The 57,671-nt window shown below is 52.9% G+C and carries 50 protein-coding genes and 1 pseudogene (2 of these 51 running past the window's edge); 18 read left to right on the top strand and 33 right to left on the bottom strand.

All coding sequences use genetic code 11. From position 1 onward, the window contains the following. Together WC7_RS21595 and WC7_RS21600 are read left to right on the top strand one after the other, a co-directional pair. Positions 1-1,081 carry the 3' portion of a DUF3300 domain-containing protein gene (locus tag WC7_RS21595; protein ID WP_016151721.1) on the top strand. Its footprint begins 521 nt before the window's first position, so 1,081 of the gene's 1,602 nt are visible here — the last part of the coding sequence; the start codon falls outside the window, past its left edge; it ends in the stop codon at positions 1,079-1,081. A 10-nt stretch (positions 1,082-1,091) separates the two neighbouring features. Further along, positions 1,092-1,886: a DUF2950 family protein gene (locus WC7_RS21600; protein WP_016151720.1), complete on the top strand. Its 795-nt coding sequence runs from the start codon at positions 1,092-1,094 to the stop codon at positions 1,884-1,886. A gap of 61 nt (positions 1,887-1,947) precedes the next feature. Here the strand turns inward: WC7_RS21600 and traT are convergent. The 5 genes and pseudogenes from traT to pdhR all read right to left on the bottom strand — a co-directional run. Further along, positions 1,948-2,139, bottom strand: a pseudogene (gene traT, locus WC7_RS21605) (complement resistance protein TraT); the annotation flags it as partial. 58 nt (positions 2,140-2,197) lie between these two features. Then, positions 2,198-3,622, bottom strand: a complete 1,425-nt coding sequence (gene lpdA, locus WC7_RS21610; protein ID WP_003018686.1) for a dihydrolipoyl dehydrogenase — start codon at positions 3,620-3,622, stop codon at positions 2,198-2,200. Between the two features lie 175 nt (positions 3,623-3,797). Then, the gene (aceF, locus tag WC7_RS21615; protein ID WP_016151718.1) at positions 3,798-5,690 is read right to left on the bottom strand and encodes a pyruvate dehydrogenase complex dihydrolipoyllysine-residue acetyltransferase; all 1,893 of its coding nucleotides are present in this window, start codon (positions 5,688-5,690) and stop codon (positions 3,798-3,800) included. Positions 5,691-5,704: 14 nt separating this feature from the next. Beyond that, on the bottom strand, positions 5,705-8,368 hold the full coding sequence (aceE, locus tag WC7_RS21620) for a pyruvate dehydrogenase (acetyl-transferring), homodimeric type (RefSeq protein ID WP_016151717.1): 2,664 nt from the start codon (positions 8,366-8,368) through the stop codon (positions 5,705-5,707). Positions 8,369-8,530: 162 nt separating this feature from the next. After that, positions 8,531-9,295, bottom strand: coding sequence for a pyruvate dehydrogenase complex transcriptional repressor PdhR (gene pdhR, locus WC7_RS21625; protein WP_003018699.1), 765 nt, complete (start codon positions 9,293-9,295; stop codon positions 8,531-8,533). Between the two features lie 564 nt (positions 9,296-9,859). Here pdhR and aroP point away from each other — a divergent pair. From aroP to WC7_RS21640, 3 genes are all read left to right on the top strand, one after another. Continuing rightward, positions 9,860-11,233, top strand: coding sequence for an aromatic amino acid transporter AroP (gene aroP / locus WC7_RS21630; protein ID WP_085951098.1), 1,374 nt, complete (start codon positions 9,860-9,862; stop codon positions 11,231-11,233). A 157-nt stretch (positions 11,234-11,390) separates the two neighbouring features. Further along, entirely contained in the window at positions 11,391-12,797 is a 1,407-nt protein-coding gene (locus WC7_RS21635; protein ID WP_016151715.1) for a glycoside-pentoside-hexuronide (GPH):cation symporter, read from the top strand. Then, positions 12,797-13,747 carry a glycoside hydrolase family 43 protein gene (locus WC7_RS21640; RefSeq protein WP_016151714.1) on the top strand — a complete coding sequence of 317 codons (951 nt, stop codon included), beginning with the start codon at positions 12,797-12,799 and terminating at the stop codon, positions 13,745-13,747. The genes WC7_RS21635 and WC7_RS21640 overlap by 1 nt, the downstream gene beginning before the upstream one ends. Before the next feature lie 84 nt (positions 13,748-13,831). Here WC7_RS21640 and ampE read toward each other — a convergent pair whose 3' ends face one another. Beyond that, positions 13,832-14,686 carry a beta-lactamase regulator AmpE gene (gene ampE, locus WC7_RS21645; RefSeq protein WP_016151713.1) on the bottom strand — a complete coding sequence of 285 codons (855 nt, stop codon included), beginning with the start codon at positions 14,684-14,686 and terminating at the stop codon, positions 13,832-13,834. Beyond that, the gene (gene ampD / locus WC7_RS21650; RefSeq protein ID WP_016151712.1) at positions 14,683-15,246 is read right to left on the bottom strand and encodes a 1,6-anhydro-N-acetylmuramyl-L-alanine amidase AmpD; all 564 of its coding nucleotides are present in this window, start codon (positions 15,244-15,246) and stop codon (positions 14,683-14,685) included. Before ampD ends, ampE begins: the two co-directional genes overlap by 4 nt. 87 nt (positions 15,247-15,333) lie before the next feature. Here ampD and nadC point away from each other — a divergent pair, with 87 nt between their 5' ends. The 4 genes from nadC to hofC all read left to right on the top strand — a co-directional run bounded on the left by nadC (position 15,334) and on the right by hofC (position 19,496). Further along, entirely contained in the window at positions 15,334-16,227 is an 894-nt protein-coding gene (gene nadC / locus WC7_RS21655) for a carboxylating nicotinate-nucleotide diphosphorylase (RefSeq protein WP_016151711.1), read from the top strand. Between the two features lie 244 nt (positions 16,228-16,471). Next, the gene (ppdD, locus tag WC7_RS21660) at positions 16,472-16,909 is read left to right on the top strand and encodes a prepilin peptidase-dependent pilin (RefSeq protein WP_016151710.1); all 438 of its coding nucleotides are present in this window, start codon (positions 16,472-16,474) and stop codon (positions 16,907-16,909) included. Positions 16,910-16,918: 9 nt separating this feature from the next. Further along, entirely contained in the window at positions 16,919-18,304 is a 1,386-nt protein-coding gene (gene gspE, locus WC7_RS21665) for a type II secretion system protein GspE (RefSeq protein WP_016151709.1), read from the top strand. After that, positions 18,294-19,496 carry a protein transport protein HofC gene (gene hofC / locus WC7_RS21670; RefSeq protein WP_016151708.1) on the top strand — a complete coding sequence of 401 codons (1,203 nt, stop codon included), beginning with the start codon at positions 18,294-18,296 and terminating at the stop codon, positions 19,494-19,496. The genes gspE and hofC overlap by 11 nt, the downstream gene beginning before the upstream one ends. Positions 19,497-19,551: 55 nt before the next feature. On the opposite strand, the gene WC7_RS21675 is transcribed toward hofC, so the two are convergent. Then, positions 19,552-20,595: a GMP reductase gene (locus tag WC7_RS21675; protein WP_016151707.1), complete on the bottom strand. Its 1,044-nt coding sequence runs from the start codon at positions 20,593-20,595 to the stop codon at positions 19,552-19,554. 225 nt (positions 20,596-20,820) lie between these two features. Between WC7_RS21675 and coaE the strand changes: the two genes are divergently transcribed. Genes coaE through yacG form a run of 3 tightly spaced genes read left to right on the top strand, consistent with a single transcriptional unit; the run spans position 20,821 to position 22,388 of the window. Beyond that, positions 20,821-21,441, top strand: coding sequence for a dephospho-CoA kinase (gene coaE, locus WC7_RS21680; protein WP_016151706.1), 621 nt, complete (start codon positions 20,821-20,823; stop codon positions 21,439-21,441). Continuing rightward, positions 21,441-22,184 carry a cell division protein ZapD gene (zapD, locus tag WC7_RS21685; RefSeq protein WP_016151705.1) on the top strand — a complete coding sequence of 248 codons (744 nt, stop codon included), beginning with the start codon at positions 21,441-21,443 and terminating at the stop codon, positions 22,182-22,184. Before coaE ends, zapD begins: the two co-directional genes overlap by 1 nt. 9 nt (positions 22,185-22,193) lie before the next feature. Beyond that, on the top strand, positions 22,194-22,388 hold the full coding sequence (gene yacG, locus WC7_RS21690; RefSeq protein ID WP_016151704.1) for a DNA gyrase inhibitor YacG: 195 nt from the start codon (positions 22,194-22,196) through the stop codon (positions 22,386-22,388). An 88-nt stretch (positions 22,389-22,476) separates the two neighbouring features. On the opposite strand, the gene mutT is transcribed toward yacG, so the two are convergent. The 23 genes from mutT to leuO form a co-directional block, all read right to left on the bottom strand. Beyond that, the gene (gene mutT, locus WC7_RS21695; RefSeq protein ID WP_016151703.1) at positions 22,477-22,866 is read right to left on the bottom strand and encodes an 8-oxo-dGTP diphosphatase MutT; all 390 of its coding nucleotides are present in this window, start codon (positions 22,864-22,866) and stop codon (positions 22,477-22,479) included. A gap of 56 nt (positions 22,867-22,922) precedes the next feature. Then, entirely contained in the window at positions 22,923-25,628 is a 2,706-nt protein-coding gene (gene secA / locus WC7_RS21700; RefSeq protein WP_016151702.1) for a preprotein translocase subunit SecA, read from the bottom strand. Between the two features lie 60 nt (positions 25,629-25,688). Next, positions 25,689-26,195, bottom strand: a complete 507-nt coding sequence (secM, locus tag WC7_RS21705; protein WP_016151701.1) for a secA translation cis-regulator SecM — start codon at positions 26,193-26,195, stop codon at positions 25,689-25,691. Between the two features lie 285 nt (positions 26,196-26,480). After that, the gene (gene lpxC / locus WC7_RS21710; protein ID WP_016151700.1) at positions 26,481-27,398 is read right to left on the bottom strand and encodes a UDP-3-O-acyl-N-acetylglucosamine deacetylase; all 918 of its coding nucleotides are present in this window, start codon (positions 27,396-27,398) and stop codon (positions 26,481-26,483) included. A 100-nt stretch (positions 27,399-27,498) separates the two neighbouring features. Next, positions 27,499-28,650 (bottom strand): cell division protein FtsZ, encoded by a 1,152-nt coding sequence (gene ftsZ / locus WC7_RS21715; RefSeq protein ID WP_003018753.1) that lies wholly within the window; start codon positions 28,648-28,650, stop codon positions 27,499-27,501. A gap of 186 nt (positions 28,651-28,836) precedes the next feature. Further along, positions 28,837-30,099, bottom strand: a complete 1,263-nt coding sequence (ftsA, locus tag WC7_RS21720) for a cell division protein FtsA (protein ID WP_003018755.1) — start codon at positions 30,097-30,099, stop codon at positions 28,837-28,839. Beyond that, positions 30,096-30,929 (bottom strand): cell division protein FtsQ, encoded by an 834-nt coding sequence (gene ftsQ / locus WC7_RS21725; protein ID WP_003018758.1) that lies wholly within the window; start codon positions 30,927-30,929, stop codon positions 30,096-30,098. Before ftsQ ends, ftsA begins: the two co-directional genes overlap by 4 nt. A 1-nt stretch (position 30,930) precedes the next feature. Further along, on the bottom strand, positions 30,931-31,851 hold the full coding sequence (locus tag WC7_RS21730; RefSeq protein ID WP_016151699.1) for a D-alanine--D-alanine ligase: 921 nt from the start codon (positions 31,849-31,851) through the stop codon (positions 30,931-30,933). Next, positions 31,844-33,319 carry a UDP-N-acetylmuramate--L-alanine ligase gene (gene murC / locus WC7_RS21735; RefSeq protein WP_016151698.1) on the bottom strand — a complete coding sequence of 492 codons (1,476 nt, stop codon included), beginning with the start codon at positions 33,317-33,319 and terminating at the stop codon, positions 31,844-31,846. Before murC ends, WC7_RS21730 begins: the two co-directional genes overlap by 8 nt. Before the next feature lie 51 nt (positions 33,320-33,370). After that, on the bottom strand, positions 33,371-34,438 hold the full coding sequence (murG, locus tag WC7_RS21740) for an undecaprenyldiphospho-muramoylpentapeptide beta-N-acetylglucosaminyltransferase (RefSeq protein ID WP_016151697.1): 1,068 nt from the start codon (positions 34,436-34,438) through the stop codon (positions 33,371-33,373). Continuing rightward, positions 34,435-35,679 carry a cell division protein FtsW gene (gene ftsW / locus WC7_RS21745; RefSeq protein ID WP_016151696.1) on the bottom strand — a complete coding sequence of 415 codons (1,245 nt, stop codon included), beginning with the start codon at positions 35,677-35,679 and terminating at the stop codon, positions 34,435-34,437. Before ftsW ends, murG begins: the two co-directional genes overlap by 4 nt. Further along, a complete protein-coding gene (gene murD / locus WC7_RS21750; protein WP_016151695.1) occupies positions 35,679-36,995 on the bottom strand; it encodes a UDP-N-acetylmuramoyl-L-alanine--D-glutamate ligase in 1,317 nt (438 codons plus the stop codon). The genes ftsW and murD overlap by 1 nt, the downstream gene beginning before the upstream one ends. A 2-nt stretch (positions 36,996-36,997) precedes the next feature. Further along, positions 36,998-38,080 carry a phospho-N-acetylmuramoyl-pentapeptide-transferase gene (mraY, locus tag WC7_RS21755; RefSeq protein ID WP_016151694.1) on the bottom strand — a complete coding sequence of 361 codons (1,083 nt, stop codon included), beginning with the start codon at positions 38,078-38,080 and terminating at the stop codon, positions 36,998-37,000. Continuing rightward, complete coding sequence (gene murF, locus WC7_RS21760; RefSeq protein ID WP_016151693.1) at positions 38,074-39,432, bottom strand: UDP-N-acetylmuramoyl-tripeptide--D-alanyl-D-alanine ligase; 1,359 nt, start codon at positions 39,430-39,432, stop codon at positions 38,074-38,076. The genes mraY and murF overlap by 7 nt, the downstream gene beginning before the upstream one ends. Further along, positions 39,429-40,916: a UDP-N-acetylmuramoyl-L-alanyl-D-glutamate--2,6-diaminopimelate ligase gene (gene murE, locus WC7_RS21765; RefSeq protein WP_016151692.1), complete on the bottom strand. Its 1,488-nt coding sequence runs from the start codon at positions 40,914-40,916 to the stop codon at positions 39,429-39,431. The genes murF and murE overlap by 4 nt, the downstream gene beginning before the upstream one ends. Beyond that, positions 40,903-42,669: a peptidoglycan glycosyltransferase FtsI gene (gene ftsI, locus WC7_RS21770; protein WP_016151691.1), complete on the bottom strand. Its 1,767-nt coding sequence runs from the start codon at positions 42,667-42,669 to the stop codon at positions 40,903-40,905. The genes murE and ftsI overlap by 14 nt, the downstream gene beginning before the upstream one ends. Positions 42,670-42,684: 15 nt before the next feature. Further along, positions 42,685-43,050, bottom strand: a complete 366-nt coding sequence (gene ftsL, locus WC7_RS21775; protein WP_006686695.1) for a cell division protein FtsL — start codon at positions 43,048-43,050, stop codon at positions 42,685-42,687. Further along, positions 43,047-43,988, bottom strand: coding sequence for a 16S rRNA (cytosine(1402)-N(4))-methyltransferase RsmH (gene rsmH, locus WC7_RS21780; protein ID WP_016151690.1), 942 nt, complete (start codon positions 43,986-43,988; stop codon positions 43,047-43,049). The genes ftsL and rsmH overlap by 4 nt, the downstream gene beginning before the upstream one ends. Before the next feature lies 1 nt (position 43,989). After that, entirely contained in the window at positions 43,990-44,448 is a 459-nt protein-coding gene (mraZ, locus tag WC7_RS21785; RefSeq protein WP_005124560.1) for a division/cell wall cluster transcriptional repressor MraZ, read from the bottom strand. Between the two features lie 613 nt (positions 44,449-45,061). Further along, on the bottom strand, positions 45,062-46,066 hold the full coding sequence (gene cra, locus WC7_RS21790) for a catabolite repressor/activator (protein WP_016151689.1): 1,005 nt from the start codon (positions 46,064-46,066) through the stop codon (positions 45,062-45,064). Positions 46,067-46,241: 175 nt separating this feature from the next. Beyond that, positions 46,242-46,733, bottom strand: coding sequence for an acetolactate synthase small subunit (gene ilvN / locus WC7_RS21795; RefSeq protein ID WP_003829566.1), 492 nt, complete (start codon positions 46,731-46,733; stop codon positions 46,242-46,244). A 2-nt stretch (positions 46,734-46,735) separates the two neighbouring features. After that, positions 46,736-48,460, bottom strand: a complete 1,725-nt coding sequence (ilvI, locus tag WC7_RS21800) for an acetolactate synthase 3 large subunit (protein ID WP_016151688.1) — start codon at positions 48,458-48,460, stop codon at positions 46,736-46,738. A gap of 318 nt (positions 48,461-48,778) precedes the next feature. Beyond that, on the bottom strand, positions 48,779-49,726 hold the full coding sequence (gene leuO / locus WC7_RS21805; protein ID WP_016151687.1) for a transcriptional regulator LeuO: 948 nt from the start codon (positions 49,724-49,726) through the stop codon (positions 48,779-48,781). Positions 49,727-50,380: 654 nt separating this feature from the next. Between leuO and leuL the strand changes: the two genes are divergently transcribed. The 5 genes from leuL (at position 50,381) to leuD (ending at position 55,239) form a co-directional block, all read left to right on the top strand. After that, positions 50,381-50,467 carry a leu operon leader peptide gene (gene leuL / locus WC7_RS27285; RefSeq protein WP_049269161.1) on the top strand — a complete coding sequence of 29 codons (87 nt, stop codon included), beginning with the start codon at positions 50,381-50,383 and terminating at the stop codon, positions 50,465-50,467. A gap of 90 nt (positions 50,468-50,557) precedes the next feature. Further along, entirely contained in the window at positions 50,558-52,129 is a 1,572-nt protein-coding gene (gene leuA, locus WC7_RS21810; protein WP_016151686.1) for a 2-isopropylmalate synthase, read from the top strand. Then, complete coding sequence (gene leuB / locus WC7_RS21815) at positions 52,129-53,220, top strand: 3-isopropylmalate dehydrogenase (protein ID WP_016151685.1); 1,092 nt, start codon at positions 52,129-52,131, stop codon at positions 53,218-53,220. Before leuA ends, leuB begins: the two co-directional genes overlap by 1 nt. A 2-nt stretch (positions 53,221-53,222) precedes the next feature. Then, positions 53,223-54,623 carry a 3-isopropylmalate dehydratase large subunit gene (gene leuC, locus WC7_RS21820; RefSeq protein WP_016151684.1) on the top strand — a complete coding sequence of 467 codons (1,401 nt, stop codon included), beginning with the start codon at positions 53,223-53,225 and terminating at the stop codon, positions 54,621-54,623. A 10-nt stretch (positions 54,624-54,633) separates the two neighbouring features. Further along, the gene (gene leuD / locus WC7_RS21825; RefSeq protein WP_016151683.1) at positions 54,634-55,239 is read left to right on the top strand and encodes a 3-isopropylmalate dehydratase small subunit; all 606 of its coding nucleotides are present in this window, start codon (positions 54,634-54,636) and stop codon (positions 55,237-55,239) included. A gap of 45 nt (positions 55,240-55,284) precedes the next feature. On the opposite strand, the gene WC7_RS21830 is transcribed toward leuD, so the two are convergent. Both WC7_RS21830 and sgrT read right to left on the bottom strand, forming a co-directional pair. After that, on the bottom strand, positions 55,285-56,463 hold the full coding sequence (locus WC7_RS21830; RefSeq protein ID WP_016151682.1) for a sugar efflux transporter: 1,179 nt from the start codon (positions 56,461-56,463) through the stop codon (positions 55,285-55,287). A 115-nt stretch (positions 56,464-56,578) separates the two neighbouring features. Next, positions 56,579-56,701, bottom strand: a complete 123-nt coding sequence (gene sgrT / locus WC7_RS21835) for a glucose uptake inhibitor SgrT (RefSeq protein WP_016151681.1) — start codon at positions 56,699-56,701, stop codon at positions 56,579-56,581. A 99-nt stretch (positions 56,702-56,800) separates the two neighbouring features. Between sgrT and sgrR the strand changes: the two genes are divergently transcribed. Continuing rightward, positions 56,801-57,671, top strand: partial view of an HTH-type transcriptional regulator SgrR gene (sgrR, locus tag WC7_RS21840; protein WP_016151680.1) — the 5' portion only. It continues 785 nt past the right edge of the window; 871 of the gene's 1,656 nt are visible here — the first part of the coding sequence; it begins with the start codon at positions 56,801-56,803; its stop codon lies beyond the right edge, outside the window.

Genomic DNA, 57,671 nt, shown 5'->3' with positions numbered 1-57,671 from the left:
GCGTGCGCTGGCGCAACAGACCGGAGCATTGCAATCAACACCGCAGCAGACTGTTACCACCGTGGCCAAAGCAGCTCCGGCTAAAACCGTTACCAGCGAGTCAACGACCACAACAGCCACGACCGCTGCTTCAGCAAGCCCAACGGTAATCAAAATTGAATCCGCCGACCCGCAGGTAGTTTACGTTCCCACCTATAACCCAAATACGGTTTACGGTACCTGGCCGAACACCGCCTATCCGCCAACCTATCTACCGCCAACGCCCGGCGAGCAGTTTGGCAACAGCTTCGTTAACGGTTTAGGCTTCAGCCTCGGCGTCGCCACAACTTATGCCATCTTCAGCAATATTGACTGGGATGACGACGATGACTGGGATCACCATCATAACGATGACTGGGATAACCATGGCGGCTATAACCGCAACGGTGATAACAACATCAATATCAACGTTGATAACTTCAATAAAATCAGTGGACAGCGTCTGACGGATGCCAACCGTACCTGGCAGCACAACCCGGCCTATCGCGAAGGGGTGCCGTACCCTAATAGCCAGCTCAATAACCGCTTCCACTCCACTAACACGGCTACGGGCCTAAGCTCAACCCAGCAAAGACCGATCAACCGTGATAGCCAGCGTCAGGCAGCGTTGAGCCAGATGGAAAAATCAACGGGGAAAACCTTCCCCCAGACGGCGCGTACGGGAACGAAAGACGCCCAGCGTCAGGCATCCAGCCAACAACTAAAGCAAATTTCCCAGCGTAATAACTACCGTGGTTACGATAGCAAACCGCAAACGGCAAAACGGGCAAACACTCAGCAACATGAACATCGCCAGGCCGCCACTCAGCGACAAGAGAAACGGGTCACGCAACCAGCGCAGCAACGCAACGTGCAGCAGCGCAATCTTCAACAACGGACCAGCCAACCGCGGGCCAATGCGCTGAGCGGCAACGACAGTCGCTCCGCCAGTTGGCAGGCGCAGCAGCAGCGAGGGGCTCAAAGCAGGCAGGTCGCCCGCAACCAGCCATCTCGTCAGCTATCCGGCGACCGTGCTGAACACCGTGAATTCCGTCATCGTTAAGGGAACCGACATGAAAAATAAACTACTCAGTGGAATGGTGTTATTCATGGTTTCGACCACCGCGATGGCACAGCAATCCTTCAGCACACCAGACCAGGCGACCGATGCCCTGGCAACCGCGATAAGCGAGCAGAATGAAAGCGCGATGAACAACCTGCTCGGGGAAAACTGGCGCGAGTTTCTGCCACCGGAAGGCGTCGATCCTGATGCGGTTGATCGCTTCCTGCGCGACTGGAAGGTCCGCCATAATACCGTCATCGACGGCAATACCGCACACCTGGTGGTCGGGGACAGCGACTGGCAACTGCCGATCCCGGTTGTTAAAACCGCTTCCGGCTGGCAATTTGATATCAAGGAAGCGGCTGAAGAGATCCTGACCCGAGAGATTGGGCGCAACGAACTTGCCGCTATTGAAGCATTACACGCCTATGTAGATGCTCAGCAAAGCTACTTTGCGATGAACCAAAAATACGCGCAAAAGATTGTCAGTTCTGAAGGGAAAAAAGATGGTCTGTACTGGCCTGTTTCGCCCGGCGAAGCGCCAAGCCCGCTTGGCCCGGCCTTTAGTCCGCAGGAGCCTGGCACGGGCTATCACGGCTATCGTTTCCGTATCCTTCCCGATAAAACCAGCGGCTTTGCGATGGTTGCCTGGCCCGTCAGCTACGATCACACTGGTGTTATGAGTTTTATGATTAACGGTGATGATAAAGTCTATCAGGCCGATCTCGGCGTTGATTCACAGCAGAAAGCCGAGGCGTTAACCGCATATCATCTGGATAAAAACTGGCAGCCCGTAGCGCCCTGAATGCCAGTCAAATAGTGAGTTGACCGGGGAAGCGAAGCCCCTCCGGCCAACTCACGAGAGATTACAGGATGTTAGCGACGGATTTCGCCAGCTGCGCTTCCAGAACCGGTTTCGCTTCTTCGAACTTCAGGTTAACTTTGTTGGCATTAGGCACGACGCGGGTCTGGTATTTTGCGCGATCGCCCTGCGCGCTGCTGGTTTGCAGCTTGATACCGGACGTGCCCTGGCGCAGGGCGGCAACGTTACCAGAACTGGTAGCTTTCAGGCAAAAAAAACGCCTCCGAAGAGGCGTTTTCACAAAAGCGGGAAGATTACTTTTTCTTCGCTTTCGGGTTTGGCAGGTCGGTGATGCTACCTTCGAACACTTCTGCCGCCAGGCCCACAGACTCGTGCAGAGTCGGGTGCGCGTGGATGGTCAGCGCGATGTCTTCAGCATCACAACCCATTTCGATCGCCAGACCGATTTCACCCAGCAGCTCGCCGCCGTTGGTACCGACAATCGCACCACCGATAACACGGTGAGATTCTTTGTCGAAAATCAGTTTAGTCATACCGTCTGCGCAGTCGGAAGCGATAGCACGACCAGAAGCAGCCCACGGGAAGGTGGCGGTTTCGTAGCTGATGCCTTTCTCTTTCGCTTCTTTCTCAGTCAGGCCAACCCATGCAACTTCTGGTTCAGTGTATGCGATGGATGGGATAACTTTCGGATCGAAGTAGTGTTTCTTACCGGCGATAACTTCAGCGGCAACGTGACCTTCGTGAACACCTTTGTGCGCCAGCATCGGCTGACCGACGATATCGCCGATAGCAAAGATGTGCGGCACGTTGGTACGCAGCTGTTTGTCAACGCGGATGAAGCCACGGTCATCAACTTCCACGCCAGCTTTGCCCGCGTCGAGGTTTTTGCCGTTCGGTACACGACCGATAGCCACCAGCACTGCATCGTAACGCTGAGCTTCAGCAGGCGCTTTTTTGCCTTCCATGGAAACGTAGATACCGTCTTCTTTCGCTTCAACGGCAGTTACTTTGGTTTCCAGCATCAGGTTGAATTTCTTGCTGATGCGTTTGGTAAAGACTTTAACCACGTCTTTATCGGCAGCCGGGATAACCTGGTCGAACATTTCAACCACGTCGATTTCTGAACCCAGCGCATGGTACACGGTACCCATTTCCAGACCGATGATACCGCCGCCCATTACCAGCAGGCGCTTAGGAACAGTTTTCAGTTCCAGTGCATCGGTGGAATCCCACACGCGCGGATCTTCATGCGGAATGAATGGCAGTTCGATCGGACGGGAACCCGCCGCGATGATCGCGTTGTCAAAGTTGATCACAGTTTTGCCGTTTTCACCCTCAACTTCCAGAGTGTTTGCCCCGGTAAATTTACCCAGACCGTTAACCACTTTCACTTTACGGCCTTTGGCCATACCCGCCAGACCGCCGGTCAGTTGAGTGATAACTTTTTCTTTCCAGGTACGAATCTTGTCGATATCGGTTTTCGGCTCGCCAAAAACGATACCGTGTTCAGCCAGCGCTTTGGCTTCTTCGATAACTTTTGCTACGTGCAGCAGCGCTTTAGAAGGGATACAGCCGACGTTCAGACAAACACCACCGAGGGTGCTGTAACGTTCTACGATGACGGTCTCCAGACCTAAATCTGCGCAACGGAAGGCAGCAGAGTAACCTGCAGGGCCTGCCCCAAGTACCACGACCTGAGTTTTGATTTCAGTGCTCATCATGACCTCTTAATTTATACCCGTCGTCCACCGGGTCGTTCTATCCGCCCGTATTTTACAAAATTGTTAACAATTTTGAAACAACAAACGGCAACCGATTTGTCTTTCGCACAATAACCTCACTGACTTCATGAGATTACCAGAAAAAAGCCGGCCGTCGGGCCGGCTTTTTCGCTTACATCACCAGGCGGCGAATGTCAGACAGCATGTTGTTGATGATGGTGATAAAGCGCGCACCATCAGCACCGTCGATTACGCGGTGGTCGAAGGAGAGCGAAATCGGCATCATCAGACGCGGCATAAACTCTTTACCGTTCCACACTGGCTCCATAGAGGACTTGGAGACACCGAGGATAGCCACTTCCGGCGCGTTCACAATCGGCGCGAAGTGGGTCGTGCCCAGGCCACCGATGCTGGAGATGGTGAAGCAACCGCCCTGCATTTCGCCAGCGGTCAGCTTGCCATCACGCGCTTTCTTGGAGATGGTGGTCAGTTCACGAGACAGCTCGGTAATGCTCTTCTTGTTCACGTCTTTGAAGACCGGAACAACCAGACCATTCGGCGTATCTACCGCAACACCGATGTTGATGTATTTTTTCAGGGTCAGACGCTGACCGTCTTCAGACAGAGAGCTGTTGAAGCGCGGCATCTGTTCCAGAGCGGCGGCAACGGCTTTCATGATGAAGACCACTGGCGTGAATTTCACGTCCAGTTTACGTTTTTCAGCTTCGGCGTTCTGCTGTTTACGGAACGCTTCCAGATCGGTGATATCGGTCTTGTCGAAGTGAGTAACGTGCGGGATCATCACCCAGTTACGGCTCAGGTTAGCACCAGAGATTTTCTGGATACGGCCCAGTTCCACTTCTTCGATTTCACCAAACTTGCTGAAGTCCACTTTCGGCCAAGGCAGCATGCCCGGAATACCGCCGCCTGCTGCTGCCGGAGCAGCTTCAGCACGCTTGATAGCGTCTTTCACGTAAGCCTGAACGTCTTCACGCAGGATACGACCTTTACGGCCAGAACCTTTCACTTTCGCCAGGTTTACACCGAACTCGCGCGCCAGGCGACGAATCAGCGGCGTTGCATGAACGTAAGCGTCGTTCTCAGCGAACTCAGATTTACCTTCCGCTTTCGCGGCCGGAGCTGCGGCTGGTTTAGCAGCCTGAGCCGGTGCAGCTGCAGAGGCTGGAGCAGCCGCGGCAGCAGGAGCAGCAGCAGGTGCTGCGCCTTCAACTTCGAAGATCATAATCAGAGAACCGGTTTTGACTTTGTCGCCGGTGCTGATTTTGATTTCTTTCACGGTGCCCGCGAACGGTGCCGGAACTTCCATCGACGCTTTATCGCCTTCAACGGTAATCAGTGACTGCTCAGCGGCAATTTTATCGCCCACTTTAACCATCACTTCAGTGACTTCAACTTCGTCACCGCCGATATCCGGAACGTTAACCTCTTTCGAGCCAGAAGCTGCCGGAGCCGCCGCTGCTGCTGGAGCTGCCGCCTGAGCCGGTGCTGCAGCAGGCGCTGCGCCTGCAACTTCGAAGACCATAATCAGAGAACCGGTAGACACTTTGTCGCCCGTGTTGATTTTGATCTCTTTAACGGTGCCCGCGAACGGCGCCGGAACTTCCATCGACGCTTTATCGCCTTCAACGGTGATCAGAGACTGTTCAGCCGCAACGGTGTCGCCCACTTTAACCATAACCTCGGTAACTTCGACTTCGTCACCGCCGATGTCCGGTACGTGTACTTCTTTCGCCGCTGCTGCAGCAGGTGCTGCTGCCGGAGCTGCTTCTTTCTTCTCTTCTGCCGGAGCAGGTGCAGCGGCTGCTGCACCATCGGCGGAATCGAAAATCATGATCAGTTTGCCGGTCTCAGTTTTGTCGCCAACAGAGACTTTGATCTCTTTAACGATACCTGCCTGAGGAGACGGAACTTCCATAGAGGCTTTGTCACCTTCTACGGTGATCAGCGACTGTTCAGCTTCAACTTTGTCGCCCACTTTGACCAGGATCTCGGTGATTTCAACTTCATCAGCCCCGATGTCCGGTACATTGATTTCGATAGCCATTATTCTTTTACCTCTTACGCCAGACGCGGGTTAACTTTATCTGCATCGATGTTGAATTTGATGATTGCGTCAGCAACCACTTTCTTATCGATTTCGCCACGTTTAGCCAGTTCGCCCAGGGCCGCTACAACCACATAAGAAGCATCAACTTCGAAGTGGTGACGCAGGTTTTCACGGCTGTCAGAGCGACCGAAGCCGTCAGTACCCAGTACGCGATAATCATCAGCCGGTACATAAGTACGAACCTGTTCGGCAAACAGTTTCATATAGTCAGTAGATGCCACTGCCGGAGCGTCGTTCATCACCTGAGCGATGTACGGAACGCGCGGAGTTTCCATCGGGTGCAGCATGTTCCAGCGTTCACAATCCTGGCCATCACGCGCCAGTTCAGTGAAGGAGGTTACGCTGTAAACGTCAGAACCTACACCGTAGTCGTTCGCCAGGATCTGTGCTGCTTCACGCACGTGACGCAGGATAGAACCGGAGCCCAGCAGCTGAACTTTACCTTTCTTACCTTCGAGGGTTTCGAGTTTGTAGATACCTTTACGGATACCTTCCTCGGCACCTGCTGGCATTGCCGGCATGTGGTAGTTTTCATTCAGCGTGGTGATGTAGTAGTAAACGTTCTCTTGTTTCTCACCGTACATACGCTCCAGACCATCGTGCATGATGACCGCAACTTCGTACGCGTAAGACGGATCGTAAGAGATACAGTTCGGGATAGTCAGAGACTGAATATGGCTGTGACCATCTTCGTGCTGCAGACCTTCGCCGTTCAGCGTCGTACGACCAGAAGTTCCCCCTACCAGGAAGCCGCGAGCCTGTTGGTCGCCTGCCTGCCAGCACAGGTCACCGATACGCTGGAACCCGAACATGGAGTAGTAGATGTAGAACGGAATCATCGGCAGATCGTTGGTGCTGTAGGAGGTCGCAGCAGCCAGCCAGGATGCGCCAGCACCCAGTTCGTTGATGCCTTCCTGCAGGATCTGACCTTTCTCGTCTTCTTTATAGTAAGCAACCTGCTCACGGTCCTGCGGGGTGTACTGCTGGCCGTTCGGGCTGTAGATACCGATCTGACGGAACAGACCTTCCATACCGAAAGTACGCGCTTCGTCAGCGATGATCGGAACCAGACGATCTTTGATCGACTTGTTCTTCAGCATCACGTTCAGGGCACGAACGAAAGCGATAGTGGTGGAGATTTCTTTGTTCTGCTCTTCCAGCAGCGCACCGAAGTCTTCCAGAGCAGGCAGTTCCAGCTTCTCGGTGAAGTTCGGCTGACGAGCAGGCAGATAGCCGTGCAGTTTCTGACGCTGAGCGTGCAGATAAGTGTGCTCTTCAGAACCTTCCGGGAAGGTGATGTAAGACAGGTTTTCAACCTGCTCATCGGTCACAGGAACGTTGAAACGGTCGCGGATATAACGCACGCCGTCCATGTTCATTTTCTTAACCTGGTGAGCGATGTTTTTACCTTCGGCGGTGTCACCCATGCCGTAACCTTTGATGGTATGGGCCAGGATTACAGTTGCTTTGCCTTTGGTTTCCTGCGCTTTCTTCAGTGCAGCGTAGACTTTCTTCGGATCGTGACCACCACGGTTCAGAGCCCAAATCTGCTCGTCAGTCCAGTCAGCAACCAGGGCTGCGGTTTCCGGGTATTTACCGAAGAAGTGCTCACGTACGTATGCGCCATCTTTGGATTTAAAGGTCTGGTAGTCGCCGTCAACGGTTTCGTTCATCAATTGGATCAGTTTACCGCTGGTGTCTTTACGCAGCAGCTCATCCCAACGACCGCCCCACATGACTTTGATAACGTTCCAGCCAGCGCCCGCGAAGATGCCTTCCAGTTCGTTAACAATCTTGCCGTTACCGGTGACCGGACCGTCAAGACGCTGCAGGTTACAGTTGATAACAAAGACTAGGTTGTCCAGTTTCTCACGGGTCGCGATGGTGATTGCACCCTTAGATTCTGGCTCATCCATTTCGCCGTCGCCCAGGAAGGCGTAAACGGTTTGTTTAGAGGTATCTTTCAGGCCACGGTGTTCCAGATATTTCAGGAATTTAGCCTGGTAGATTGCACCGATTGGGCCCAGACCCATAGATACGGTCGGGAACTGCCAGAATTCCGGCATCAGTTTCGGGTGCGGGTAGGAAGACAGGCCTTTGCCATGTACTTCCTGACGGAAGTTGTTCATCTGCTCTTCAGTCAGACGACCTTCCAAGAATGCGCGAGCGTAGATGCCCGGAGAGATGTGGCCCTGGAAGTAAACCAGATCGCCGCCATCCTGTTCGTTGCGTGCACGGAAGAAGTGGTTGAAGCAAACATCATATACCGTTGCGGAGGACTGGAAGGATGCCATGTGGCCACCCAGCTCGAGGTCCTTTTTAGACGCGCGCAGTACGGTCATGATGGCGTTCCAGCGGATAGCAGAACGAATACGACGCTCCAGCTCCAGATTGCCCGGGTATTCCGGTTCATCTTCAACGGCAATAGTGTTTACATAATTGCTGGCCCCAGCACCTGCCGCTACTTTCACGCCGCCTTTGCGAGCTTCTGAAAGCAGTTGGTCGATCAGATACTGAGCACGCTCAACACCTTCTTCACGGATGACCGATTCGATCGCCTGTAGCCAGTCGCGAGTTTCGATCGGATCCACGTCATTTGGGAAACGTTCTGACATGGGGGTATTCCTTATCTATCTAATACGTTGAGTTATCTGGAACCTGTCCCATTACGTTCTCGCCAGAGAGCGTAATAAGACAGGTTCTGCGTTTAGTTGCCGCGCCTTTCGATAGCGCTTGATTTACAACATCTTCTGGTTAACGTTCTGCCAGAAAAATCACTAATTCTTTCGTTGCTCCAGACGGCGTAAGGCGCGTTCACGACGGCTTTCCTCACGGCTCCTGTCCAGCAGAATCTCTTCGATAAACGCCAGGTGACGGTGAGACGCTTCACGCGCTTCTTCAGGCTTCCCGGCGATAATTGCTTCAAAGATGCGGGTACGGTGACTGCTCACCAGCGGCAGCATCTCGCGACGCGCATACAGCAATTCGAAGTTTTGCCGAACGTTCTGGGCCAGCATCGGCTCCATACACCTTAGCAAATGGAGCAGCACCACATTATGTGCCGCTTCGGTGACAGCAATTTGATACTGGAGTACCGCGTCAGATTCGCCGTCAAGATCGCCGGACTGTTGAGCAAGCTCGATCGCATGGTGGAGTTCACGGATACGCGTTTTGTCTTCATCCGTGCTGCGCAGTGCAGCGTAATAGGCTGCAATACCTTCCAGCGCATGGCGCGTCTCAAGCAGGTCAAACTGGGATTCAGGATGGTCGGAGAGCAGCTCTACCAGTGGGTCGCTAAAGCTCTGCCACAGGCTGCTCTGAACAAAAGTGCCACCGCCCTGACGACGAAGCAGTAACCCCTTCGCTTCAAGGCGTTGGATCGCCTCGCGTAAGGAGGGGCGGGAGACGTCGAACTGTTTTGCCAGCTCGCGTTCCGGTGGGAGTTTTTCTCCGGGGCGAAGTGTCCCCTCAAGAATTAAAAACTCCAGCTGCTGCTCAATCACATCGGAGAGTTTTGGTTGGCGGATTTTGCTGTAGGCCATGATTTCCTGTCTTAAGCCATTTGCCCGGAGTCAATTGGTCTTACCAATTTCATGTTCTTGACGCTAAAGTAACAAAGTATTCACCTTCTGTCCATACAGGTTTTGATTGAAATCAGTAAAGGGGGCATATTTTAACAACATTACAGAAATAACGTTTCAAACATGTAACTATGCACAAATGTTAAATTTACCCACCACGGGGTAGTTTTAACGGAATTGAAACGAAAAAATATCTCATCTGAACCGATTCACCTGATTATTTATCGACACATTAGCCACAATTAGTGAATAAAAATTCAAAATGGAAATTTTGTGGTAGATAAACTCGCACTTACAAATGGTTTCTTTTTATTCAACTCGTCATCTTGCCCGCATAAAGCAGGTGCATTCGCGCTCGCATATCATTATTCTGATCAAGACAAAAGCATTGAGGCAACATTTTATATAAAGCATCTGTAAACAAATAAATACAACAAACGGAATTGCAAACTTACACACGCATTGCTGCGTAGTTCAAAAAATAAGTACTCGAAATATGAAGAGTAAAACCACACACGAGGTTTAATGATGGAAAGTCAACAGCATGGCGATCAGCTCAAGCGCGGTCTTAAGAACCGCCATATACAGCTAATCGCGCTGGGTGGCGCGATTGGTACCGGGTTATTCCTCGGTAGCGCATCCGTTATCCAGTCTGCAGGACCGGGTATTATTCTGGGTTACGCAATTGCCGGCTTTATCGCCTTTTTGATTATGCGTCAATTAGGTGAAATGGTGGTTGAAGAGCCGGTTGCAGGCTCCTTTAGCCACTTTGCTTATAAATATTGGGGCGGTTTTGCGGGCTTCTCTTCTGGCTGGAACTATTGGGTACTGTACGTCCTGGTTGCCATGGCTGAACTGACTGCCGTAGGTAAATACATCCAGTTCTGGTATCCGGATATCCCCACCTGGGTTTCTGCTGCAGCCTTCTTCGTGCTGATCAACGCCATCAACCTGACCAACGTGAAAGTGTTTGGGGAAATGGAGTTCTGGTTCGCCATTATTAAAGTCATTGCCGTGGTTGCGATGATTCTGTTCGGCGGCTGGTTGCTGTTTAGCGGCAACGGCGGCCCGCAGGCCAGCGTCAGTAACCTGTGGAGCCAGGGTGGCTTCCTGCCGCACGGCTTCACCGGTCTGGTGATGATGATGGCTATTATTATGTTCTCTTTTGGTGGGCTGGAGCTGGTCGGGATCACCGCAGCTGAAGCCGATAACCCGGAGCAAAGCATTCCCAAAGCAACCAACCAGGTTATCTACCGTATCCTGATTTTCTATGTAGGTTCGCTGGCTGTTCTGCTTTCCCTGATGCCGTGGACGCGCGTCACGGCTGATACCAGCCCGTTTGTCCTTATTTTCCACGAGCTGGGCGACACCTTTGTTGCCAATGCACTGAACATCGTAGTGCTGACCGCCGCCCTTTCTGTCTATAACAGCTGCGTATACTGCAATAGCCGTATGCTGTTCGGTCTGGCACAGCAGGGCAACGCGCCAAAAGCGCTGATGAACGTCGACAAACGCGGCGTACCGGTGAACACCATTCTGGTCTCCGCGCTGGTTACGGCTCTGTGTGTACTGATCAACTATCTGGCACCGGAATCCGCCTTTGGCCTGCTGATGGCGCTGGTGGTTTCCGCACTGGTGATCAACTGGGCAATGATTAGCCTGGCGCACATGAAGTTCCGCAAAGCCAAACAGCAGCAAGGCGTTACCACCCGTTTCCCGGCGCTGCTCTATCCGCTTGGTAACTGGGTATGTCTGATTTTCATGGCTGCAGTGCTGGTGATTATGCTGATGACGCCGGGCATGGCGATTTCGGTGTACTTAATCCCGGTATGGATTGCCATTCTTGGCATCGGCTATTTGTGCAAACAGAAAACCGCCAAAGTAGCTAAAGCGCATTAATTCTCCCTCCCCCACCTGCATCAGGTGGGGGTTGTTACCTGCCTCACACTTTCCCACTCACGACTGTTTCGTCCATATCACTGGCGTTATCCTGCAACGCAAAAACACCTCTGCCAGACAATAATTATCTCCATATCTTATTAATGGAGTGCAGTTGATGGAAACCAGTAAGCTCACGGTGAAAGAAAAGATCGGCTATGGAATGGGCGACGCCGGATGCAACATCATCTTTGGCGCCATCATGTTGTTTGTTAACTATTTTTACACCGATATTTTTGGCCTGGCACCGGCCCTGGTCGGCGTGTTACTGCTGTCAGTACGCGTTATAGATGCCGTTACCGACCCTATTATGGGCGCGATGGCCGACCGCACCCGCAGCAAATATGGTCGATTTCGTCCATGGCTTTTGTGGATGGCTTTCCCATACGCATTATTTAGCGTACTCATGTTTACCACCCCTGAGTGGACATATAACAGCAAAGTAATCTATGCGTTCGTCACCTACTTCCTGCTCTCTATCACCTATACGGCGATCAACATCCCTTACTGCTCGCTCGGCAGCGTCATCACTAACGATCCAAAGGAACGTGTCGCCTGCCAGTCATATCGCTTTGTGTTGGTAGGAATTGCAACCCTGCTGCTCTCCCTCACCTTACTGCCAATGGCGGACTGGTTTGGCGGGGAAGACAAAGCTAAAGGCTATCAGATGGCGATGGCAGTGCTGGCCTTCATCGGCATGTGTATGTTCCTGTTTTGCTTTGCAACCGTCCGTGAGCGCGTACGTCCTGCCGTCCCGACTAACGACGATTTAAAAGCCGACCTGAAGGACGTATGGAAGAACGATCAGTGGGTAAAAATCCTGCTGTTAACCCTGTGCAACGTCTGTCCGGGCTTTATTCGCATGGCCGCCACCATGTACTACGTAACCTGGGTTATGCAGCAAAGCACGCAGTTCGCAACGCTGTTTATCAGCCTTGGCGTTGTGGGCATGATGATCGGCAGCATGCTGGCGAAGGTGTTAACCGATCGCTGGTGCAAACTGAAAGTCTTCTTCTGGACCAATATCATCCTGGCGATTTTCTCCGGCGCGTTTTACTTCTTCGATCCTAAAGCCACCATGATGATTATGGTGCTTTACTTCCTGCTCAACATTCTGCATCAGATCCCATCCCCACTGCACTGGTCGCTGATGGCAGATGTCGATGACTACGGCGAGTGGAAAACCGGTAAACGTATCACCGGAATCAGCTTCTCCGGCAACCTGTTCTTCCTGAAACTGGGCCTGGCGATTGCCGGAGCGATGGTTGGTTTCCTGCTCTCCTGGTATGGCTACGACGCAGGGGCGAAAGCGCAAAGCGACTCCGCCATTAACGGTATTATGCTGCTGTTTACCATCATACCGGGTGTAGGCTACCTGATTACCGCAGGCGTAGTTCGTCTGCTGAAAGTTGACCGCGAGTTTATGCAACAAATCCAGACAGATTTAGAAAAGCGCCGCGCCAACTACCGTGAACTGAATGAGTACCACGATATAAAAACGACTGAAAACGTAAGGAAAGCCTAATGAGTCAGTGGCCAAACCCCTTTATTGAACAGCGTGCCGACCCGTTTATTTTACGTGACGGTAGCCACTACTATTTCATTGCTTCAGTACCCGAATACGATCGCCTGGAGATCCGCCGGGCGGACTCGCTGGAAGGGTTACGCACCGCCGTCCCGGTTGTCGTCTGGCGCAAACCAGAAAACGGCCCCATGAGCCAGCTGATCTGGGCACCTGAGATCCATCATCTGGCAGGCAAGTGGTACATCTATTTTGCCGCCGCCCACACACAGGCGCTCGACAAGCTGGGGATGTTCCAGCACCGTATGTTTGCGCTCGAATGTGCAGACGCCGATCCGCTGACCGGTCAATGGACAGAGAAAGGACAGATTAAAACACAGTTTGATACCTTCGCGCTTGATGCCACCACCTTTAACCATCAGGGAAAACAGTGGTATCTGTGGGCGCAGAAATCCCCCGATATCGCCGGAAACTCCAATATCTATCTCGCCGAACTGGAAAATCCATGGACGATTAAAGGCGAGCCGGTAATGCTCAGTCATCCAGAGTATGACTGGGAATGCCGGGGTTTTTGGGTCAACGAAGGCCCGGCCGTCATGGTTCACGGCGACAAGCTGTTTATCAGCTATTCCGCCAGCGCCACCGATGAGAACTACTGTATGGGATTATTGTGGATTGATCTCAATGGCGATCCGCTCAACCCGCAGAACTGGCACAAATCGCCGCGCCCGGTCTTTACCACCAGCTACGAAAACCGCCAATACGGGCCGGGACACAACAGCTTTACGCAAACGCCGGAAGGAGAAGATGTGCTTGTGTACCACGCGAGAAATTACACTGAAATCGAGGGCGATCCGCTATACGATCCAAACCGCCACACTCGTCTGAAGCTGGTGCGCTGGAACGAAAACGGGATGCCAGATTTTGGCATCCCGCCTGCTGATACGCTTTGAAAGATTGGCCCGCAAGCACAAAGCGACCGGGCCAATTTTTTTCCTCGACGGATAAGCGCAGCGCCATCCACCAATAATAATGGCTTAAATTAATGTTCCATAAATGGTCAACACGGCAATGACCACCACCACCACAAACGAGGTCTTCTTCGCCATCGAAACCGCGGCTTTTGGCGTTGCGACTTTATCGGTATGTGGTTCACGCGCCAAAGAAAACTGCGCAAGGCGAGTAAGCACCTGATATTGCGAAGTATGCAGATCCGCCAGCGACGCAAACCAGGCAGGCAACGCCTTCTCGCCGTGCCCCAGCAGCGCATAGACGACACCCGCCAGTCGCACCGGGATCCAGTCCAGCACATGCAGGATCGCATCGATACCTGATTGCAAACGCTGGTGAGGCGTCTGATAGCGCGCCAGCCAGGACTGCCAGGCACGTAGAAAGGCATAACCCACCAGCGTCACCGGTCCCCACGGGCCACCGACAATCAGCCAGAATAACGGCGCCAGATAAAAGCGAAAGTTGTTCCATAACAGCGCGTTCTGCAGTTCGCGCAAGAACTCACGCTCATCGCACTCAGGCGGAATCCCATGAATCAGGGTCAGCTCGCTGGCCATCGCTTCACGGGCGTGAGCGTCATCGCGAGCAGCCGCGTTCAGATAGGCATGATAATGAAGACGCGTCTTGCCAGCGCCGATGCACAGCAAACCAATTAAGATCCACACCACCAGCAAAGGCACGTTAAACAACAGGCCTTGAAGTGCGCGCAGCAGCAGGAACGTCACCCCCATCGCAATAAGGGCCATGCCTACCGTACGCATCATCGAAAAATGCTTCACCCGGCGGAAAAAAGCTTCAACCCGGTGATCAAGCTGCCAGTGCTCACCCAGCTTAAACAGGCGTTCAACAATCAACACCAGTAATGTTGTAAACAGCGTCATGTCATCTCCTTGTGCGACGAGGGGGTGACCAGGGCGCGAAACCTTGCCCAGTCAAAAGAGGGCCCGGGATCGGTCTTACGCTCGGGCGCAATATTGCAATGTCCTGTCATGTTGTTGGCAATGGCCGGATAACGCGTAATCAGGGCATTCGTCACGGCTGCCAGTTGCTGATACTGCGCATCGGTATAGGCCAGCGTATCCGTCCCTTCCAGCTCAATACCAATTGAGAAATCATTACAGCGTTCGCGGCCTTGATAGTTCGACACGCCAGCATGCCAGGCGCGTTTATCAAAGGGGACATACTGCACGATTTCACCGTCACGGCGAATTAAACAATGTGCCGAAACGCGCAAATGGGCGATCCCGGCAAAATAAGGATGGGCATTGGGATCAATCGTGCCCGTAAACAGCGCATCGATCCACGGGCCGCCAAACTCGCCGGGCGGCAGGCTGATATTATGCACCACCAGCAGAGAAGGGTTTTCGTCATCCGGGCGGCAATCGTAATGAGGAGAGGGAACGCGTCGCGCCTCTGCCAGCCAGCCCTCGTCTAACAACATGCAGAATCTCCTTATTGGTGGTGCTCATATCAGGTTCAGGGTAGCATGTTTCCACCTTATGATTCGTTAGCAATTTGGAGTTTTATCATGCCGCCTCGCCGCTATAACCCTGACTACCGACGTGACGCGCTGTTGGAACGCATAAATCTGGATATCCCTGCCGCTGTAGCTCAGGCGCTGCGTGAAGATTTAGGCGGAGAAGTTGATGCCAATAACGATATCACCGCACAGCTTTTACCCGCGGAGATGCGCTCCCACGCCACCGTGATCACCCGCGAAGATGGCGTTTTTTGTGGAAAACGTTGGGTGGAAGAGGTCTTTATTCAACTGGCTGGCGATGATGTCAACATCACCTGGCATGTCGAAGATGGCGACAGCATTAAGGCCAATCAGCCGCTATTTGAACTGGACGGCCCTTCCCGCGTGCTGCTAACCGGCGAACGTACCGCGCTTAATTTTGTACAGACGCTTTCGGGTGTGGCGAGCGAGGTGCGTAAATATGTCGACCTGCTGGCGGGAACAAAAACCCAACTGCTGGATACACGTAAAACTCTGCCGGGGCTGCGTACTGCGCTGAAATACGCCGTATTATGCGGCGGCGGCGCGAATCATCGTCTGGGCCTTTCTGACGCTTTCCTGATTAAAGAAAACCACATTATTGCTTCTGGTTCGGTACGTCAGGCCGTTGAAAAAGCCTTCTGGCTGCACCCGGATGTGCCGGTTGAAGTCGAAGTAGAAAGCCTGGATGAACTGGACGACGCGCTGAAAGCAGGGGCCGACATCATCATGCTCGATAACTTCGAAACTGACCAAATGCGGGAAGCGGTAAAACGCACCAACGGCCAGGCGCGTCTGGAAGTGTCGGGTAACGTCACTCATGAAACTCTGCGCGAATTTGCCGAAACTGGCGTGGATTTCATATCTGTTGGCGCGCTGACCAAGCATGTTCGCGCGCTCGATCTCTCTATGCGTTTTCGCTAATTACTGATGGTTTAGCCCGATAGTACTTTCACTTATCGGGCCCATCACGTCGGTTTTTTCTATCGGCCGGATAAAGCGTTTACGCCGCCATACGGCTGTTTCTTCGAGCCTCTTCGCAAATACGTTGTCTGACTCTGTAATTTCATAAAAATCCTCGGAATCCGCCTTCCCGTTCTGTTTTTTGCCTCTCGCCGTGACCCCGAGCGTTTGCCAAAGTAGCGCCAGCTAACTCAAGGAGCGAACGATGGACAAGCAACGAGGCTTCACACTTATCGAACTCATGGTGGTCATTGGCATTATTGCCATCCTTAGCGCCATCGGTATTCCGGCTTATCAAAACTATCTGCGCAAAGCCGCGTTAACAGACATGCTGCAAACCTTTGTTCCCTATCGCACGGCGGTTGAGCTCTGTGCGCTGGAGCATGGCGGAACAACAACCTGTGATGCCGGAACGAATGGCATCCCTTCTCCAGCCACCACCCGTTATGTCTCCGCCATGAGCGTTGAAAAAGGAGTGGTCAGCCTCAGCGGACAAGAAAGCCTGAACGGGTTAAGCATCACCATGACGCCGGGTTGGGACAATGCCAACGGTATTACCGGCTGGAGCCGTAACTGCGTTATCCAGAATGACAGCGCATTGCAACAGGCCTGTGAAGACGTTTTCCGTTTCGATATCAATTAAGGAAAAGAGATGAATACCACCCAACTTACGGCGCTGTGCCAACGTCATCAGGGAATATTACTGGATGCAGACAATGAAGTGGTGCACATCGCCGTCGTGGACGCTCCATCCCACGAATTGCTGGAAGCACTGCATTTTGCCACCACCCGACGTATCGACATCGTCTGCTGGACGCGTCAACAAATGGAAGGCCACACGCATACGCCACAGAAAATGCTCCCGGCAGTGGTCACGAAAAGCAGCGCCAGCGCAGCAGATTTGCTGAATCAGACGTTTCAATCCGCGCTGGTGCAACGGGCTTCTGATATTCATTTTGAACCAGCGGAAAATCACTATCGAATCAGATTACGTGTGGATGGCGTACTGCATGCTTTACCGGACGTCACGACCGAGATGGGTATCGCCATCACTGCCAGACTAAAAGTTTTAGGCAGTCTGGATATTGCCGAGCACCGACTTGCGCAAGACGGCCAATTTACCGTTGAAATTTCAGGAGAGCCGGTCTCGTTTCGCATCGCCACCCTGCCCTGTCGCTTTGGCGAAAAAGTGGTGCTACGGCTACTGCATCAGGTCGATCAAGCGCTGGAAATCACCGCGCTGGGAATGCAGGACGCGCAGCTGGCAGCATTTTCACAAGCGTTGCAGCAGCCTCAGGGGCTGATTCTGGTCACCGGACCGACCGGAAGCGGTAAAACGGTCACGCTGTACAGTGCGCTGCAGACCCGAAACACTCCGGACGTTAACCTCTGTAGCGTGGAAGATCCAGTAGAGATCCCGATCGCAGGTCTTAACCAGACACAAATTCATCCACGTGCCGGTCTCACTTTTCAGGGAGTATTGCGCGCGCTGCTGCGCCAGGATCCCGACATTATCATGGTGGGTGAAATCCGTGATGGCGAAACGGCTGAAATAGCCCTTAAAGCCGCACAAACCGGTCATCTGGTTCTATCAACACTACATACCAATTCCACCACAGAAACACTAATACGCTTGCAGCAAATGGGGGTTGCACGCTGGATGATCGCCTCCGCGCTGACGCTCGTTATTGCGCAGCGGTTGGTGAGAAAATTGTGTCCCCATTGCCGACAACGCCTGGAAACGCCGATCATGCTCCCGGAAGCGATCTGGCCTACGCCACTGCCTCGTTGGCAGGCTCCGGGCTGCCAACATTGCTATCACGGATTTTATGGCCGTACGGCATTGTTTGAAGTTCTCCCCGTGACACCTGCATTGCGCCAGAGCATCGCCAACGGTACGTCCGTAGACGGAGTGGAATCGAATGCTCAGCAACTGGGGATGAGCACGCTTTTCGAAAATGGTTGCAAGGCCGTCGAACAAGGGTTAACAACATTTGAAGAGTTGGTACGCGTACTGGGCATGCCCCATGTCAGCTAAACTGCTTTGGCGCTGGCAAGGTATTAGCAACGAAGGTAATCCACTGGAAGGCGTACTTTGGGCCGATACCCGCCCCTCATTGATACTTGCTCTCGAGCAACGGCATATTACGCCGCTGCGCATTAATCGTATGCGTGTCAAAGCCTCACAATGGAGCCGTGAAAAAAGCGCTGAAACCATACATCAACTGGCAACGTTGCTGAAAGCAGGGCTAACACTCTCGGCAAGTTTAGCTTTGTTGGCTGAACAGCATCCCAGCGGCCAATGGCAAGCGCTACTGCGCACGCTGGCTCACGATATGGAACAGGGTATTTCTCTCTCCACCTCGCTATCTCAGTGGCAACACGTTTTTCCACCTCTTTATCAGGCAATGATCCGTACCGGAGAGCTTACGGGTAAGCTGGACGACTGCTGCTTTGAACTCGCCCGCCAGCAGAAGAATCAACAGCAACTGGCGGATAAAGTTAAAAAAGCCCTACGCTACCCGATATTCATCATCACGATGGCAGTGATGGTGGTATTCGCGATGCTGCAGTTTGTACTCCCTGAGTTTGCCGCCATTTACCAGACGTTTAACACCCCGCTACCGGCACTCACTCAGTGGATTATTGCCATCGAGCACTTTAGCAGCCAATGGGGATGGCTGGCGGGAGCATTCAGCCTGATAGCGGGTGCGGCATATCACCTGATGAAGCAGCAGCCATACTGGCTCACTCTGCGCCAGAAATTGCTGCTCGGCTTCCCGGTCATAGGACCGATGGTGAGAGGGCAAAAACTCACGCAGATTTTCACTGTTCTGGCGTTAACGCAAAATGCAGGTATTCCTTTTCTGCAAGGCCTTGAGAGCGTCACTGAAACGCTGGCCAACCCTTTCTGGTCACAACGCTTAGCGCAGGTACATCACGACATCAGCGCCGGAAAACCGGTCTGGTTAGCGCTAAAAAATTGCGATGAATTCAGCCCATTGTGCATACAGTTGGTCAGAACAGGTGAGGCTTCCGGCTCGCTGGATACAATGCTGCGTAATCTCGCCCATCACCACGGCGAGAAAACATTGTCTCAGGCAGAGAATCTGGCTGCACTACTAGAGCCTGCGTTACTGGTCATTACGGGGCTGATAATCGGTACGCTGGTCGTTGCGATGTATTTGCCGATTTTTCATTTAGGAGATGCGATGAGCGGGGTGGGATAAATTCAAATGCCGGATGGCGCACAGCTTATCCGGCATGTCATAGTACTACCTGTTCTTACAGGCTATTGAAAACGCGGTTTTCTTGTTCCTGTACACGAATAAACGTTGTACGTTTGGTCAGTTCTTTCAGGCGAGATGCACCGACATAGGTACAGGCAGAACGCAGGCCGCCAAGGATATCGCGTGCAGTGTTATCAACCGGGCCACGCAGAGGCAACTTAACTGTTTTACCTTCCGCAGCGCGGTATTGTGCAACACCACCAACGTGACGCGTCATGGCTGATTCAGAGCTCATGCCGTAGAACAGCATGAATTTCTCACCGTTCTCTTCAACAATTTTGCCGCCGCTTTCTTCATGACCGGCCAACATACCGCCGAGCATAACGAAGTCCGCGCCACCGCCGAACGCTTTTGCCACGTCACCCGGCATTGTGCAGCCGCCGTCACTGACAATCATGCCGCCCAGACCGTGAGCTGCATCGGCACATTCAATAACCGCAGAAAGCTGTGGGTAGCCAACGCCGGTTTTTACACGTGTGGTACATACAGAACCCGGGCCAATGCCGACTTTAACAATGTCCGCGCCGGAAAGAACCAGCTCTTCACACATTTCCCCAGTAACCACATTGCCCGCACAAATTGTTTTTGTCGGCCATGCTTCACGCGCTTTCGACACAAACTGAACAAAATGCTCTGAGTAGCCATTTGCCACATCAATGCAGATAAAGTTCAGCGCCGGGTTGAGCGCCAGAATCTGTCTGGTTTTTTCGAAATCGGCATCAGAGGTGCCGGTTGAAACCATTACATGTTTGAGCACATCAGCAGAGCTCTCTGCGATGAAAGCAGCCCAGTCTTCAACAGAATAGTGTTTGTGTACCGCAGTCAGGATGTCGAAGGATGCCAGCGCCGTTGCCATGGCAAACGTCCCGACAGTGTCCATGTTCGCGGCAATAATCGGTACGCCGGACCAGGTCTGACCTGAGTGCTTAAAGGTAAATTGACGTTCCAGCTCAACATCGGAACGGCTTTTGAGAGTAGAACGCTTAGGGCGGATAAGAACGTCTTTGAAACCTAACTTCAGATCTTCTTCGATACGCATGTGCGGATTCCTGGGGTTAATGGCGAAAAATCGAAACTCACAACTCCAGTGACGCTATCATACGCACTAATCAATGCCGCGCAAGACTGCGAAATTCTCTTTTTTTACGCTACAATCCCATAAATTTACCTGGCGAATAGTAGGTTAATCCTGCAGCAACCTCGCCGTCTCACGCGTAACTTTTAACTGTTTGATAATCAAACTTAAACTCCAGGATCTGCATCTATGAGGTATACGGTAGCCTTAACCGGCGGCATTGGCAGTGGTAAAAGTACCGTTGCAAATGCGTTCGCTGACCTCGGAATAAACGTCATTGATGCAGATATTATTGCGCGCCAGGTGGTTGAACCCGGTACCCCAGCCCTTAAGGCGATCGAAGAACATTTTGGTACCGAAGTTATAGCTACCGACGGATCGTTGCAGCGACGCATTTTACGCGAACGCATTTTTTCCAATCCTGAGGAGAAAAGCTGGCTGAATGCCCTGCTCCATCCGCTTATTCAGCAGGAAACGCAGCGCCAGTTTCAGCAAGCAACCTCCCCTTATCTGTTGTGGGTTGTACCTTTGCTGGTGGAAAATTCGCTGTATAAAAAAGCCAACCGCGTACTCGTGGTGGATGTTACCCCCGAGACACAGCTCAGACGCACTATGCAGCGCGATGACGTCACGCGTGAGCATGTTGAACAAATTCTTGCTTCCCAGGCAACGCGCGAAGCGCGTCTGGCCGTGGCAGACGATGTTATTGATAATAATGGCGCACCGGAGGCCATCGCCTCGGATGTCGCCCGCCTGCACGCGCTCTATTTGCATTGCGCGTTGCAGTTTGTCTCACAGGAAAAACCGTAATGCACACCCAGGTCCTTTTTGAACACCCTCTCAATGAGAAGATGCGTACATGGCTGCGCATTGAGTTTTTAATCCAACAGCTCTCCGTTAATGTACCCATAGCGGACCATGCAGGCGCACTGCATTTTTTCCGCAACATCGGAGACTTACTGGATGTATTTGAACGCGGCGAAGTCCGTACCGAACTCCTCAAAGAGCTGGAAAGACAACAGCGTAAACTCCAGGCCTGGGTTGAAGTTCCCGGCGTCGATCAAAACAGGATCGACGCATTGCGCCAGCAGTTAAAAAGTGCGGGCAGCATTCTGATTTCGGCTCCGCGCATTGGACAGACGCTGCGCGAAGATCGTCTGATTGGCCTTGTACGTCAGCGTTTAAGCATTCCTGGCGGATGCTGCAGCTTCGATCTGCCGACCCTGCATATTTGGTTACATCTACCGCAGTCGCATCGCGACGCGCAGGTTGAAACCTGGCTTGCAAGTCTGAATCCGCTCAATCAGGCACTGTCGCTGGTGCTGGATTTAATTCGCAACTCTGCGCCATTCCGTAAGCAAACCAGCTTAAATGGTTTTTATCAGGACAACGGCGAAGATGCCGATCTGCTTCGCTTGCAGCTGCCGCTTGATTCGCAGCTTTATCCGCAAATTTCTGGTCATAAGAGCCGCTTTGCTATTCGCTTTATGCCGCTGGATAGCGAGAATGGCCAGGTGCCTGAGCGTCTCGATTTTGATCTGGCGTGCTGTTAAGGAGTCAACATGTCTGAACAAACCATCGTCAACTGCCCAACCTGCGGCAAACCCGTAGTGTGGGGTGAAGTCAGCCCGTTTCGCCCATTCTGCAGCAAGCGCTGCCAGTTAATCGATCTGGGTGAGTGGGCCGCAGAAGAGAAACGTATCCCAAGCTCTGGTGATCTGTCGGAAAACGACGACTGGAGTGAAGAGCAGAAGTAATTCAGCTAAAACGTAGGGCGGGCAAGCGTAGCGACCCCGCCCTAATTTGCCGGATGGTGGGGTTGCCTAATCCGGCCTACGAACACCATTATCCAGTAATCAGCTTTTCAATTACCGGCGCATTCGCAGGCGGAAAATCTTCTGCATTCAGAGCATCTTGCGCAATCCACTGCGCCGGTTGCCCCTCTTTCCCCCACGGTTCGCCTTCCCAGCTTTCAACCAGCCAGAACCACAGAGTGATATGCCGGTCCGGAAACTGGTACTCCAGCTTTTCGAACAGTGAGCTTTGAGTCAGCGTAATGCCTACTTCTTCCTGTAACTCGCGAATCAGCGCCTGCTCCGGCGTTTCGCCCGCTTCAATTTTCCCGCCGGGGAACTCCAGCTTATTTGCCATGTGGGCATCAGCCGCACGCTGGGTTATAAAAATTTCATGGTGCTGGTTGCGAATAATCCCGACGGCGATCTGCAGTATTTTCATCTTTATCGTCCATAAAAAAGGCGCAGAATTCTGCGCCTTTTCAGTAAGTTATTTTCTTAGCTCAGACGGCCATGGCACTGTTTGTACTTTTTCCCGGAACCGCAAGGACACGGATCGTTACGGCCCACTTTACGATCGCCAGTTTGTGCTGCCAGCTCTTCTGCCGCGGCAGAATCGTCACCTTTATGGCTCAACTGCTGCATCTGCGCTAAACGTTCAGCGTCTTCACGACGTTGCTGCTCCATCGCTTCTACTTCTTCAGGCATACGTACCTGAACTTTGCTCAGGGTGCTGATCACTTCGTACTTCAGTGATTCCAGCATTGATGCAAACATAGAGAAGGATTCACGCTTGTATTCCTGCTTCGGATCTTTTTGCGCATAACCACGCAGGTGGATACCCTGACGCAGGTAGTCCATCGCCGCAAGGTGCTCTTTCCACAGAGAATCGAGAGTTTGCAGCATCACGCCTTTTTCGAAGTGACGCATCATCTCCGCGCCCACAACTTCTTCTTTACGCTGATAAACTTCGATGGCGTTTGCCAGAATACGTTCGCGCAGCGTTTCCTCATGCAGCTCAGGCTCTTTATCCAGCCACTCTGAAATAGGCATTTCCAGATCGAAGTCGTTTTTCAGACGTTCCTGCAGACCCGGAATATCCCACATTTCTTCCAGAGACTGCGGCGGAATATAGGCATCAATTGTCGCTTTGAAGACATCCTCACGGATGCTATTAATGGTTTCGCTAACGTCAGTTACGTCCAGCAGTTCGTTACGCTGGGTGTAGATTGCGCGACGCTGGTCATTGGCAACGTCATCATATTCCAGCAATTGCTTACGAATATCGAAGTTGCGGCTTTCTACTTTACGCTGCGCGTTTGCAATCGCTTTAGTTACCCACGGGTGTTCAATTGCTTCACCAGGCTTCATGCCCAGTTTACGCATCATGCCGGACACACGGTCAGAAGCAAAAATACGCATCAGCGCATCTTCCATCGACAAATAGAAACGAGAAGACCCCGCATCCCCCTGACGACCAGAACGACCACGCAGCTGGTTATCTATACGACGAGATTCGTGACGCTCGGTACCGATAATATGTAAACCACCTGCAGCTAACACCGCATCATGGCGAACTTGCCACTCGGCTTTGATCTGCGCGATTTGTTCTGGAGTCGGGTCCTCCAGCTCGGCAATTTCCGCCTGCCAGCTACCACCCAGCACGATATCGGTACCACGACCTGCCATGTTTGTCGCGATAGTCACTGCGGACGGATAACCCGCCTGGGCGACGATTGCGGCTTCGTTGGCGTGGAACTTGGCGTTCAGAACGTTGTGTTTGATACCTGCCTTGTTCAGCTCATTAGAAACCACTTCCGATTTTTCAATAGAGATAGTACCAACCAGCACTGGCTGGCCATTTGCAGTACGCTCTTTAATATCTTCAATGATCGCCTGAATTTTTTCCGCTTCAGTCATGTACACCAGATCCGGTAAATCCTTACGGATCATCGGACGGTTGGTCGGCACAACCACGGTATCCAGTTTGTAAATGGAGCTGAATTCAAAGGCTTCAGTATCTGCTGTACCGGTCATACCGGCCAGTTTTTCGTACAAACGGAAGTAGTTCTGGAAGGTAATAGATGCCAGCGTCTGGTTCTCGTTTTGGATATCTACGCCTTCTTTGGCTTCAACAGCCTGGTGCAGACCATCGGACCAGCGGCGGCCCTGCATAGTACGACCGGTGTGTTCGTCGACGATGATAACTTCACCGTCTTTCACGATATAGTCAACGTCGCGGGTAAACAGCACGTGCGCGCGCAGTGCAGCAGTCACGTGGTGCATCAGCATAATGTTGCCCGGAGAGTACAGCGACTCGCCCTCATCCATAATGCCTTCGTTAACCAACAGCTCTTCAATCAGTACCAGACCACGTTCGGTCAGGTTGACCTGGCGCGCTTTCTCATCAACAGAGAAGTGGCCTTCCCCCTGGAACGTGTCAGAATCGTCCTTCTCCTGACGAATCAGGTGCGGGATGATTTTATTCACTTTTTTATACATTTCCGAGCTGTCTTCAGCCGGACCGGAAATGATCAGCGGCGTACGCGCTTCATCGATCAGGATGGAGTCGACTTCATCGACCAGCGCATAGTGCAGTTTACGCTGAACGCGCTCTTCCGGGCTAAACGCCATGTTGTCGCGCAGGTAGTCAAAGCCGTATTCGTTGTTGGTACCGTAAGTAATATCGGCATTGTAGGCTTCACGCTTGGCTGGCGCAGGCAGGCCAGACATGTTGATACCCACGGTCATGCCGAGGAATTCAAACAGCGGGCGGTTATTTTCGGCGTCACGCTGAGCCAGGTAGTCGTTCACGGTAACCACGTGTACACCCTTCCCGCTTAAGGCGTTGAGGTAGGCTGGCAGCGTTGCGGTCAGGGTTTTACCTTCACCGGTACGCATTTCCGCGATGCAGCGATCGTTAAGCACCATACCACCCAGCAGCTGTACGTCGAAATGACGCATGCCGAACACACGCTTACTCGCTTCGCGGACCACCGCAAACGCTTCCGGGATCAGGCTTTCAACGCTGGCGCCTTTTTCCAGACGGGCGCGGAATTCAGCGGTCTTCGCTTTCAGTTCATCATCGGAGAGTTTTTCCATCTCCGGTTCCATTGCATTGATGACATTGACCACTTTACGCATACGACGCAGCGTACGCTCGTTACGGCTACCGAATACTTTTGTTAATAATTTGATTAGCATAATAAAATCTCAAACGCCCCGCGGTGCGGAGTCAAAAATTATAAGTTGGAAGGTTCTTTTTTAGCTGAGGCGTTGAGGGCCAGCGCGGATACCCTGCAGCTGGCTGATCCAGACCGGAACGCTAAATGCGGCCTGAGAGGTAAAATGGGCATATGTCACGCGACTCACGGCCGCGGGCGGTCTGCCTTCTTGCGTCAGCATCGCACTGAGCGTATTCAGTAACGCAAGATGGTGCGCCTGGATTGGCAACGGCTCTTCGGCAACAGGCAGCGCCTGAGGAGCCATAGCAAAAGAAAGATGGCGAATGACCGTACGAATGGCATGCTGATGCCAGTAGTCAACGGTAAAATTCGGGCGGCGATTGGTCGCCTCCAGCAAAGCAAGCTGGCTAAAGTTAACTTTGGCAGATTGATCGTGATTGCTGGCGGTCGCCTTAGCGGGAGTATTAGGTTCAGCAGCATTACCGAGCGCAGGCAGGCCAAAACTAGCCGCGACCATCCCCAACAGGAGATGCGGCCAGAAGTACCGTCTGCCTAACTGTCGCCAACGCGTCAGTATTCCACTCACGTTATTGCCACCTGATATACCCTGCGTTTGGGGTTACAAATGCAAAACCATTTTTTTGCGCATAAATATTACCATTAAAGCGTACGCTCCACAGCAGTAATGACAGCAAGTCGCGGGTAAATATGCTTAAGAAAGCAGCGATCGAACGGTGTTTTAATCTGTCGGTGGGGAAAAAGTCGCTTCAGATAAGGTGGTTTTGCAATCGGAAGATAAAAAAACGACTGGCTCACCTGGCCGGAGAGAGTGCCAGATTTACCAGTCGAATTTATGCGACAGCGTATGTCGTTATGCCAGTACAGTCGAAGGTGCTTTGAACGCCAACGGCAGTTCTGCATCGTCCTGGAAGGTCACATATTCCCAGGCTTCCTGTTTTGCCAGGACTGCCTGCAATAGTTTGTTATTCAGTGCATGACCGGATTTAAACGCGGTGAATGCACCAATAATGTTGTGACCACACATGAACAAGTCACCAATCGCGTCGAGCATTTTGTGACGAACGAATTCGTCTTCAAAACGCAGGCCGTCTTCGTTCAATACGCGATAATCGTCAACAACGATGGCACAATCGAAGCTGCCGCCCAGGCACAGGCCGCGGGACTGCAGATATTCGATATCACGCATGAAACCGAAAGTACGCGCGCGGCTGATCTGGCGCATGAACGCATCCGCAGAGAAGTTCATCGCGTAGCGCTGCGTGCTGGAGTCGATCGCCGGATGGTTAAAGTCGATGGTGAAATCCAACGTAAAACCATTATACGGCTTAAACTCAGCCCACTTATCGCCATCTTCGACACGAACGGTCTCTTTGATGCGAACAAATTTTTTGGCGCTGCTCAGTTCTTCAATACCTGCATCAAGCAGCAGGTAAACGAACGGAGCGGCACTGCCATCCATAATCGGGATTTCCGGGGCGTTAACTTCAATAACGATGTTATCGATACCTAAGCCCGCCAGAGCAGCATTAAGGTGCTCTACGGTTGAAATCCGCACATCATGCTCATTGACCAGACACGTACAGAGCATGGTATCACGCACAGATTTGGCATCGGCCGGGAAATCTACCGGAGGATTCAAGTCGGTGCGACGATAGATGACCCCGGTGTTGGCCGGCGCAGGGCGTAATGTCAGGGTGACTTTTTTGCCGGTATGCAAACCGACGCCAGTCGCCTGAACGATACGTTTAAGAGTCCTTTGTTTGATCATCGTATAATCTCGCCAAATTACCTATCCAACCGAAGTGTACTATACATTCGGTGGGCCAGTTTAGCACAAAGAGCCACAATTCCCAAATTCCAGCTAATTCTTAATCAGCTTGCTTACGCAGGAATGCAGGGATATCCAGATAATCCGGCTCTTTCGTGGTTTGCGGCGTATTGTCGTTAACCACTTTCGCTACCGGTTTCTGCTCTTGCGTCAACGGCGCCATACCGTGCTGCTGGTAACGATCCATTACCGGCTGCTGTACCTGTTTATTGGTCACCAGAGTGATTTCAGGACGCTTGTCCATACCAATTCCAGTCGCAACAACGGTCACGCGCAGTTCGTCGTTCATATCCGGGTCCAGAGAGGTACCGATAACCACGGTCGCGTTATCCGATGCAAAGGCACGAATAGTGTTACCCACGGTTTCGAACTCATCCAGACGCAGGTCGAAGCCCGCAGTAATGTTAACCAGCACGCCGCGTGCGCCGGACAGATCGATATCTTCCAGCAGCGGAGAAGAGATAGCCATTTCAGCCGCTTCTTCTGCACGGTCTTCACCGCTCGCCACGCCAGAACCCATCATCGCGTAGCCCATTTCGGACATCACGGTGCGCACGTCTGCAAAGTCGACGTTCATCAGGCCTGGACGAGTAATCAGTTCAGCGATACCCTGGACTGCGCCTTTCAGCACGTCGTTCGCTGCGCCAAATGCATCCAGCAGGGAGATACCACGGCCCAGTACTTTCAGCAGCTTGTCGTTCGGGATAGTGATCAGAGAGTCCACGTGTTTGGACAGCTCGGTGATACCCTGCTCCGCGAATGCCATACGCTTCTTGCCTTCAAAGTTGAAAGGCTTAGTCACGACAGCAACGGTCAGGATACCTAAATCTTTTGCGACTTCAGCTACCACTGGCGCTGCACCGGTACCGGTACCGCCGCCCATGCCAGCTGCGATAAACACCATGTCTGCACCGTCAAGCGCTGCGCGCAGAGCTTCGCGATCTTCGTCTGCCGCATTACGACCGACTTCCGGGTTTGCACCCGCGCCCAGACCTTTGGTGATGCCGCTACCAATCTGAATGGTCTGTCCAACCGCCGTTTTACGCAACGCCTGAGCGTCGGTATTCACCGCGAAGAATTCAACACCTTCGATGCGCTCACGCACCATGTGTTCAACGGCATTACCGCCGCCGCCACCGACGCCGATGACTTTAATCACCGCGTCGTTGGTTAGTTCCATAGGTTCAAACATAGTTTCTCTCTCCGTTTTACACTTCATCCTTCAAGCCGCCTCTTTGTTGGCTGCCTTCACTCACTCCCGTGACATAGTAAACTATGCTCCAGGAGATTCGCTCAGTTGCCGCCGCGATGCAACTTGAATGACTTTGTGTAGTGCCTGTCGCCTGAGACCGTTAATTTGCGTCGGTCTCTTTAAAAATTAAAACTCTTTACGTAACCAGCTATTCAGTCGCTTGATCCACGATCCGACCGAGGCAGTTACGCGCTTTTCTACTTCAGCCTCACCACTTAAATGGGATTCTTTCCCGTAGTGCAGCAGCCCCACCGCCGTTGAATAATACGGCTCCTGGGCATAATCCGTCAGACCGGTAATATTCAGCGGTGCGCCAATACGTACTTGTGTATGGAACACGCGCTGTGCGCAGGCCGCAAGACCTTCAATTTGCGCAGCACCGCCGGTTAACACAATCCCCGCCGCCAGATGATGTTTCACACCCTGCTGGCGAAGCTGTTCTTGTAATTGCAAAATTTCTTCGTTGACCAGGTTGAGCAGCTCGGTATAACGCGGCTCAATGACCTCTGCCAGAGTCTGACGTTGCAGGCTACGCGGCGGACGACCACCAACGCTTGGCACTTCAACGCTCTCGTCCTTACCCACGATGGAACCCAGTGCGCAGCCATGACGCACTTTGATGGCTTCAGCATCGCTCGGCGGCGTACCAAAGGCATACGCGATATCGCTGGTCACGACATTCCCTGCATAAGGGATAACTTTAGTGTGGCGCAACGCCCCGCCAGTATAAACGGCGATATCCATTGTACCACCACCAATATCCACCACGCAGACACCCAGTTCACGTTCATCTTCCGTCAATACGGAATAACTGGCTGCCAACCCGGCAAAAATCAGTTGGTCAACTTTCAGACCACAACGTTCGACGGCTTTGACAATATTCTTCGCCATGTCGTTGTGGCAGGTAATAAGATGGACTTTCGCCTGCATACGCACACCGGAAAGACCGACCGGATTTTTGATACCTTCCTGGTAGTCGATGGCGTATTCCTGCGGAATGACGTGCAGAACACGATGTTCATCGCGAACGCGTACGGATTTTGCCGTATGTACCACGTTTTCCACATCTTCCTGCGTCACTTCCTCTTCGGAAATGGGCACCATACCAATTTCATTCTGACAGCTAATATGTTTGCCGGAAAGCGCCAGATATACAGAGGAGATCTGGCAATCTGCCATCAGTTCAGCCTGGTCAATGGCGCGCTGTACGCACTTCACCACTGACTCAAGGTCATTCACCCCGCCTTTATCCATACCTCGCGATGGGCAACTGCCCACGCCAATGATATTGACCATACCGTCGGGCAGAACTTCCCCTACTAAAGCGGCTACCTTCGCGGTGCCAATCTCCAGTCCAACTACCAGTTTTCTGTCCGTCGCCTTGATCATTGTTGTTCTGCCTGTGCCTGATTCTGTTGCTGATTAGATTCCTCAGGAGGCAAGGGAACCCAGCCTACTGCCGCTCCTGAGTCATAACGCAAATCAACGTAGCTAATCCGTTTGCCATCGGTTTGCGCCTGCTGCTGTAAAACCGGGTAGAGTTCCACAAAGCGAGCCAAACGTTTTATCGTATCGCCCCTGCCCAAATTCAGCTTAATATCGTTATTCAGCGTCAACTGCCAGGAACGACGAGCGGTCATTGCCGCTTCCTTCAGGGTGAATCTGTCCTTAGCCAGCACCTGCCCCATATCGCGGAACCCTTGCAGCACTTCACTTGCGCTGCCTTCCGGTCCGTACAACATAGGTAATACCTGCTTATTGGCCCGACCGGTTGGGACACTGAAGGTATTTCCTTCGGCATCCACCATATGTTGGTCATTCCAACGCGCTATTGGCACATATTCAACCAGATGAATCTTCAATTCATCAGGCCATTGCTTTCTGACGCTCGCCTGTTTGATCCAGGGGAGGCGTTCAATCTGACTCTGGATGATGTTCACATCCTGAGTCATAAATGTTCCCGGAGCGCCCAGCGCCAGGATGGACTGACGGATATCATCATTGCGCGTGTAATGCCGTTCACCGGTTAACACCAGTTTTGACAATGGCAGGCGCTGCGCATCTTCCATCCATCCCAACACTACCCAGCCGCTGACAAACACGGTGCACAGCACTGTCAGCAGGAACAGTATTCCTGCAAGACGCGTTCCATTATTGCGGCGTGAGGAGTTTACTTCTTCTTCATCACCGTTTCGCGTGTTCAGCGCAGCCTGCGACATATCAGTCCGCCAACTCCAGAATTCTTACCACCAACTGCGAGAAGCTCAGGCCCGCCTGACGCGCCGCCATCGGCACCAGACTGTGGCTGGTCATACCCGGAGAGGTATTCGCTTCCAGCAGATAAAACTGGCCATCGCTGTCCAGCATGACGTCAATGCGACCCCAACCTTTACAGCCCAATGCAGTCCACGCTTTCAGGACTAATTCCTGTAAAAAGGCTTCTTGTTCGACTTCCAGACCAGCAGGGCAGAAATATTGTGTCTCATCAGAGAGATACTTCGCCTCATAATCATAGAAGGTTCCCGCGGGTTGGATACGTATTGACGGTAAAATTTCTTCGCCAAGTATCGCAACTGTAAATTCCGGGCCACTGAGCCATTTTTCAATCAGTACTTCTTCATCATGCTGAAAAGCCAATGCTAATGCACCCTGCAAAGCATTTTCTTCTTCAACTTTTGACATCCCTACGCTGGAACCTTCACGGCTTGGCTTTACAATCAGCGGCAAGCCTAACGCAGAAATTTTTGTAACTGCTTCATCGCTAAGACCTTTTTCGAATTCAGCGCGGGTCAGCGCAACCCATGGGGCGACGGGTAAACCTGCGCCCTGCCACAGCAGCTTGCTGCGCAGTTTGTCCATTGAAATCGCGGAAGCCATGACGCCGCTGCCGGTATACGGCAGGCCAATCAGCTCCAGCATGCCCTGCAATGTGCCATCTTCACCGCCACGACCGTGCAGCGCAATAAACACCTTCTGAAACCCCATAGATTTCAAAAGAGTGACATCGACCTCTTTAGGGTCAACCGGATGGGCATCTACACCACCTTCGCGTAACCCTGCCAATACGGCCGCGCCTGAATTCAGCGATACTTCACGTTCAGCGGAGGTTCCCCCTAACAGGACCGCGATTTTATCAGCCATGTTGTTCTTCCTCCGGGTTTTGCGGCTTCAGTTTGATTTCAGCTAAGGAACGCGCGATTTTGCCGATATTTCCAGCGCCCTGCACCAAAATCAGATCGTTGCCGGTTAATACGGGTGCCAGCATTTCTGCCACCTGGGCCGGGTCGGATACCAGAATCGGATCGATCTTACCGCGGCCACGAATCGTACGGCACAACGAACGGCTATCGGCACCCGGAATCGCGGCTTCGCCCGCGGCATACACATCCAGCATCAACAGCGCATCGACCTGGGTCAGCACGTTAGCAAAGTCGTCGTACAGATCGCGTGTACGCGTAAACCGGTGCGGCTGGAACAGCATCACCAGGTTTTTGTCCGGCCAGCCCGCGCGCGCGGCTTTAATCGTGGCGTCCACTTCCGTTGGGTGGTGGCCATAATCATCAACCAGCATCGCGGTCCCGGCTTTACCGTTCACCGGCTCAAGCGGGAATTCGCCGAGGAAGTCAAAACGACGTCCGGTACCCTGGAAACTTTCCAGCGCGCGCAGAATAGCGTCGTCTTCAATACCTTCTTCCGTCGCGACCGCCACTGCCGCCGCCGCGTTCAGTGCATTGTGGCGACCCGGCGCGTTTAACGTAACACGTAAATCGGCCATCCCCTGACGCACCAGCGTGAAATGCCCTTGTGGACCAATCTGCTGGTAATCTTCAACGCGCACATCGGCATCATCACTGAAACCATAGGTTGTGGTTTGACGGCCAACTCGCGGTAACAGTTCGCGGATCACCGGATCGTCAACGCACATCACCGCACGGCCATAAAACGGCAAGTTATGCAGGAAATTAATAAACGTCTGCTTTAAATTTTCGAAGTCGCCATGGTAGGTATCCATATGATCGGCTTCAATATTGGTGACAATCGCCACCATCGGCTGCAAATGCAGGAACGACGCGTCGCTCTCGTCCGCTTCGGCAATCAAATAACGGCTATGACCCAGGCGCGCATGCACGCCTGCAGCCTTCACCAGACCGCCGTTGACAAAAGTGGGATCCAGACCCGCTTCCGCGTAGATGCTGGAGACCATTGCCGTGGTCGTGGTTTTACCGTGCGTCCCGGCAATAGCAATACCGTGACGAAAACGCATTAACTCCGCCAGCATTTCAGCACGACGAATCACCGGAATACGTGCTTCATGCGCTGCAACAATTTCCGGGTTATCCGCAGAAATAGCGCTGGATACCACCACCACGCTCGCATCGCGCACGTTTTCCGGGCGATGGTTGAAGAAAATCGTGGCCCCCAGATTCGTCAACTGCTGCGTCACAGGATTCGGCGCTAAGTCAGAACCGCTGATCTGATAACCTTCATTGGCCAAAACTTCGGCAATACCGCCCATACCAGCACCACCGATGCCAACAAAGTGAATGTGCCGAACGCGACGCATTTCGGGCACGATGGAACGCAGTTTTGCCAGTTGTTGTGTATTCATTCTTTAGCCATTAACTTCTTAGTTCATGCGATGCAAAAGGCATCACCACAATTACGCCCGGGCAGCCCGGCTCACTTCATTTGCAACGCGCTCTGTGGCATCCGGTATGGATGCGGCGCGCGCACGTTCTGCCATGGTTAATAACGTTTCTCGCGACCACCCGGCAAGGGTGCTGGCGACGGCCTCCACAGTAAACTGCGGCTGCTCCAGAATTTTGGCGGCGCCCGCTTTCTCCAGCGGCAGCGCATTCCAATACTGCTGTCTGTCTTTGTGCTGGAATGGCACAAACAGCGCAGGCAAACCTGCGGCGGCAATTTCGCTCACCGTCAGCGCGCCTGAGCGACAAACCACGACATCAGCCCACGCGTAAGCCGCTGCCATATCATCAATAAACTCAGTGACCTTGTGCTGCGGTTGTCCCGCGTCGGCATACGCCTGTTCAACGGTCTGCTGCGCGCCTTTGCCGCTCTGATGCCAGATAGTCACCGCGTCGCCAAGCTTTGCGGCAACCTGCGGCATCGTCTGGTTCAGTACGCGTGCGCCCTGAGATCCCCCGACAACCAACACACGAACCGGACCTTCACGCCCGGCCAGACGCGCTTTGGGCAACGGCAGCGCCAGCACGTCAGTGCGCACCGGATTGCCCACCACTTCCGCATTCGGGAAAGCGCCTGGAAAAGCCTGCATCACCGTAGTGGCAATCTTCGCCAGCCATTTGTTAGTTAATCCCGCAATGCCATTCTGCTCATGCAGTACAACCGGAATACCTAATGACCAGGCCGCCAGACCGCCAGGGCCAGACACGTAGCCGCCCATACCCAGCACCACATCGGGTTTAAACTGCTTCATGATGGCGCGCGCCTGACGCCAGGCATTAAAAATACGCACAGGTGCAGCCAGCAGCGCATTGACGCCTTTTCCACGCAAACCGGAGATACGAATAAAGTCAATTTCAATGCCGTGTTTCGGCACTAAGTCCGCTTCCATACGATCGGCGGTGCCCAGCCAACGAACCTGCCAGCCCTGGGCCATTAAATGGTGCGCGACCGCCAGCCCCGGGAACACATGCCCGCCGGTACCGCCCGCCATCACCATTAACCGCTTCGGTTGACCACTCATCGTGCACCTCGTGTAAACGCCTGGGCTTTTTCCAGACGCGTTTCATAATCAATACGTAACAAAAACATGATGGCCGTCGACATAATCAACAAACTTGAACCACCATAACTGATCAGCGGCAGCGTCAGACCTTTGGTTGGCAGCATACCCGCCGCCGCACCGACGTTTACCAGTGCCTGGAAGCTAAACCAGATCCCGATTGAGCAGGCTAAAAAGCCTGAAAAACGGTGGTCAATTTCCAACGCCTTACGGCCAATCGACATCGCGCGAAAAGCGACGAAGAATACCATTAAAAGTGCCAATACCACACCGATATAACCCAGCTCTTCCCCAATGATGGCGAAGATGAAGTCGGTGTGCGCTTCTGGTAAATACTCCAGTTTTTGGACTGAATTACCTAAGCCCTGCCCCCAAACCTCACCGCGACCAAAGGCCATCAGGGATTGCGTCAGCTGGTAGCCACTGCCGAACGGATCTTCCCATGGGTTCCAGAAGGAGGTTACGCGGCGAATACGATACGGTTCGGCAAGGATCAGCAGCACAACTGCCGAAATACCCATGCCGATGATGGCAATGAACTGCCACAGTTTCGCTCCGGCGAGAAACAGCATCGCCAGGGTAGTGACAAACAGCACCACCACCGTACCAAGGTCAGGCTGTGCCAGCAGTAAAATAGCCAGCACCAGGATCACGCCCATCGGTTTTAAGAAACCGCGCAAGTTGTTACGCACTTCATCAACTTTACGCACCAGGTAGTTGGCGAGGTAACAGAACAGCGACAGCTTAGTAAATTCCGCAGGCTGAATACGCAGCGGCCCCAGCGCAATCCAGCGCGACGCCCCGTTAACGGAGCTACCCACCACCAGCACAATCAGCAGCATGATGATCGAGGCTATCAGCATCGTCGTACTGTACTTTTGCCAGAACTCCATCGGCAGACGCAGCGTCACCATCGCCAGGCAGAAGGCGAGGAAGATGTACAGTGCATCACGCTTAGCAAACAGGAAAGGATCGCCCGCCAGACGTTGTCCAACGGGCATCGATGCCGATGTCACCATCACAAAACCGATCGCTGCCAGACCAAAGGTCAACCACAGCAGCATGCGGTCATACATGATCAGGCTGTCCGCGTCTTTATCACGCGAAGCCATCACCCAGCCTTTAAGTGCCGCGAAGACCCACGCCAGGATACCCAGTCCCGGTAAGCGCGGCATTCTCAGACGAGGGAGAGATAAGCGCATCAACCCAACTCCTTCGCCAGGCGGGTAAAGACGTCACCGCGTTGCTCAAAGTTCTTGAACTGGTCGAGGCTGGCGCAGGCGGGCGACAGCAGCACCATATCGCCCGACTTCACGCGCGGTGCGAGCAGACGCATTGCCTGCTCCATGGTTTCAGTTTGTTCCGTAACGTCAGGTCGCAGAGCGGCAAGCTGCGCGCCATCGCGACCAAAGCAATACAGACGAATGTTGTCGCCGGTCAGGTATCGTTGCAGCGGCGTAAAGTCAGCGGATTTCCCGTCGCCACCCAGCAGCAGGTGCAACGTACCGTCAACATGCAGGCCATTCAGCGCGGCTTCAGTGCTGCCGACGTTGGTGGCTTTAGAATCGTTAATCCAGCGCACGCCGTTGTGCTCAAGCACAGTCTGAAAACGGTGCGCCAGACCGGTAAACGTGGTGAGCGCTTTCAGGCTCGACGCCCGCGGCAGACCCGCAGCATCCGCCAGCGCCAGCGCAGCCAGGGCGTTGGTATAGTTATGCTGACCGGAAAGCGTCATCTCTTTCACGTTAAGGACTTTTTCACCCTTCACTCGCAGCCAGGTTTCGCCCTGCTGACGGTTCAGGTGATAGTCACCCATGTTGATGCCAAAGCTCACGCAACGCTCATCCGCTCCGCGAACCGGCATGGTCAGCGCATCATCAGCGTTGACCACACACACTTTCGCGTTTTCATAGACGCGCAGTTTGGCCGCACGGTACTGCTGCAAGCCAAACGGATATCTGTCCATATGGTCTTCGGTGACGTTCAAAATGGTAGCGGCTACGGCTTGTAAGCTGGAGGTCGTTTCCAGTTGGAAGCTCGACAGTTCCAGAACATACAGCTCACGTTCGTCATCCAGCAGCATCAGCGCGGGCAGGCCAATATTACCGCCAACCCCCACGTTCACACCGGCCGCTTTCGCCATCTCACCTACCAGCGTAGTGACTGTGCTTTTCCCGTTGGAACCGGTGATCGCGACGATCGGTGCCTGTGCTTCACGACAGAACAGCTCAATGTCGCCGACAATTTCAATTCCCGCATCGGCGGCGGCGCTCAACGAAGGATGCGCCAGGGCAATACCAGGGCTGGCGACAATAAGATCAGCGGCCAGCAGCCAGTCATCATTCAGACTGCCAACATGACGCTCAACCGCTTCCGGTAATTTGTCCAGGCCCGGCGGCGTCGCGCGGGTATCCATTACGCGCGGCGTCACGCCACGCGCCAGGAAGAAATCCACGCAGGACAGCCCGGTCAAACCCAGACCGATAATGACGACTTTTTTACCCTGGTAATCAGCCATGATTAACGTACCTTCAGCGTTGCCAGGCCAATCAGCACCAGCATCAGCGAAATAATCCAGAAGCGTACAATTACGCGCGGTTCCGGCCAGCCTTTCAGTTCATAGTGATGGTGGATCGGCGCCATACGGAATATGCGCTGTCCGCGCAGCTTAAAGGAGCCAACCTGCAAAATGACCGACAGTGTTTCTACGACGAATACACCGCCCATGATCACCAGCAGGAACTCCTGACGCAGGAGCACGGCAATAATGCCCAGCGCGCCGCCCAGCGCCAGCGATCCGACGTCGCCCATAAAGACCTGCGCCGGATAGGTGTTAAACCACAAGAAGCCTAACCCCGCACCGACAATTGCCGTACAGACGATCACCAATTCACCGGCATGACGTAAATAGGGAATATGCAGATAGTTGGCGAAGTTCATGTTACCGGTCGCCCACGCTACCAACGCAAAACCTGCGGCCACAAACACGGTCGGCATAATCGCCAGACCATCCAGACCATCGGTGAGGTTGACCGCGTTGCCAGTCCCCACAATCACGAAGTACGCCAGCAGCACGTAGAACAGCCCCAACTGCGGCATCACGTCTTTAAAGAACGGCACCACCAGCTCAGTAGCCGGGGTATCTTTACCAGCCAGATACAGGGCAAAGGCCACGCCCAGCGCAATCACCGACATCCAGAAGTATTTCCAGCGCGCGATCAGGCCCTTGGTGTCTTTGCGTACTACTTTGCGGTAGTCATCGACAAAACCGATAATGCCGTAACCGACCAATACCACCAGCACGCACCATACGTACGGGTTCGACGGGTATGCCCACAGCAGTACGGAGATAACAATCGCGGTGAGGATCATAATCCCGCCCATGGTCGGCGTACCGCGTTTACTGAAGTGTGATTCCGGACCGTCGTTACGCACGACCTGTCCAAAGGACATTTTTTGCAAGCGGGCGATCATGCGCGGGCCCATCCACAAAGAGATGAACAGCGCGGTCAGCAGGCTGACGATGGCGCGAAACGTCAGATAGGAAAAGACGTTAAAGCCGGAATAATATTTGACCAAATGTTCGGCCAGCCAAACTAACATGTCCCATTCTCCTGTAATGCGCGTACTACCTCTTCCATGGCGGCACTACGTGAACCCTTCACTAAAATCGTCATAATCTGATGTTCTGCAATCAGCGCCTTAAGATGCGCGGTCAACGCGGTTTTATCCGCAAAATGCTCACCCACACCGCTGGCATGGCTAATTGCCTGACTCAATTTCCCTGTACTCAGCACACGGTCGATACCTGCAGCCTTCGCAGCGTCACCCACCTGTACGTGGCATGCTTCGCTTTCCGCGCCAAGCTCGGCCATATCGCCAACGACCAGCACGCGGTAGCCCGGCATTTCGGACAGCACGTTTACCGCTGCGGTCATTGACCCGACATTTGCGTTATAGGAGTCATCCAGCAGTAGCTGATTTTCTGCCAGTTGAATCGGGAACAGACGCCCCGGTACCGCTTGCAGTTCCTTCAGACCCGCTTTAATCGCTTCGTGCGTCGCGCCTACCGCCATAGAGAGCGCAGCCGCCGCCAGGGCGTTAGCAATGTTGTGACGACCCGGCAGCGGCAGCAGAACATCAATACTTCCGGTTGGCGTTTGCAGAGAAAACTCTGTGCCGTGTGAAGTCACATGAACATTGGCCGCCGAAAAGTCGCTGTTGGCCGCATTCGGAGAGAAGCGCCAGACTTTGCGATCGCCGATAATGCTCTGCCAGTTCAGCCAGTCGTTATTGTCGGCATTCATAATGGCGATTCCGTTCGCTGACAGGCCGGTAAAAATCTCACCTTTTGCCTTCGCAACGCCTGCCAGTGAACCAAAGCCTTCCAGATGCGCGGCCGCCAGGTTATTCACCAGCGCCGCTTCCGGACGCGTCAGACCAACGGTCCAGGCGATTTCGCCCTGATGATTAGCGCCAAGCTCAATCACGGCATAGTCGTAATCGTTGTTTAAGCGCAACAGCGTCATCGGTACGCCGATGTCGTTATTCAGGTTGCCCGCGGTATATAAGGTGTTGCCACACTGACTCAGAATGGATGCGGTCATCTCTTTGACGGACGTTTTACCGGAAGAGCCAGTCAGCGCGACAACGCGCGCCGGAACCTGAGCGCGTACCCATGCCGCCAGTTCACCAAACGCCAGACGTGTATCTTTAACAATCAGCTGCGGCAGGTTGGTGTCCAGCGGACGGCTGACCAGTAGCGCACCCGCCCCGCTCTCTTGCGCCTTGTCTGCGAAATCGTGGGCATCAAAGCGTTCGCCTTTCAGCGCGACAAACAGGCAGCCCGGCGTAACTTTACGCGTATCAGTTGTCACCGCATCAAGAGTCAGATCGGCTCCTTTCAGTTCGCCGCGGAGGATCTCCGCCAGTTGGCTGAGCGTTACGCTAATCATGCGATTACTCCCAGCAGACGCGCTGCCGTGACGCGGTCAGAATAGTCGAGGCGCTGCGAGCCAACGATCTGGTAGTCTTCGTGACCTTTCCCGGCCACCAGCACCACATCGTTTTCTTTCGCCTGCATAATGGCGTTTGTCACAGCCTCTGCGCGACCTTCCATCACTTTCGCCTGTCCGGCATCCAGCATACCCGCCAGAATGTCGTTAATAATGGCGCGCGGCTCTTCGGTACGTGGGTTGTCATCGGTCACCACGACAACATCAGCAAACTGCTCGGCAATCGCGCCCATCAACGGACGTTTGCCTTTGTCGCGATCGCCGCCGCAGCCAAAGACACACCACAGTTTGCCAGTACAGTGCAGACGTGCCGCCTGCAGCGCTTTTTCCAGCGCATCTGGCGTATGGGCATAATCAACCACAACGGTGGTTTTACCCGGCGCGCTGAACACTTCCATGCGCCCACAAACTGGCTGTAATTGTGTCGCCGTTTTCAGTAAATCAGCTAACGGATATCCCAACGCCAGCAGCGTTGCCAGCGCCAACAGCAGATTGCTGACGTTAAACGCGCCCATCAGGCGACTTTCAATTTCGCCGTCACCCCATGAGGAGGTAAAACGAATCGTTGCCCCGCTGTCATGATAATTCACGTCAATCGCCTTTAACCAACGACCGTGACAGTTCGGGTTGATGTGGTCTTCCATCGATACGGCAACCGCATCCGGAAGTTTGGCCAACCAGCGACGACCGACTTCATCATCCGCATTAACGATGGCCTGGCCGCAATGGTGCGTGGAATACAGCAGCCATTTCGCGGCTTCGTAATGTTCCATGTCGCCGTGGTAATCAAGATGGTCACGGCTTAAGTTAGTAAATACTGATGCGGCAAACTTCAGCGCCGCCACGCGATGCTGAACCAGACCGTGTGAAGACACTTCCATCGCGCCAACCGTTGCGCCTTGTGCAACCAGCCCTGCCAGCACATGCTGGACATCTACGGCTGAACCGGTGGTATTTTCCGTCGGGATCACTTTGCCCAGCAGGCCATTGCCGACTGTTCCCATCACCGCGCTGGTTTCGCCAAGCAGTTGGCTCCACTGTGCCAGCAATTGGGTGGTGGTGGTTTTACCGTTGGTCCCGGTCACGCCGACCAGTCGCATTTTTTCAGAAGGCTCGTGGTAAAAGCGGCCCGCCAGTGCAGATAAACGTTCGTTAAGCTGACTGAGATAGATAACTGGAACGCCGTGCATTTCACGGATTTCACCGTCAGTAGCTTCATCTTTTGCTTCTGCAATAATGGCAGCCACACCTTGCGCTATCGCCTGCGGGATATACCGACGCCCGTCCGCCTGATGACCCAATACTGCGACAAAGAGATCGCCCGATGCAGCCATACGGCTGTCGAGCGTCATCTCCCGCAGTGCTCGCTCCGGTGCACCCGGCACCCATGGAGCAAGAAGGTCGCGCAAATTACGATCTGCCACCTGTTGCCTCGCCTTGATTATTCACAAATTCATTTTTATCGCCCGTTGTCAGCGCATCCGGCTCGATGTTCATGGTGCGCAGTACGCCACCCATGATGGCACCAAAGACCGGCGCGGAAACGGCGCCACCGTAGTATTTACCCGCCTGCGGATCGTTGATAACAACAACCAGCGCGAAGCGCGGCTGACTCGCAGGCGCAACGCCTGCGGTATAAGCAATGTATTTGTTGATGTAGCGGCCATCCGGCCCTACTTTCTTCGCCGTACCGGTTTTAATGGCGATACGATAGCCTTTAATCGCCGCCTTCACGCCGCCGCCGCCGGGTAGCGCCACGCTTTCCATCATGTGTACTACGGTACGCACGGTTGATTCCGGGAAGATACGCTCGCCCGGAACAGGAGGGTCAACTTTGGTGATCGACAGTGGCCGATAAACGCCATAGCTGCCGATCGTTGCATAGACTCGCGCTAACTGTAACGGCGTTACCATTAGCCCGTAGCCGAAAGAGAAGGTGGCCCTCTCTATGTCAGACCACCGTTGTTTTTGAGGATATAAGCCACTGCGTTCTCCGACCAACCCCAAATTGGTCGCTTTTCCCAGCCCAAAACGTGAGTAAGTGTCTACTAACGCTGAGGACGGCATCGCTAACGCCAGCTTGGAAACACCGACGTTACTCGACTTCTGCAAAACCCCGGTGAGGGTCAATTCGCTATAACGCGCCACGTCTTTGATTTCATGGCCATTAATTCGGTAAGGGATAGTGTTAAGTACGGTATTTTCGCGAACCACGCCACGCTGCAGCGCCGTCATCACCACCATCGGTTTGACGGTGGAACCCGGTTCAAACACGTCGGTAATCGTACGGTTACGCATCGCATCCTTCGGCGTACCGGTGAGATTGTTCGGGTTGTAGGACGGGCTGTTAGCCATCGCCAGCACTTCACCGGTGTTCACATCCACCAGTACCGCACTGCCTGACTCCGCCTTGTTAAACGCCACGGCGTTATTCAGTTCACGGTAGACCAGCGCCTGTAAACGCTCATCGATACTTAGCGCAAGATTATGCGCCGCCTGGCTGTCGGTAGAGGAAATATCCTCAATGACGCGGCCATAACGGTCTTTACGTACAATACGTTCGCCCGGTTGCCCGGTGAGCCATTTGTCGAAGCTCTTCTCAACGCCTTCAATCCCCTGGCTGTCGACGTTAGTAAAACCGATAAGGTGAGCGGTCACTTCTCCGGAAGGATAGTAACGGCGGGATTCTTCGCGCAGGTGAATGCCTGGCAGCTTCAGTTTTTTGATGTAGTCAGCCATGTCAGGGTTTACCTGACGCGCCAGATAGATAAAGCGCCCTTTCGGGTTGGCGTTAATGCGGGAAGCCAGTTGATCGAGCGGGAGATTCAGCGCGGTCGACAGCGCTCTCCAGCGTTCACCAACGCTTACGCCGCCTGCGTCATGCACCTCTTTGGGGTCGGCCCAAATCGCCTTAACCGGAACGCTCACCGCCAGCGGACGACCTGAACGGTCAGTAATCATCCCGCGCGATGTGGACACTTCCTGTACGCGCAGAGAGCGCATGTCGCCCTGACGCACCAGCATGTCCGGCGCGATGATTTGCAGCCAGGCAACGCGCCCCAGCAGAAAACCCAGTGCCAGCAAAATACAGCCGCACAGTAACGCAAAACGCCAACTGATAAAGTTGGCTTGTTCTTCCTGGCGTTTTGGCTTGTGCGTTTTTGCCGCTGCTTTCATGCGTCGCGTTTATCCTTATTTTTGTACTACGATATTTTCTTGTGAGGGATCAACATGCTGCATTTGCAGCTTTTCCGTTGCGATCCGTTCAACACGGCTATGGTCGCCGAGCGCGTTCTCCTCAAGGATCAAGTTGCGCCATTCGATATCCAGCGCATCTCGCTCCAGAACCAACTGCTCACGCTGCGCGGTCAGTAACCGCGTATGGTGTGCTGTTGTCACGACGGTAACCGCCGTCAAAATAATGCAAATGAACAGGCAGAGTGGCAGCTTCCCATACCGCAAAAGATCGTCACCGATCACGCCAGGCAAAGCATGGCGCTCGTTGCTTCCTATCGATCCTTTAACTTTGCTGAGGGCTTCTGTCACTCTGCTGATCATGCGTTCGTCCTCTCTGCAATACGCAGAACTGAACTACGGGCACGAGGATTTTCAGCTACCTCTTCTTCACCCGGCATCATCTTGCCTAGTGCTCTTAACTCACGGCCGCCCAGCTTTTTGATCTGCGCTTCGGTCATCGGTATTCCAGCCGGAACCTGAGGACCACGGCTTTGTTCGCGCATAAAGCGTTTCACAATGCGATCTTCAAGCGAATGGAAACTGATTACCGAAAGGCGACCACCTGGTGCCAGCACGCTGAGCGAGCTTTTTAGCGCCTGCTCTATCTCCTCCAGTTCACTGTTCACCCAAATGCGCACCGCCTGGAAGGTACGGGTCGCGGGATGTTTGAATTTGTCTTTCACCGGCATTGCCGCCGCAATCACTTCCGCCAGCTCTTTAGTGCGGGTCATCGGTTCGATGCGGTTGCGCTCTACGATGGCGCGAGCAATGCGTTTGCCGAAGCGCTCTTCGCCAAAGGTTTTAATCACCCAGGCAATGTCTGCTTCATCGGCGGTTTGCAGCCATTCGGCCGCTGACTGACCGCGTGTTGGGTCCATACGCATATCTAACGGACCGTCACGCATAAATGAGAATCCGCGTTCAGCATCATCAAGCTGTGGAGAAGACACCCCAAGATCAAGAAGAATCCCGTCGATCTTACCGGTAAGTCCGCGCTCGGCGACATAATCAGCCAGCGCAGAAAAAGGACCATGGACGATGGAAAAACGGGGATCGGTAATCGTCTTTGCAACGGCAATTGCCTGCGGATCGCGATCGATGGCCAGTAAACGCCCCTCTTCGCCAAGTTGCGAGAGGATCAGACGTGAGTGACCACCGCGACCAAATGTCCCGTCAATGTAGATGCCGTCTGGACGAATATTCAGGCCGTTTACGGCTTCATCCAGCAACACCGTTGTATGTTTATAATTTTCCATCATTTTATAGAGACAAATCCTGCAATCGTTCCGACAGCGCGCCGGTAACAGACTGCTCAGCGTCGATATCTTCCTTGACCTGTTGATACCAGGTCGTTTCATCCCACAGCTCAAACTTATTGAACTGCCCAACCAGCATCACTTCTTTCGTTAGCCCTGCGTGTTGCCGCAGAATGGGCGCTATCAATAATCGACCAGCGCTATCCATCTGACATTCGCTAGCATGACCCAACAACAGGCGCTGTACGCGACGCTCAACTGGATTCATGCTCGACAGACGCGATAACTTCTGCTCGATAATTTCCCATTCAGGCAGGGGGTACAGCAGCAGGCACGGGTGATGGATGTCAATGGTGCAAACCATTTGACCGGTAGCGCTCTCGAGCAGTTGATCCCGATAACGGGTAGGCACAGATAAGCGCCCTTTACTGTCGAGATTAACTAACGTTGCTCCCCGGAACATGCCAGCCTCACCCCCGATTACCACTTTATCCCACAAATTCCCACTTAAAGGAGTTTACGGAGCGGAGGAAAACCTTGTCAAGCAAGTCACGGCGCTTAGCGGAGCAAAAAACCCATTGTTTACGGCTAATATCAGCGTTGAACAAATTCCGTACAGCAAACGAAGCAAATTAACGTCATGAATATTTGTAAGAAAAAAATCCAACAACTCATGATTGTTTAAAACAACTGAATATCATCAAAAGAAAAATATAAAGTGTCAGTTTGCGACGCGAGCGGCATTTTAGGACAATATGCAGCGAGATAACAGTACCAGTTAATCAGTCTGTACGCCGCACAGGAGCGAGATAAGGGCGAGATTGCCGCAACACACCAGTAAAGTGTTTGTTAATTCGGCAAATTTCTACATGCTTGTAACAAAATAATACAACCGTAACGCATCGTTACGTCTCAATTACCCAAAAATGGATAGTTGCATTTTTAATTCGGCATAATAGAAGAATCAATTTCAGATAATTCTAAAGAATATTCTTAATTATAATGCGGTTATTTCCGAGAACGGGATAATTGATGATGTCAGAGGCTTATCCGCCGACATCATCAATTGAGGCAACTTAGTTACGGCTTAGAATACCGCGACGGTACAGATTACGCCGTATACGCGTTAAACCTGGTTTGGGTTTACGCGGCTCATCCAGGCTTGCCAACACAATCTCCAGCACGCGTTCCGCGACATCTCGATGGCGCTGCGCCACCGCCAGTACCGGGCACTGCAGGAAGTCGAGCAGCTCGTGGTCGCCAAAAGTCGCAATCGCTAAATCAGACGGTAACTGCCCGTCGCGGCGCAGGGTCACATCCATCACCCCCTGCAACAGGGCAAACGACGTGGTAAACAGCGCCTGAGGCATTGGATGCGTTTCCAGCCATTTATCAAATAACTGCGCGGCCGCCTCCCGCTCATAGCTGTTGGCATAGAGAAAATGCACTTCACGCGGATCGTCCTTCCACGCGGTACGGAAACCCTGTTCGCGCAGGAAACTGACGGACAATTCAGGAAGCGCCCCCAGATAGAGCACGGTTTCAGCAGGGAATTTACGTAACTCCTCCGCCAGCATCTGCGCATCATCCTGGTCTGCGCCCACCACGCTGGTGAAATGTTCACGATCCAGCGCGCGATCCAGCGCCACAATCGGGAATGAACTGTTCGCCCAGCGCTGATAAAACGGATGTTCAGGCGGCAAGGAAGTCGAAACGATAATGGCATCAACCTGACGTTGTAAAAGATGCTCAATACAGCGCATTTCGTTATCCGGCTGATCTTCAGAGCAGGCAATCAGTAGTTGATACCCGCGCTGACGAGCCTGGCGCTCCAGATAGTTTGCGATCCGGGTATAGCTCGTGTTTTCGAGATCCGGGATCACCAGCCCGATAGAACGTGTGCGTCCAGCACGCAGCCCGGCCGCCACGGCATTCGGGTGGTAATTATGCTCACGCACCACCGCCATGACTTTTTCAACCGTTTTGTCGCTTACGCGGTATTGCTTTGCTTTGCCGTTAATAACGTAGCTTGCAGTCGTTCGCGAAACGCCGGCCAACCGAGCGATTTCATCCAGTTTCACAATTGCCCCTTGCGTAAAATGTACAAACCATAACCTTTGAGATGGCATGGGTTAAACTTCTTAACATCTAAGCGCAGAATAATGACTGCGGCAACCGCTTTTGTCTCTGGTTACTGCTGATTTCGCAAAAAAAAGCAACCGATAGCCAATGCATCTCGCGTAGGTCAGGTAAGCGTTAGCGCATAATTTTATCGCCGCGGGAAAGCCCCACCACGCCGGAACGGGCAACTTCCACGATTTTGGCGACTTCCCGTAGCGTTGCCAGAAACGCATCCAGCTTATCGCTGGTGCCCGCCAGCTGTACGGTGTAGATCGACGGCGTAACATCGATGATTTGCCCACGGAATATCTCCGTGTTGCGTTTCACCTCTTCCCGGCCATAGCCGCTGGCCTGGATTTTCACCAACATGATTTCTCGTTCAACGTGGGCGCCCTGCCCCAGTTCGCTGACGCGCAGAACGTCCACCAGTTTGTGTAGCTGCTTTTCGATCTGCTCCAGGACTTTCTCATCCCCTACCGTTTGAATCGTCATCCGCGATAAGGTCGGGTCGTCAGTCGGCGCGACGGTCAGGCTTTCAATGTTGTATCCGCGCTGGGCGAAGAGGCCAATCACACGTGACAATGCACCCGACTCGTTTTCCAGCAATACTGATAATATCCGGCGCATAATCAGGTCCTCTCCGTTTTACTTAACCACATTTCGTCCATCCCGCCCCCACGAATCTGCATCGGGTAGACATGCTCACTGCCGTCGACGGTGACATCAACAAACACCAGGCGATGATTACGCACATGTTCCAGCGCTTCGCCCAGCTTGCTCTCCAGTTCGCCTGGATGATTAATCTGGATACCGATATGCCCATAAGCTTCAGCAAGGCGCACAAAATCGGGTAGCGACTGCATGTAAGACTGGGAGTGACGCCCGGAGTAAATCATGTCCTGCCACTGTTTGACCATGCCGAGATAGCGGTTGTTAAGGTTGAGCACCAGTACCGGTAGCTCATATTGCAGCGCCGTCGACAGTTCCTGGATGTTCATCTGAATGCTGCCATCCCCGGTAACGCACACCACCGTTTCATCCGGCAGCGCCATTTTCACCCCTAACGCCGCGGGTAAACCGAATCCCATGGTGCCGAGGCCGCCTGAGTTAATCCAGCGGCGTGGTTTATCGAACGGATAGTAAAGTGCGGCAAACATTTGATGCTGGCCAACGTCAGAGGTCACGTATGCATCCCCTTTCGTCAGACGCCAGATGGTTTCAATCACCGCCTGCGGTTTAATACTTTCACTTTGCGTGTCGTATTTCAGGCACTGACGAGCGCGCCAGTGTTCAATCTGTTGCCACCAGTCACGGTTATCATCCAGCGGCTGCTGCGATTTCTCCTGCGGCAGCAGTTCAAGCATCTGATCCAGCACCAGGCGAGCATCGCCCACAATCGGAATATCCGCAGTGACGGTTTTTGAAATAGAGGTCGGATCGATGTCGATATGCAGCACGGTCGCATTCGGGCAATATTTTGCCAGGTTATTGGTCGTTCGATCGTCAAAACGAACGCCGACGGCAAAGATCACATCAGAATGATGCATGGTCATATTCGCTTCGTAAGTACCATGCATGCCCAACATTCCCAGCGCCTGGCGATGCGTGGCCGGAAACGCGCCTAACCCCATCAGCGAGGAGACAACCGGCAGATTGAGTGCTTCGGCAATTTGCCCCAGTTGTTCGTGACAGGCGGCATTCACCGCGCCACCACCAACATAGACAACCGGTTTCTTCGCCGCGACCAGCGTCTGCAAAGCACGTTTTATCTGTCCTTTGTGCCCGGTCGTTGTCGGGTTATACGAACGCATACTCACCGACTCCGGCCAGCTATAAGGCAGTTTTTTCGCCGGATTCAGAATATCTTTCGGCAAATCCACCACCACCGGCCCCGGACGACCGCTTGCCGCCAACCAGAAGGCTTTTTTCAGCACCTGCGGGATATCTTCCGTTTGTTTAACCAGAAAACTGTGTTTTACCACCGGGCGGGATATACCCACCATGTCGCACTCCTGGAAGGCATCGTAGCCAATCAGGGAAGTGGCGACCTGGCCGGAGAGGATCACCAGCGGAATGGAATCCATATATGCTGTTGCAATCCCGGTGATCGCATTGGTTGCCCCTGGTCCGGAAGTGACCAAAACGACGCCCACTTCTCCCGTGGCACGCGCCAGGCCATCAGCCATATGTACCGCGGCTTGCTCATGACGGACTAACACATGATCAATACCGCCGACCGTATGCAATGCATCATAAATATCGAGAACGGCCCCCCCGGGATAACCGAATACCTGCTTCACACCCTGATCGATAAGCGATCGGACGACCATCTCGGCTCCAGACAACATCTCCATGGCTTGCCTCACTCTTATAATGAATTACGGTTTAACAACACATTAACCGCTGACGATGACGCATGGCAATTGACTCCGAAGGGGTGGCACTGGAGTAAATAAGAATAAAACGGAGGTCAGAATTGAATAAATGGAGAATTAAACCAGCATAAGCAATTGATATGATAAATAATCGCTTAAAAAGGGGGACTTACAGCAATTAGTCTATTTTTTTACACTTTCAGACATACGTAAAAAGTTGAGTTCAGCACAAAATTTTAGATATAAAGATAAAAGCAGAATAAACCAGATGTATTCCCCGATTTATTCTGCCAGCGGCTACTTCTTACAGACGGAGACCAACAGTTCTTCCATCCATTGATGTCCTTTATCGCGCCCCGCAGCCTCATGCCAGGAAAGATAACATGTGCGGCTATTCAATTTTAAAGGTAAAGGCAATATCTGCAGTTCTAAAGAATCGGCGAACTCTTCAGCCAACCAACGCGGCGCAATAGAGACCAGGTGCGTTTGCGACACAATATTAAGCACGCTGATTAATGCCATTCCCTGATAAGCCACGCAGGATTGTTTATCCGGTGTGTCATACCACGGCTGGCTGAATGAGGCGAAGCGATCGAGCGAAACCACGGCATGCTGTTCATGATAGAGATTGCTCTCCAGCAATGGGCCACTAATGCGTGGATGTTTTTTGCTTGCCACTAACACCATTTCGTCATTGAATAACGGAACACTGGTAAATTCCGGACGACGGAATTCTTCATAGCTAATAACAAACTCAGTTTCCTGATAACGTAATTGGTGCTCGGTATTTAAATTTAGTGAAGATTTAAAAACGACATTAATGTTCGGCGCGACTTGTTCAACTCGATTATAAATCAACGAAGTAAGAATATTATCCAATGGACTGCATACGCAAAGATTGAATACACGCTCGCTGCTGGTAGGTTCAAAGCCGGAACCAGGCAGTTCATTCTGCACTAATTGCAATGCCTGACGAACGGAGCCAAACAGCTGGAAGGCTCTTGCTGTCGGCTGGATTCCACGGCCATAACGAACAAAAAGCTCATCGTTAAACATGACTTTCAGGCGTGCGACCGCATTACTGACAGCGGGTTGCGACATCCCCAGCGTATGTGCAGCACGCGTAATATTTTGTTCCTGCATCACCGCATCAAAAACAGTTAATAAATTAAGATCAACCATGCGAAGCTGTGGCTTCCCCATCTCTATGAGATTAGATTTATCTATTATTTTTACTTCTGGCATATTTAACTCCACTGTCACTCTAAACTCCCTTTTCCCAGACGGAGTGCAGAAATAATCTCCGTTAATATGATTTACCATGCATATAAAATAAGAAAAAGGAAAAACATTAAAATTAGGAAAACATAAAGGCACAAATCTAAATGTACAAAAGAACACCACAAGCGTAGTGCGGCAGATGTCACTGCGCGATGATTCATATGTTTAAATTTCGAAAACAATATAACCATAAGCGTGGCGAATACACAATCATACGCACAGTGAATATGTATTTAAGTTTTAATTAAACATTTCTATTATTAACACATTAAAAGTTAACATTAATTTATCAATTATTGGGTAACACATTGGTTTCATCCATTCATAATGAATATAAAAGCTGATAAATCATAAAGATATGAAATCCCAAATGAGGCGTTATCTTTAGTTCTTCGTTACCATAAATGCAAATAAATATGCTTAAATATGTCAAACCGTGAAAAATATGTTCAACGATCAGATGATTAATTTTATATACCCTGAGAAATTCAGCACAATTCGCTTAAGTTTATCAGAAACTTTCCCCCTTAACGGGAGCATTTGCAGGGAGTGGGGTTGACATCAGTCTTCATATCCAGTACCACTAAAAGCATATCGCATTCGCCTGGAGCTTGATTGATGACTTACATTGCTCGTTTTATCGGTCTACTACTACTAAACGCATTCTCATTGCGCGGTAGACTGGTGGACGACATTCAGCATTAAGTCAGCTCCAGTTAAGACAAAAAACCCGCGCCGTTGCGCGGGTTTTTTTATGCTCGAAGCAAGGCGCCCTAAAGACCAAGGACCTAAACCATGAGCCAGCAAGTCATTATTTTCGATACCACCTTACGTGACGGTGAACAGGCGTTACAGGCGAGCCTGAGTGTGAAAGAAAAACTGCAGATTGCGCTGGCCCTCGAGCGTATGGGCGTTGACGTGATGGAGGTCGGTTTTCCGGTCTCTTCACCGGGTGACTTTGAGTCCGTACAAACCATCGCTCGTCAGGTTAAGAACAGCCGCGTTTGCGCCTTAGCCCGCTGCGTAGAAAAAGATATCGACGTTGCCGCAGAATCTCTGAAAGTCGCTGAGGCCTTCCGCATTCATACGTTCATCGCCACCTCGCCGATGCATATCGCGACGAAATTGCGCAGCACGTTGGATGAAGTGATCGAGCGAGCAGTCTACATGGTGAAGCGTGCGCGTAATTATACGGATGACGTGGAGTTCTCATGCGAGGATGCTGGCCGTACCCCTATTGCCGATCTGGCCCGCGTGGTCGAAGCCGCGATTAATGCGGGTGCCAAAACCATCAATATCCCCGATACCGTGGGCTACACCATGCCTTTCGAATTCGGAGCAATCATTTCTGGTCTGTATGAACGCGTACCGAATATCGATAAAGCCATCATCTCCGTGCACACCCATGATGATTTAGGTCTGGGCGTTGGCAACGCGTTGGCGGCCGTCCACGCCGGTGCTCGCCAGGTGGAAGGCGCGATGAACGGTATCGGCGAACGCGCCGGTAACTGCTCACTGGAAGAAGTGATCATGGCGATCAAAGTGCGCAAAGATATCCTGAACGTACAGACCCGCATTAATCACCAAGAAATCTGGCGTACCAGTCAGTTAGTCAGCCAAATCTGCAACATGCCCATTCCGGCCAACAAAGCCATTGTCGGTAGCGGCGCCTTTGCCCACTCCTCTGGCATCCATCAGGACGGCGTACTGAAAAATCGTGAAAACTACGAAATCATGACGCCTGAATCCATCGGTCTGAACCAGGTGCAGTTGAACCTGACTTCCCGTTCCGGACGCGCCGCGGTGAAACACCGTATGGATGAGATGGGATATAAAGAGAATGAATACAACCTGGACAACCTGTACGACGCATTCCTGAAGCTGGCGGATAAAAAAGGTCAGGTATTTGATTACGACCTGGAAGCGCTGGCCTTTATTAATAAACAGCAGGAAGAGCCGGAGCATTTCCGTCTGGATTACTTCAGCGTGCAGTCCGGCTCAAATGACATCGCCACCGCCTCCGTCAAGCTGGCCTGCGGTGAAGAAGTCAAAGCCGAAGCGGCGAACGGCAACGGTCCGGTCGATGCCATTTATCAGGCCATCAACCGTGTGACCGAGTACAACATCGAACTGGTGAAATACAGCCTGACCGCCAAAGGGCACGGTAAAGATGCGCTGGGCCAGGTGGATATCGTTGCTAATTATAACGGTCGCCGCTTCCACGGCGTCGGTCTGGCAACAGATATCGTCGAATCGTCCGCGAAAGCGATGGTTCATGTGCTGAACAACATTTGGCGCGCCGAAGAAGTCGAAAAAGAATTGCAACGCAAAGCTCAGAACAACGAGAACAACAAGGAAACCGTGTGATGTCGAAGAATTATCATATTGCTGTTTTGCCGGGCGACGGTATTGGCCCGGAAGTGTTGGCGCAAGCCCTGAAGGTACTGGACGCAATCCGCAACCGTTTTAACATGCGCATTACCACCAGCCACTACGACGTGGGGGGGGCCGCTATCGATAACCATGGTCAGCCGCTGCCGCCAGCGACGGTTGAAGGCTGTGAGCAAGCTGACGCCATTCTGTTTGGCTCCGTTGGCGGCCCGAAATGGGAAAATCTGCCACCCAATCAGCAGCCTGAACGCGGCGCGCTGCTGCCGTTGCGTAAACACTTCAAATTATTCAGCAACCTGCGCCCGGCTAAGCTGTACCAGGGGCTGGAAGCATTTTGCCCTCTGCGCGCAGATATTGCCGCGAACGGTTTCGACATCCTGTGCGTGCGCGAACTGACCGGCGGTATCTACTTCGGTCAGCCAAAAGGCCGCGAAGGCAGCGGACAACATGAAAAAGCCTTTGATACCGAGGTTTATCACCGTTTCGAGATCGAGCGTATCGCACGTATCGCGTTTGAATCTGCTCGCCAGCGTCGCCGCAAAGTCACGTCGATTGATAAAGCCAACGTACTGCAAACGTCTATTCTGTGGCGCCAAATCGTCAATGAAATTGCTAATGAATATCCGGATGTTGAGCTGGCGCATATGTACATCGACAACGCGACGATGCAGTTGATCAAAGATCCATCCCAGTTCGACGTGCTGCTGTGCTCCAACTTGTTTGGCGACATTCTGTCTGACGAATGCGCCATGATCACCGGATCAATGGGGATGTTACCGTCCGCCAGCCTGAATGAGCAGGGCTTTGGTCTGTACGAGCCCGCTGGCGGCTCCGCTCCGGATATCGCCGGGAAAAACATTGCTAACCCTATCGCACAAATCCTTTCGCTGGCGCTGCTGCTGCGCTACAGCCTGGACGCCAATGATGCGGCAACCGCAATTGAGAGCGCCATCAACCGCGCATTAGAAGAAGGCATTCGCACCGGTGACTTAGCCCGTGGCGCTGCCGCAGTCGGTACCGATGAAATGGGTGACATTATTGCCCGTTACGTCGCAGAAGGGGTGTAATCATGGCCAAAACGTTATATGAAAAATTGTTCGATGCGCACGTCGTCTACGAAGCGCAAAACGAAACCCCGCTGTTGTATATCGACAGACATCTGGTGCATGAAGTGACCTCTCCGCAGGCGTTTGATGGCCTGCGTGCGCATGGCCGTCAGGTGCGCCAGCCGGGTAAAACCTTTGCCACCATGGACCATAACGTCTCCACGCAAACCAAAGACATTAACGCTTCCGGCAAAATGGCGCGCATTCAGATGCAGGAATTAATCAAAAACTGCAATGAATTTGGCGTCGAACTGTACGACCTGAACCACCCGTATCAGGGGATCGTTCACGTGATGGGGCCTGAGCAAGGCGTGACGTTGCCGGGTATGACTATCGTTTGCGGCGACTCCCACACCGCCACACACGGCGCGTTTGGCGCGCTGGCCTTTGGTATTGGCACCTCTGAAGTTGAACACGTTCTGGCGACGCAGACCCTGAAACAGGGGCGTGCCAAAACCATGAAGATTGAAGTTAACGGCACAGCAGCACCTGGCATTACCGCCAAAGATATCGTGCTGGCGATTATCGGTAAAACCGGTAGTGCAGGCGGTACTGGACACGTCGTTGAATTTTGTGGCGAAGCCATCCGTGCGCTGAGCATGGAAGGCCGTATGACCCTGTGCAACATGGCCATTGAAATGGGCGCCAAAGCGGGTCTGGTCGCACCGGATGAAACCACCTTTAACTATGTGCAGGGGCGTTTACACGCACCGAAGGGTGAGGATTTTACCAACGCGGTTGCGTACTGGAAAACGCTGAAAACCGACGACAACGCGACGTTTGATACCGTCGTTACCCTGCAGGCAGAAGAGATCGCACCGCAGGTCACTTGGGGTACGAACCCGGGTCAGGTCATCTCGGTGAACGATAATATTCCCGACCCGGCGTCATTTTCCGATCCCGTTGAGCGCGCATCGGCTGAAAAAGCGCTGGCATATATGGGGCTGAAACCGGGTATTCCGTTAACAGAAGTGGCTATTGATAAAGTGTTTATCGGTTCCTGTACCAACTCGCGTATTGAAGATTTACGCGCTGCGGCCCAAATCGCCAAAGGGCGCAAAGTTGCGCCAGGCGTACAGGCGCTGGTTGTACCGGGTTCTGGTCCGGTGAAAGCGCAGGCTGAAGCGGAAGGTCTGGACAAGATCTTCATCGAAGCCGGGTTTGAATGGCGTTTACCGGGCTGTTCCATGTGTCTGGCCATGAACAATGACCGCCTGAACCCAGGCGAGCGCTGTGCATCCACCAGCAACCGTAACTTTGAAGGCCGCCAGGGCCGCGGTGGTCGCACGCATTTAGTCAGCCCGGCCATGGCCGCCGCTGCCGCCGTTACCGGTCATTTTGCCGACATTCGCAGCATCAAATAAGGAAACTACCATGGCAGAGAAATTTACCCAACATACCGGCCTGGTTGTCCCACTGGATGCCGCCAACGTGGATACCGACGCGATTATTCCCAAACAGTTTTTGCAGAAGGTTACGCGCACCGGTTTTGGCGCTCATCTGTTTAACGACTGGCGTTTCCTGGACGAAAAAGGGCAACAGCCTAACCCAGAGTTCGTACTGAACTTCCCGGAATATAAAGGCGCGTCAATTCTGCTGGCGCGGGAAAACTTTGGCTGCGGCTCTTCACGTGAACATGCGCCATGGGCGCTGACCGATTACGGCTTTAAAGTGGTGATCGCGCCAAGCTTCGCCGACATCTTCTACGGCAACAGCTTCAATAACCAACTGCTGCCGGTGACCCTGAGCGATGCGCAGGTAGATGAAATGTTCGCCCTGGTGAAAGCCAATCCGGGCATTAAATTTGAAGTGGATCTGGAAGCGCAGGTGGTGAAAGCGGGCGATAAGTCCTACAGCTTTAAAATCGACGACTTCCGCCGCCACTGCATGCTGAACGGTCTGGACAGCATCGGACTGACGCTGCAGCATGAAGCAGCCATCACCGAGTACGAAGACAAGCAGCCAGCGTTTATGCGCTAGTCCTTGTGGTGCCGGATAAGCGCAGCGCATCCGGCACTCCAAAAATCAAACGTCCTTCACCCGCCCGGTCATCACCAGCGTGACCACAGAAATCGCCGCAATCACCCAATAGACGGCAAAGTGACCGTAGCTTTGCGCAACAGCCCCCTGAATCACTCCCGCGAGAATGACCCCCGTTGAAATACTGTTGGTAAATAATGTGGTCGCTGACCCCGCACGCCCGGGCATAAGATCCTGAAACCACAGCATTCCTATCCCGGCGATGATACCGATAAATACTGCATTAAACAGTTGCAGCGCCAGCAGCGCCGTGCGGCTGTGAAAGAAGATCAAACCAAGATAAAACAGTACGCCCGCCGCGACGGCCGCGATCATCATTCGCCGTTTGCCAAAGCGCTTCACATAGTAGCCCGCCAGGATCATCGCCGGAATTTCCAGCCCAGCCGCCGTCCCCATCAGGATACCGGCCAGCTTGTCCGGTAACCCCAGCTCAAGGCTTATCCACAGCGGCATATCGATGATGTACATGGTATTGCAGGTCCACATCAGCGTGGAGGCAATAAACAACATGCGCACATTTTTGTCCTGCCAACCGCCGGTCTGTTCCAGCGGTACGTCAACAGGTTGCTCCACCCGCGCGACAGACGGCAGTATCAGCGCAATCAGCACCAGGCTAATGGCGAAAATCCCTGCGGCAATGGAAAACATCGCCGTAAAGCCGTAATTCAGCGCCAGCATGAAGGCCAGCGGCGGTCCAATTACCCAGGCCAGCGAAAGCTGCGCACGCATCACCGAGCTAAACATCACCACTTCACGCGCGGAGTTATCAGCGTATTCCCGCGCCAGCGCAAACAGCTGCGGCATGGCAGTATTCGCCAGCGAGGCCAGCAGCACACCGCAGGTGATAAGCGTGAGATAGTGGCGATTAAACGCAAACAGCAGCGCGTTTCCGATTGCCATCAGGCAGCAGAACATGATCAGCTTGCGCCTGTCGCCCTGGCTGTCGGATCGTTTCGCGAGGCCAAGGCTGACAACGATCCCGACAATCGCATTGACGGTATAAAACAGCCCGACCCAAAACGGCTGCGCCCCGACTTCACGGCTCAGGAACAAGCTCAGCGTGGGTGCCTGCAATGCACCTGCTACGCCCATCATAAAAGCGACCAGCATAAATGCCGCGTAAACGCCGTTGAGGCGCCGTCCCATGGTCATAATCCAGAGCATTACAGTTCCTTTTAGCGCAGCAGAAACAAAAAAAGCCAGCAGTGATTATCTGCTGGCGCGGCGATTAACACCAATACTCAGTCACACATGATGTCTGCAATTCCCAATTCAGGAGTCAGGCTGTCACCTCCCACTGCATCAGTTCTTCGAGCATCTTTAAGCGCTGCGGTGCGCTCAGGCAAGCCAACCAGGACGATTTTTCTGTCGCGGTAAAGTATTTCAACCAGAACTGACGCATAGATGACCCCTTCGTTGTCTCATCGCTTCATCGGAATCTATTATTGGCTTAATATAGGGAAAATAAAATTGCTGAGTTTTTCGCAGGAGTTCCCCTTTTATGTCTTCTGGTCGTCTGCAACAACAGTTCATCCGTCTGTGGCAATGCTGTGACGGCAAAACGCAAGACACGACGCTGAACGAGCTGGCGGAGCTGCTGAGTTGTTCGCGCCGCCATATGCGTACCCTGCTCAATACCATGCAAGAACGCGGCTGGTTAACGTGGGAAGCCGAAGTTGGGCGAGGTAAACGCTCGCGCCTGACTTTCCTATATACCGGGCTGGCACTCCAGCAGCAGCGAGCAGAAGACCTGCTGGAACAGGATCGCATCGATCAACTGGTGCAGCTGGTCGGTGACAAAACGGCCGTACGACAGATGCTGGTTTCGCACCTGGGACGCAGCTTTCGCCAGGGGCGGCACATCATGCGCGTTCTCTATTATCGTCCCATGCACAACCTGCTTCCCGGTACGGCGCTACGCCGTTCAGAAACTCATATCGCCCGGCAAATCTTCAGCGCCTTAATTCGGGTAAATGAGGAAAATGGGGAACTGGAAGCGGACATCGCCCATCACTGGCAGCAGATTTCACCTTTACACTGGCGATTCTTCCTGCGTCCGGGGATTCATTTTCATCATGGTCGCGAACTGGAAATGGAAGATGTCATCACCTCGCTGATGCGCATTAAAGCCCTGCCGCTGTACTCGCACATCACGCAGATCGTTTCTCCCACGGCCTGGACGCTGGATATCCATCTCGCCCAACCCGACCGCTGGCTTCCCTGGCTATTGGGGCAAGTCCCCGCCATGATCCTGCCGCGAGAATGGGAGACGCTCAGCAACTTCTCCAGCCACCCAATTGGCACTGGTCCCTATGCGGTGATGCGCAATACCAATAACCAACTGAAAATTCATGCATTTGATGATTACTTTG

Origin of the sequence: Citrobacter sp. KTE151, assembly GCF_000398845.1 — a bacterium.
GTDB lineage: Bacteria > Pseudomonadota > Gammaproteobacteria > Enterobacterales > Enterobacteriaceae > Citrobacter > Citrobacter braakii.
Note: the sequence above shows the minus strand (reverse complement) of the source record. Positions and strands in the feature narration are given on the sequence as shown.

What these genes read in the sequence shown, in the direction of transcription:
- ftsZ (WP_003018753.1), bottom strand. Translation starts at nt 28,650, where the DNA reads ATGTTTGAACCTATGGAACTAACCAACGACGCGGTGATTAAAGTCATC.
- WC7_RS21675 (WP_016151707.1), bottom strand. Translation starts at nt 20,595, where the DNA reads ATGCGTATCGAAGAAGATCTGAAGTTAGGTTTCAAAGACGTTCTTATC.
- murF (WP_016151693.1), bottom strand. Translation starts at nt 39,432, where the DNA reads ATGATTAGCGTAACGCTCAGCCAACTGGCGGAGATCCTCCGCGGCGAA.
- mraY (WP_016151694.1), bottom strand. Translation starts at nt 38,080, where the DNA reads ATGTTAGTTTGGCTGGCCGAACATTTGGTCAAATATTATTCCGGCTTT.
- pdhR (WP_003018699.1), bottom strand. Translation starts at nt 9,295, where the DNA reads ATGGCCTACAGCAAAATCCGCCAACCAAAACTCTCCGATGTGATTGAG.
- rsmH (WP_016151690.1), bottom strand. Translation starts at nt 43,988, where the DNA reads ATGATGGAAAATTATAAACATACAACGGTGTTGCTGGATGAAGCCGTA.
- murD (WP_016151695.1), bottom strand. Translation starts at nt 36,995, where the DNA reads ATGGCTGATTACCAGGGTAAAAAAGTCGTCATTATCGGTCTGGGTTTG.
- ampE (WP_016151713.1), bottom strand. Translation starts at nt 14,686, where the DNA reads ATGACGCTGTTTACAACATTACTGGTGTTGATTGTTGAACGCCTGTTT.
- WC7_RS21600 (WP_016151720.1), top strand. Translation starts at nt 1,092, where the DNA reads ATGAAAAATAAACTACTCAGTGGAATGGTGTTATTCATGGTTTCGACC.
- murG (WP_016151697.1), bottom strand. Translation starts at nt 34,438, where the DNA reads ATGAGTGGTCAACCGAAGCGGTTAATGGTGATGGCGGGCGGTACCGGC.
- gspE (WP_016151709.1), top strand. Translation starts at nt 16,919, where the DNA reads ATGAATACCACCCAACTTACGGCGCTGTGCCAACGTCATCAGGGAATA.
- mraZ (WP_005124560.1), bottom strand. Translation starts at nt 44,448, where the DNA reads ATGTTCCGGGGAGCAACGTTAGTTAATCTCGACAGTAAAGGGCGCTTA.
- leuB (WP_016151685.1), top strand. Translation starts at nt 52,129, where the DNA reads ATGTCGAAGAATTATCATATTGCTGTTTTGCCGGGCGACGGTATTGGC.
- ampD (WP_016151712.1), bottom strand. Translation starts at nt 15,246, where the DNA reads ATGTTGTTAGACGAGGGCTGGCTGGCAGAGGCGCGACGCGTTCCCTCT.
- zapD (WP_016151705.1), top strand. Translation starts at nt 21,441, where the DNA reads ATGCACACCCAGGTCCTTTTTGAACACCCTCTCAATGAGAAGATGCGT.
- secA (WP_016151702.1), bottom strand. Translation starts at nt 25,628, where the DNA reads ATGCTAATCAAATTATTAACAAAAGTATTCGGTAGCCGTAACGAGCGT.
- hofC (WP_016151708.1), top strand. Translation starts at nt 18,294, where the DNA reads ATGTCAGCTAAACTGCTTTGGCGCTGGCAAGGTATTAGCAACGAAGGT.
- WC7_RS21830 (WP_016151682.1), bottom strand. Translation starts at nt 56,463, where the DNA reads ATGCTCTGGATTATGACCATGGGACGGCGCCTCAACGGCGTTTACGCG.
- ftsL (WP_006686695.1), bottom strand. Translation starts at nt 43,050, where the DNA reads ATGATCAGCAGAGTGACAGAAGCCCTCAGCAAAGTTAAAGGATCGATA.
- ftsA (WP_003018755.1), bottom strand. Translation starts at nt 30,099, where the DNA reads ATGATCAAGGCGACGGACAGAAAACTGGTAGTTGGACTGGAGATTGGC.
- aceE (WP_016151717.1), bottom strand. Translation starts at nt 8,368, where the DNA reads ATGTCAGAACGTTTCCCAAATGACGTGGATCCGATCGAAACTCGCGAC.
- lpxC (WP_016151700.1), bottom strand. Translation starts at nt 27,398, where the DNA reads ATGATCAAACAAAGGACTCTTAAACGTATCGTTCAGGCGACTGGCGTC.
- aceF (WP_016151718.1), bottom strand. Translation starts at nt 5,690, where the DNA reads ATGGCTATCGAAATCAATGTACCGGACATCGGGGCTGATGAAGTTGAA.
- yacG (WP_016151704.1), top strand. Translation starts at nt 22,194, where the DNA reads ATGTCTGAACAAACCATCGTCAACTGCCCAACCTGCGGCAAACCCGTA.
- ppdD (WP_016151710.1), top strand. Translation starts at nt 16,472, where the DNA reads ATGGACAAGCAACGAGGCTTCACACTTATCGAACTCATGGTGGTCATT.
- nadC (WP_016151711.1), top strand. Translation starts at nt 15,334, where the DNA reads ATGCCGCCTCGCCGCTATAACCCTGACTACCGACGTGACGCGCTGTTG.
- leuA (WP_016151686.1), top strand. Translation starts at nt 50,558, where the DNA reads ATGAGCCAGCAAGTCATTATTTTCGATACCACCTTACGTGACGGTGAA.
- WC7_RS21635 (WP_016151715.1), top strand. Translation starts at nt 11,391, where the DNA reads ATGGAAACCAGTAAGCTCACGGTGAAAGAAAAGATCGGCTATGGAATG.
- mutT (WP_016151703.1), bottom strand. Translation starts at nt 22,866, where the DNA reads ATGAAAATACTGCAGATCGCCGTCGGGATTATTCGCAACCAGCACCAT.
- ilvN (WP_003829566.1), bottom strand. Translation starts at nt 46,733, where the DNA reads ATGCGCCGGATATTATCAGTATTGCTGGAAAACGAGTCGGGTGCATTG.
- ftsI (WP_016151691.1), bottom strand. Translation starts at nt 42,669, where the DNA reads ATGAAAGCAGCGGCAAAAACGCACAAGCCAAAACGCCAGGAAGAACAA.
- sgrT (WP_016151681.1), bottom strand. Translation starts at nt 56,701, where the DNA reads ATGCGTCAGTTCTGGTTGAAATACTTTACCGCGACAGAAAAATCGTCC.
- lpdA (WP_003018686.1), bottom strand. Translation starts at nt 3,622, where the DNA reads ATGAGCACTGAAATCAAAACTCAGGTCGTGGTACTTGGGGCAGGCCCT.
- WC7_RS21730 (WP_016151699.1), bottom strand. Translation starts at nt 31,851, where the DNA reads ATGGCTGATAAAATCGCGGTCCTGTTAGGGGGAACCTCCGCTGAACGT.
- ftsW (WP_016151696.1), bottom strand. Translation starts at nt 35,679, where the DNA reads ATGCGCTTATCTCTCCCTCGTCTGAGAATGCCGCGCTTACCGGGACTG.
- leuO (WP_016151687.1), bottom strand. Translation starts at nt 49,726, where the DNA reads ATGCCAGAAGTAAAAATAATAGATAAATCTAATCTCATAGAGATGGGG.
- coaE (WP_016151706.1), top strand. Translation starts at nt 20,821, where the DNA reads ATGAGGTATACGGTAGCCTTAACCGGCGGCATTGGCAGTGGTAAAAGT.
- leuD (WP_016151683.1), top strand. Translation starts at nt 54,634, where the DNA reads ATGGCAGAGAAATTTACCCAACATACCGGCCTGGTTGTCCCACTGGAT.
- ftsQ (WP_003018758.1), bottom strand. Translation starts at nt 30,929, where the DNA reads ATGTCGCAGGCTGCGCTGAACACGCGAAACGGTGATGAAGAAGAAGTA.
- leuC (WP_016151684.1), top strand. Translation starts at nt 53,223, where the DNA reads ATGGCCAAAACGTTATATGAAAAATTGTTCGATGCGCACGTCGTCTAC.
- aroP (WP_085951098.1), top strand. Translation starts at nt 9,860, where the DNA reads ATGATGGAAAGTCAACAGCATGGCGATCAGCTCAAGCGCGGTCTTAAG.
- WC7_RS21640 (WP_016151714.1), top strand. Translation starts at nt 12,797, where the DNA reads ATGAGTCAGTGGCCAAACCCCTTTATTGAACAGCGTGCCGACCCGTTT.
- ilvI (WP_016151688.1), bottom strand. Translation starts at nt 48,460, where the DNA reads ATGGAGATGTTGTCTGGAGCCGAGATGGTCGTCCGATCGCTTATCGAT.
- murC (WP_016151698.1), bottom strand. Translation starts at nt 33,319, where the DNA reads ATGAATACACAACAACTGGCAAAACTGCGTTCCATCGTGCCCGAAATG.
- leuL (WP_049269161.1), top strand. Translation starts at nt 50,381, where the DNA reads ATGACTTACATTGCTCGTTTTATCGGTCTACTACTACTAAACGCATTC.